Here is a 57,671-nt window from a genome sequence, read left to right as displayed (position 1 = left end):
TCTCTATCGGCGGCGCCGACCTGAACGAGGAGGAGTTCAACGAGCTGCTCGCGCGAGGGGAGCGTCTCGTGAAGTTCCGGGACCGCTGGATCGTGCTCGACCCGGCGCTGATTGCCCAGATCCGCCGCATGATGGAAGGCATGGACAAGAGCCAGGGATTGAGCTTCCAGGATGTACTGCAATTGCATTTGCTCTCGCAGGCCGAGACGGACGCCGGCGCGGATGGCGGGGCCACGGATGCCGGTGCGGAGACATTCGGGACCAATGCTGCTCGCGTTGAGCTCGATGTCGAGCTGAACGCGCATTTGACCAGCCTATTCGCCAAGATTAATCAGCAGAGCGAATGGCCGCGGCTCGATCCGCCGGCCGGTCTGCGTGCCGAGCTGCGCAGCTACCAGCAGGACGGATTCGCCTGGCTGGCTTTTCTCCGCCGCTTCGGGCTCGGGGCCTGTCTCGCGGACGACATGGGCCTCGGCAAGACGGTCCAGTTGATTACCTACCTGCTCTACGCCAAGGAACAGGCGGACGAGGGGATGGGACTCCCTTCGCTTATCGTCTGCCCCACGTCGGTGCTCGGCAACTGGCAGAAGGAGATCTCCCGCTTTGCCCCGTCGCTGCGAGTGGCCATGCATTACGGCCCCGGGCGTAAGAGCGGCGACGCGTTCCGGAACGAGGCCCGCAGCGTTGACGTCATACTGACCTCCTTTGCTACCGCCTCGCTCGACCAGGAGACGCTCGCCGGATTCCAATGGGGCGCCGTCTGTTTGGACGAGGCCCAGAACATTAAGAATGCCGGGACCAGGCAGGCCGCGGCGGTCAAGAGCTTTCCCGCGCTCCATCGCATCGCGCTCACCGGGACGCCGATCGAGAACCGGTTGGCGGAGCTATGGTCCATCTATGATTTTATCGTGCCTACCTATCTCGGGGCCGCCAAGTCGTTCCAGGAACGGTTCGCCTCTCCGATCGAGCGCGAGCAGGACGGGCGTCGCATGGCTGAACTAAAGCGGCTAGTGAAACCGTTCATGCTGCGACGCAAGAAGAAGGATCCCGCCATCCAGCTCGACCTGCCGGACAAAAACGAGATGAAGACATATGTTCCACTGACCTCCGAGCAGGCCGCCCTGTACGACAATTGCGTTAAGGAGCTGCTAGAGAAGCTGAAGAAGCTCGACGGCATCCAGCGCAAAGGCGCTATTCTCGGGGCGCTGACGCGGCTCAAGCAGGCTTGCGACCATCCAGCTCTACTGGATCAGGATATAGGAACGGAGCTGGAGGATGGCCCTCTACATACGGAGGCGATCGTCGCCCGCTCCTCCAAGCTGGAGAGGCTGCTGGCCATGGTCAAGGAGCTGCGCGAGGCGGACGAGCGCTGCCTCATCTTCACGCAATACATCGGCATGGGCAAGATGATACAGGATGTACTGCAGCGCGAGCTGGACGAACCCGTGCTATACCTGAACGGCAGCACGCCGAAGGCGCAGCGGGACCGGATGGTCGAACGGTTCCAGTCCCGCGACCTTCCGCCGTCCGAGCAGCCGAACGTGTTCATCCTCTCCCTCAAGGCGGGAGGCGTCGGGCTTAACTTGACCGCGGCGAACCACGTCTTCCACTTCGACCGCTGGTGGAACCCGGCCGTTGAGAACCAGGCGACCGACCGCGCCTACCGGATGGGCCAGACACGCGACGTGCAGGTGCATAAATTCATCTCGCTCGGCACCCTCGAGGAGCGCATCGACGAGATGCTGGTGAACAAGCAGCAGCTAAGCGACAACGTCATCTCCAGCTCGGAGGGCTGGATTACCGAGCTGTCGACGGATGCGCTGCGGGAGTTGTTCTCGCTGCGGCGGGACTGGTCTCGCGATTAAGCGGGATTTGGGATACCTAGAAGCCACTCCTTACAATGGAGTGGTTTTTATGTATGGTTTCCTTTCATTTCATCTGTTGCTTCCCTTAATTGATTTGCACCCTTCGTCAGTCCAAGGAAATTCCCTAATAGCAACAACATCAAAATTAAACTCATGTAATAGTTGGATAGATTCAAAAGTAAAATTATAGCCTATAGCAAAGTTCTTAACTTCATCATTAACACTTATGTCCATCTTACTCAAGGCTTTTCTCAAGCCATTACTTTGGTCTTATCCAATAAAACATACCACCCTTGGTAACAAAGCTAATTTTGATGATATTCATTAACAATCACCATATACTACCTACTTATGATAAGATTCAGCGTAACGGGTCTATCGGCGAAAAATACGAAAGGAGCCTGCCCCGAAGATGCCCATCAAGTTCGTCTCATGTCAGATAATGTATTTGTGGCCTTCTCTCTATTCTTGGGTTAACGGTGACTTTAGTGCGCGGTTCCTCAATATGAAAAAAAACAGGCATAAACGGCCTGTTTAGCACAAAAACCAAATTATTTTTGGAGTCCAAGTTGCTTCCATAGGGTGATAAGCTCATCAGCACTTTCCCCAGTCGTTTTATAATTGAACTCACCATCTGAGAATAGGGTATAAGAATCATAATAGAATACTTGCAGGGCAGTTTTCTTTCCACTTTTCTCAGTAAGAACTAACTCATCGGAACTCCCTATTGTAGTACTGACACCTTCAGTAACTTTTTTTGCTTTTTTAACAGCTTTGAGGAATATGGCAACTTGATCTTCGGATAAATCTATTCCACCATCTGTACTACTATGTTTTTGAGCTTTAACACCGGTAATTTCAGAAGGATTAAATGTGAAGCTTTCGCTACATCCGACAACAGCAATCAAGCATATAGATAAAATAAATAAACGTAATAAATTTTTAAATACCAATCGTTTCCCCCCCCTTTTTGGGTCTGTCTAGCTAAGAGTGAGAAAAAATCTTTTGTCGTCGTCAAATAATTGGTACACATAGGGATTTATTTTAGCCGCATACCCATAGCTGAAATCGTTAGCTGTTCCTGAAACAATTCCCAATAACGTTTCAGATGTCCATACCACTCCACCACTATCACCATGATCGCAAAATTTATTAGTACCAGATTTAATTTTTACCACATCTTTTGCAGTAAAATCAAAATTACCCTTATCATCCACGTAATTAATATCTGTACTAATTTTATTCACGGTCCCGCAAGTATAATCCGTTGTCTTTCCTGCTTTGCACACAATTTGATTTTGAACAAAATCACCCAAACTAGTGACTTTTGCATCGTAGTCACTAGTTCCATTTTTCAATACCAAATTAGTTAAAGTTCTTCCCGTATCAGTGACTCGTATGAGGCCAATGTCTAAATTATTACCAGCGATTATGCCAGAATAGTGTTCCGTTCCAACGGCTTTATTATATTGGTAAGCAGTTCCATTTAGATTTTTAATACAATGACCGGCTGTAATAATAAACTTGGTGCTACCTTTTGTGGCAGTTGCAGCTGTTGAACATATTGCTTGTTGGCTATTAGTTTGTATACCAATACCGCCACCTAACCTATCAAAATTATGTTCTCTAAAAGTATTGGCAGTTGTTTGAGCTGGCTCCAATTTTTCGTCAATTATAAAATCAATCTTATCCCCATATAATGTAGTTAATTTCTTTTGAACTTTCTCGGATATTTTTTTTGCTTGAATAACAATTTTATTTGCAGCACTATCTAAACTTACTTCCAAGATTTCAGTCTCTTTATCTTCAAAGTCAGTCAGCGTGTTAAAAACATTATTTTTTACGTCCATAAGTTCATTCGTAGAATATTTCACTTTAACTACTTTTATTCTTTTCTTGTTTGCTTTTCCGATATTATCCTTTAATTTTTTTGTCAATTCTACGTCTTTTGCTATACCAATTACAATTTTATTATCTTTGGAATCAAAAAATACTGTACCAAATGAATCTAACTGATTTATATTGGATGAACTCTTAGTCAGTTTATTCTGATCACCAAATGTTTCTTTTGCTATTTCATCAAATTCTTTTTGCGATAATTGCTGTTCACTCATTTGATCTTGGAAAACCTGAATATCATTCTTTGACTGCGAATCGGCGGCATTACTTTGGTGAGGATATATCATTAGCAATAGCATTATTAAACAAGTAAAAACTTTAAAAATTTTCATAAAGTCCCTCCACTCAATATCCGTTATTACCCAAGGTAACAAATGTGTTCAACAATAATACTTCTATCCTTGCTAGGTCCATTAGTTCCTATATCTTATCGCAAAATGAGTAACAAACTAACATCAAATTCTTATTATGTGGATAATTACATACGCCGTTTACATATTCTCTGTTGAGGTATAGTTCTTGTAGGAATTCCAGTTGGGTGACGCTTTACCTATTCCTCCTTTTTACTTATTAGATATTCCCTATATTTTTAAACGTTTTTTTACCAAATATGTTGCATTCATACATAAAAATTCACTTAATTTTTTAAAAAAGTTAAAACTACAATGCCAAGCTTTTTCAATCGGGGTTTTGATCGCAATTAAGTATCAATCAGAGACCAAAGTTGGCGATGCCTGTAGCATTTATTCGCTTCTACCCTAGAGAACACCAATTTTCTATCGTAGTCGTGGAAGTCGAAGCCATCATCATCCACAAGATATTCGAGCTATACGCCACTTGGCGCGGATTAAAGAGCATTGCGAACGAGCTTAACCACACTGGCTACAAAACGAAGACAGGTAATACCTTCTCCACGACAGCCATTAAAGAAATCCTGCATAACCCGTTCTATAACGGCAAAATTCGGTATAACCGCTACGAGAACTGGAGCAACAAGCGAAGGCGAGGTAAGAGCGAAGAACCGATTATTGCCGATGGAAAGCACGAAGCCATTATTCATGATGCGTTATGGGAAAAAGTCCAGCTCCTTCTCCAAAAGAAAACGTTCACGCCATCTCGTATCTTTGACGGTGAGTTCCTGCTATCCGGGCTGATTCGCTGTCCGAAGTGTGGCGCGGCGATGGTCGCCAGTCGTACCCGGAGCAAAACAAAAGCTGGAGAAATTGTGAATCGCCTGTATTACTCGTGTGGAGCCTTTCGGAGTAAGGGGAGCAGCGTGTGCTCCGCCAATAGCATTCGAAAACAGGAGGCCGAAGAAGAAGTGATGAATCGGTTAGTGCGGGTATTGTCCAAAGACCTCATTCTAAAAGCCATGACAAAATTAACCACCGACTCGCAACCCGAACACGCGGAGAAGTCTCGGCTGGAGCTTGAACTAACCGACTACAATACCTCTCCTGTCGTTTTTGAACAGGTGCACCAGTTGATTACTGGATTCCACCAAGTGCTCACCGCTGCACCATTCGAACAGCGAAAAACGTTGCTACACCTGTTTATCAAGCGAATCACACTGGATACAAGCAAGAAGATCAAGACCATTGAACTGAGCTTCGATGAAAACGTGGAATTCTACTTTTCCGATTCTCCTGTCGCAGTATCAGCGGAGGATTCCCTCCAACGTAAGCAAGCAAGGAAGCGGGGGAAAATCGAAATCGCCATCTGAAATTATGAAAAGGCTTTCAAATCTGCTCACCTAACGCTTATAGGGTGAGCATTTGTTTTTATGGGAGAAGCGTGCAGAAAGTAACTCATCATTCGCACTGACTGTGACGCATGTGCTGTTAAAGTTGGCCACCCTAAATTGTAAAGGTTTATGAGCTAAGGGCGTATATTACGGTGCATACAGTTTCAAATAACGTGGGGTGAATGGGATGGCAACCAAGAAAGGTGGTAAAGGCGGTGGTGGCAACAAGTCCACGCCTGGAAAGATTATAGCACTATTGGAATGGAGGAAACGCCCACTCCTGGATAAGATGATTGATGATGAGACACCTGCGAAGGAACTGGTGGAATGGTGTAACAAGAATGGGTTCCCGATCAGTCTACCAACCATGTACACTTACATGAAGCAGCGCAAGCAAGCTGTGGTGAACAACCTCACCGATGAGCTACTTCAGCCGAAGACCGAGGATTCATTGAGGAAGGCACTGGAGGACGCTGCGAAGAAGGGTGGCGAACAGAGCAAGCAGAATCGTGCTGAAGATCGGGCGAGAGCCAAGAACATCATGGCTGAAACGATGGATCAAGAGTCTGCGAAGCGTATCAGGCACGACATGGAGCTACTAGATGAAGTAATTCAGAAGGGCTTCGACACGTTGAGCAGGATGGATGTGATCAGTCCAGCAACCGCCATAAAGGCTATGGAGATGAAACAGAAGCTGACCAATGGCAGCACTGGCGGCTATACGCACTATGGGCTGGAGGAGATTAAGCTACGTGAGGCTGCGCGCGAACAGGCCATCGTAGCGGCGATTCTACAGTTTGTCCCTATGGAGCAGCATGATGCTGTGATCGAGCTTATGGAAACGGCGACGCGGGAGTATTACGAATCCATTGGCTTGGGTGAAGCCTATGCGCAGCAAGTGGCAAGAGAGGCAATGGAAGATAATGCGTGACGGAAAAGGAGAACGCCTGTGATGGACGTTCTCCTTTGGTTTAGCTTGTTTTGGCTGGGTGGAGCGTGTTTGGAGGCTGGACAAGAATATCACGCCATGTTACTAAATAAATATCGTCTGTTATCGTAATACTCTTTCATTCCGTCTAATATACCACTTATAAAGCCAATAACTTCATCTTTGATATGTTCCAAATCTACTACGGACATGTCTCTAGCGCAATCCCCAAAAGATTCATCTCCATGAGCAAGATTATTTCGTTTTTCTTTTACAGTTCTAAGGCAACCATTATTATCAGAGGCTGTATACCTAATTCGATGCTTATCACAAAGATTTTTAATAGCTCTCGCATCAAGATTTCCACTTATACCTAGCGCTTCTTTTTTAAGTGAAATTGGTTGACTGTCTATGACATGATTTATTATTACTTGAACCCGATCTTCGTATGCAGCTTTCCCTGCAAGATTCGAGTAAACTTTTCCAATTTCATAATTAGACCAAATCGAGCGAATTTCACTTATAAGCTCGCCATAACTACTACCACTGTTTTTTAACTTTTCATATATTTCCACCATACCACTGACTACACATGCTTCCACAAAATTATAGAGCATGAGAAGAAAGTTCGATTTCAAAATCCTCAGAAATCGCCCGTTATCGATGGTTTTTATATCTGGGCTATCATTATCAATCTCAACCATTATTGAATAGTAGAATTGGATCTCCTGCTTCCTGTCATCAAAAAGAGTAAATGTATTATTCATCTCTAGCATCCTTCAACAATTGATCTCTTACAAATTCAACCCGTTCCTTTAATTTTCCTTGGTTATTACTAGCGTCAGAAGTTGTTAATTGTTGAAATCGTTTCGAATTAATCCAATCAATTGAATCAACTTGTAAATTTGGATTAAGTCTTAGAGCCAGGGCTACTCCAACAGAAAGAGCTTCGAATCGAACACGCGGTGTAGTTCTAGCGGTTTTCTTCTTTGCAAAACCGCACGGGAAATGCTTGGAAACAAATTGTAAAGTTCTATTGAAATCAATCAAATATTGTTGTTCATCAAAATCATTCTGATGGGCAATCAAGTATTCATCTAAAAAATCAGCTACCCTGTGATCAAACGATTGATAGCTATTAACATACGCAAAGAAGCGTAGCAAAAGTTCAAATCTTTCGTGCCTATTACGTTGGCTTTCAGTAACAGGACATAACTGAATAAACAATTCATCTTTAGCACATGTATCAATAAAATTCGTCAGTTTGCCAGGATATGAGCCGCGACGAACTTCTGATTCATTTGCCTTTATTCCTGAAGTGTTTATTCGATTAAAGATATCCTGACGAATATTATTTGGTGTGGATTCATCAAGTATAATAACGCGCATTGTTTTATTTAAGAAGCGTCGCTGTTGTGCTTCTGATAAATCAGAAAACACAAACCCCTTCAAACTCGTCAGTTTAGGGAGCGAGGCAAGAGCTAATTGTCCTTGAGTAAACGCGACAAGCGTTTGTACCCGCTGTGCTCCATCAATGATTTCCATCCTTCCATCTTCGCAATCCCCAAAAAACATGAACGGGATCGGAAGTCCGAGAAGCACAGATTCAATAAACGAAGCCTTGTTCGACTCCTTCCAAACAAAATCCCTCTGATATTCTGGAATAAAAAATTCCTTTTTATCGAACTTGGACACGATTAATTCAACAGGATAGTCTTTGGTATCATACTCGATTTGTTTCTGCAATGCTTTTAGTTGGATATCAGCCGCTTGCTTTTCTTCGAACGAAATTACTCTATCTTCTTTTTTAGCCATTTACATAACCTCTTTGATATGAGATTGGATGCTTTCGCCTATTGCACGCCCAAGATTCACTGGAACTGCGTTCCCTATATGTATCCCCAGCGCCTTTTTACTTACGCGTGATCCCTCCGGTAAAAAAGCGTAATCCCTAGGAAAAGACTGAAGCATCGCGCCTTCACGAATAGACAAAGCCCTATTTTGTTCTGGATGACCGAAACGCCCATTACCATATCCATAAAACTGAGTAGTGATCGTTGGTGCTGGTTCGTCCCAAGACATTCGACCATAGACAGATGGATAAGTGGTACCCGTTTCTTTTTTGTGACAGCTTAATTGTAAGGATTCTTCCCAATCTCGCCACGTTCCACCCTGCCGTGATTGTATTATTCGGACAAGATTTATTGGAGATAGTTTAGAAGAACAATGTAACGGGTCTTCATCTAAAGAATCCCCTGCATTTATCGCTGGTAAATTGCCTATTGAATCCCTTACAGTTAGGTAAGTCTCTGGTGTATACTGTGGCGCAATAAGGGATATATCCCCTAACCGAGATGCTAGTAATACTAATCTTTTTCTAGTCTGAGGCACACCATAGTCTGGACAAAAAATAATACCCCACCAGATAGAGTAACCCATTTCAGAAAGTGAAGTCCTAAAATCTTGAAAAACCTCTTCAGTTGCTAACTCAGGTACATTTTCCATTGATACTATTTCGGGTTCTATGTCCCTTATCTTATCTATGAAAGCATAAAGAAGTTTCCACTTGTCGCCAACGTGTCCTTCCTTACGATATCTTTGTGTATATTTGGAAAATGGTTGGCATGGTGCACAGCCAACTAAAACCTTAATCGCCTCTTTTGGATAAAGTTTTGACAGTTCACTTGAAGGCAATTGGGCGATATCTGCTTGAACAAAATTAGCTTGATTGTTTGTCTCATATGCATATCGACATGTTGCATCTATGTCAATACCAGCGCTAACACGCATCCCTGATTGAATCAATCCATGCGTCAGGCCACCAATTCCGCAAAATAAATCTACAGCAACACAATTCAATTTAAACCCCCTCCTTATAAAGCATATGTCCATGAGAGGTTTTATCTACGAATAGTAAATACGCATCAATCTCCAGAGCATGTGCAATCTTTTCTATGTTGTCCAGTGCAATACTGCGCTTTTCTCTTTCTACTGCACTTATATATGTCCTATGGAGTCCTGCCTTTGCAGCAAAATCCTCCTGGGAAATACCTTTCAACGTCCGATATCTTTTTAAATTGACAGCGAAAATATGCTGTAAACTCATTACCATCACCCAATACAAACTACACCATTTTTCAGACAATAAGTCAACAGACAATAAGTAACTTTTTTTCGCCGTTACATATCGAACAGCTCCCCGAATTTATCTAATCGCTCGATACAACTACTCCAGCGGCATCAGCCGTAAGGAAACGTAAAACCATGTTGTACACATGGACTAACTCTTTTGATTTGTGATATATTGGAAACAGTGGAATTTTCGAATGGGGGCTAAACACATGAATATAGATGACATTATGCAACTTCAAAACGAGGGCTTGATGAAACAGGAATTGTTATCAAGCATTAAAGCTAACGTAGCAGATTACAATTCAAAGTGCGAAGAATTTGGCGCAAGGTCTTCTCTTTGCCTATCGAATGTAGCACTACAAGATGTTCAAAACTTTCTCCAAAATGCGGGCTTAAAGTACAGTAAGCCAACAAGCCACAGATTTTATATTGACGGTACTGGAATCGAAATCATTACCGCGGATGAAGGTTTTACCATAGCCGTAAAGGAAAAAGATGTATACAAAACATTTATTGTTGAATTAGTTGGAAATAGCCAGCCCGAAGGATTTATTTTTCAACACATTAAAATTAACGGTAAGCTAGTAAGTACCAATTTTGGCGATTCGTTAGCCAAAACATTGGATGAGTTAAGCGTTCCAGAGTTAGAGGAAGTTTCCGCAACAATAAAGAATGCTCAGAATGATGTGGAGTCTGCCTTAAAGAAACTTTTGAGCACAAAAGATGAAAACCTCAATTACATTTACGCTGAATATAAAAATGAAGATAACAAATACAACACGATTGACGAAATTATTAAAAATGAATTATAACTTCATTAATCAAGCTTCGATCCCCTTTTGGGACGGAGCTTTTTATTTTTAGATTATGTTGAGGATACCATCCCAAGTCCAAAATTCTTCGCTTATCTTCATTTCTATAATAGAAAATATCTTCTTGAAATTCATCTTCATAAACCTTATCTTTCATTTATGAAGTTCTCCGGTTGCGATTGAGAAAAGTGATTCCATACAACCGTCCAATACTCTGGTATTTTCAATGGTACAAGTGGAAGTGGCAAGGGCTCATCCACTCCATTTCGTTAAAAATTTTTCGCCGTCACTTATGATAAGGCTCCCCCCGGTTTATCTTAAACGCCCGATAAACCTGCTCCACCAGCACCAGCCGCATCAACTGGTGCGGCAAGGTCATGCGCCCGAACGACAGCTTCGCGTCGGCGCGGCGCAGCACCTCACTCGACAGCCCGAGCGAGCCGCCGATGACGAAGGCCACCTGGCTGCGCCCATAGGTGGCCAGCTTATCGAGCGAGCCCGCCAACTGCTCGCTCGTCCACATCTCGCCGTCGATGGCCAGCGCCACGACGTAAGCGTCCGGGGCGAGCTTGGCCAGCAGCCGCTCGCCCTCTTTCGCCCGCACCTGCTGCTCCTCCGCAGGGCTCATGCTCTCCGGTGCCTTCTCGTCCGGCACCTCCACAAGCTGCACCTTGGCATACGGGCCAAGGCGCTTGACGTACTCGTCAATTCCGTTGACGAGGTATTTCTCTTTCAGTTTGCCGACAGAGGCAATCGTGATGTGCATGTGCGAAGTCGCTCCTTTTTTTACCGGTCAATGGCTTAATCTTCCCTTACTGTACCCCAAATCCCGCCTGAATCCAACCTGAATCCAGCCCAATTCCAACCCGAATCCAACCTGCCCCGTCCCGGAAAACACCTTCCCGGCCAATTCCCGTATTTTCACGCCGCCCGATCCGAAAAAAACACACTTGACGTTTCCCCCCAAGCAGGTATGATGCCAGTAGGGGGTAGTTTCCAGCAGGGCTCCTGCCGCGGAAAAAAACCTCTTGGAGTGCGGTTTGCAGCCACCAGACACATAAAAAAGAGCTGCATTTTCGAAAGTCTGCCCGATAAGCCTTATAATGAAGATAGAGATACGGACCATTGAGGCAAGGAGATCGACCATACCGACGCAGAGGTGAACTAGAATTGACCTATTTCATGGGAATTGACATTGGAACGACGAGCACCAAGACCATCATCACGAACGAAAAAGGAACCCTCCTCGGAGCCGGGGAAGCCGGCTATCCGCTGGCCGTACCGCAGCCTTCCTGGGCGGAGCAGGACTCGGACCTGATGTTCGAAGCCGTGCTTCAATCCATCAAGGAAGCGATTCAGCGCGCAGGCATCGACGGCAGGCAGCTCGAAGCGATCGGCTTCAGCACGGCGATGCACAGCGTCATTCCGGTGGATGCCGGCGGGCGCCCCCTGATGAACAGCATCATTTGGGCGGATAACCGCAGTGTGGCCCAAGTGCAGCGCCTGAAAGACGAGAATCTGAGCAGCATGCTTTATCATAAAACCGGCATCCCGATCCATCCGATGACCCCGCTTCCGAAGATCATGTGGCTGAAGGAAGAGCGTCCGGATATTTTCGAGAAAGCCGTTAAATACATATCGATCAAGGAATATGTTCTCTACAAATTTTTCGGCCGTTACGTGGTCGATCATTCGGTGGCGGGCGGTACCTGCCTCTTCAACCTGAACACCATGAGCTGGGACCCCGACGCTCTACGCATCGCGGGCATCCGCGAGGATCAGCTCAGCGAGCTCGTTCCGACCACCCACATTATGCGCGGCATGAACCGCGAATTCGCCGACCTGCTCGGCCTCGATCCCGAGGTCGCTTTCGTTGTCGGCGCGGCCGACGGAGCGCTTGCCAACCTCGGTGTCGGCGCGGTTGATCCCGGCGTGGTCGCGCTCACGATCGGGACAAGCGGTGCGGTCCGTACCGTCGTGCCCAAGCCGCTGACCGATGCCAAGGAGCGCACGTTCTGCTACGCGCTCACGGAGAATCACTGGGTCATCGGCGGGGCCACCAGCAACGGCGGCCTTATGCTCCGCTGGTTCCGCGACGAGTTCTCTTGGCCGGAGGTCGAGGAAGCCCGCCGCACGGGCCGCGACCCGTACGATGTTATGATCGCGGCGGCCAAGGAAGTCGCACCGGGCTCCGAAGGCCTGCTCTTCCTGCCGTTCCTTTCCGGCGAAAGAGCGCCGTACTGGAACGCGGACGCGCGCGGCAGCTTCTTCGGCATCGGCCTCCATCACAAGCGGCCGCACTTCATCCGCGCCGTGCTCGAAGGCATCCTGTTCGCCGTCTACGGCATCGGCATCGCTCTGCGCGACCTGGCCGGTCCGGCAACGGAAATCCGGGCGTCCGGCGGCTTCGCCCGCTCCCCGGAATGGCGCCAGATCATGTCCGACATGTTCGGCTACCCGGTGCACATTCCGAAGAGCCACGAAAGCTCCAGCTTCGGCGCCGTCGTGCTCGCCATGTACGCCGTAGGCGCACTGGAGCGTCTGGAGGACGTGAACAAACTCATCCCGATTACGGAGCGCCAGGAGCCGAACATCGAGATTTCGCCGACGTACATCGAGCTCTACTATCTCTACGACCGCGTTTACCGCAAATTGGAGCAGGAGTTCTCGATAATCGCGGAGTACCAGCGCCGCACGACCACCAAATAAGCCATTATTCTAACGGCTTTCCTCATAAAAAACGTAAAGAGACCGTCAGGACAAACTTCTTTGTCTTTACGGTCTCTTGGTTTATCCGACGGGCTTTTTAATTAAAACCTTCCACCTGCTATCCGCCTTTACCACCATAATCCTGCTTTCTTCCTGACTGGTTTCCTTCATGATAAGAACCCGCATTTCATACTTGCCGGGTTCGGACAAGACAGCTTCTTTTATTTCAAAGTCTCTCATATCACTGGTCTGAATGTACTTTTTAAAGTTTGATCTTTCGCTGGACGTAAGCGGTACATCATAGACCACATTCTCTTCAACCGCCTCCGTATTATGTTTAATAACTGCCGTCAAATACCGGTTTGCGCTTCGTTTAGCCTCCGTGGAATCACCCTGCTTAAAATATAAAATTCCCACCCCTACAAGGGCGAAAATAAAAAACGCGGTAGAGGGAACCATGATTCTATGATAAGTTTCCATGAAAGTTCTCAACCTGACACTTCCTTTAATAAGAAATATTTCCATATTCTATATTATCGGAAACTGAAGGTTTTCTCAAATTACGCCGCTTTATTTTACACTCCCCCACACCAAAAAGACCTCTGCGCCAAGCTCGCTTTCGGCGAACCTTGTGCAGAGGCCTCTTTTTTCTAACATCCTATCGTCAAACGACCAGATACTGCGGTTTTTCTTTGCAATGCGCGCAATGAGCAGGAGGCTCCCACTCGGCGAAATTCACTTTGCCCAAATCCACGATGTCCGGTGCGTCCTCGTATTCGTCCACGAATACGTCAATGGCCAGCTCCAGGTGCTCTTTACAGACGGAATACATTGCTCGGCCCCTTCTTCCCTTAATTCTCTCCCGCTTCGGCAAGCGTCAGCTCGGTCTTCTGTTTCTTTCCTTCGCGGTAATACGCAACTTCAATTTTATCCCCTATCTTGCTTTCGTTATACAAAAATTTTCGAAGCTGCACGGTCGTCTCGATTTTCTTCCCGTTGAGCGCCACGATCACGTCCTCGCTTTTGAGACCCGCGCTCTTGGCCGGTCCCGAAGCTTCGATGACGATCAGTCCGCTTTTCACGTCCGCGGGCAGCTTGAGCTCTTCCGTCCCCTGGAACAGCTGCAGCTCCTGAGTCGACACGCCCATCAGCGGGCGGATGACTTTGTGATTGTCGATCAGCGACCGGATCACAGGTTCCGCATCCTTGATCGGGATGGCGAAGCCCAAGCCCTCCACGCCCATGTCGGAGATTTTCAGCGAGTTAATGCCGACGACCTGGCCGTTCAGGTTAACGAGCGCACCGCCGCTGTTACCCTGGTTAATGGAGGCGTCCGTCTGGATCAGCTCCATCTCCCAGTCGTACTGGCCGTCCATGGCGAACGAGATCGGGATGGATCTTTTGGGCGACGAGACGATGCCCTTGGTGACGGTCGGCGAGAAGCCGAGCCCCAGCGGATTGCCGAGCGCGATGACGGTTTCCCCGGCCTTCAGGCTGCCGGAGTCGCCGAATTCCGCGATGGACGTCAAGTTCGACGCGTCCGTCTCCAGCACGGCCAGATCCGTGATCTGGTCCTTGCCGAGCAGCTCGGCTTTCTTCTTCTCGCCGGATGCCGTGTAAACCTCGAACTGCTTGCCTCCGTCCACCACGTGGTAGTTCGTGACTATTCTTACCTTCGAGCCGTTCTTCTCGAACACAATGCCGGACCCGATGCCCGTCTGCTTGAGTTCGTTCTTGTCGTTCGTCTGCAGATTGACGATGCTGACGATGGCCAGCTTCACCCGCTCCGCGGCCTGAACGACAGCGTTGTTGTAGGAGTCCTCCATCTGCTGGGCGGACAAGGCCGCAGGCTTCGCGCTGCCGGTCCCGGCAAGCGCCTGCACGAGCAGGACGACGACCAGCATGACAGCGGCTCCCGCGCCTCCTGCCAACCACACCGTGCGGCTGCGGGGGTCTGTAAGCCCTCTCAGGCCCGCTGACGGGCGGTTGCCCGAGGTGAAAGTCTTTCCCCTCGACCAGCCTCCGTCCTCCTGCTTCCGCCGATCCTTGCGCAGCTTCGTAGAATAGAAATCGTCATCGAACAAACTCACGCGATCACACCTCTCGCTCTATCGGCGGATTATTGTACACATGCTGCACTTCATTTTAGGAAATTTACGGAGAGATCAGGAATGTTTCGAGACCAAACCGCCTACAATAATAGTAAATGATTTTATAAGAATGCTAGATCAACGAAGCCCAAGCCCACTAATCCGTAAAGGAGCTCCTCTCCATGAACAACCGTATCCGCACCCACCTGGATGAAGTCCAGCTCATCGGCAAGCTTGCCGATCTCAAGGAGGATCACTACCGCAATTCGCTCATTCTTACCGCTCTCATCGACGTTCTGATCGACAAAGGCGTGCTGACCACGCAGGAACTTCAGAACCGGATGGACAAGCTCGACAGCAGCTTCAGTCCGTACCCAGCTCCTCCCATTTCGTAGGACGGTCAAAATACGTGTCCATCAGCCGGATATTCCGTTCCTTGAGAGAGACGCCCCGGTCTTCTAATACACTATTCAGCGTAAGCCTGGCTAAATCCATCATGTTATGATTTTGGCTCAAATGCGCCATATACACGGCTCTCGTACGGGCCGTCATAATATCCAGCAGCGCTTCTCCGGCCGCTTCGTTGGACAAGTGGCCGAGATCGCTCAGAATCCGGCGTTTGATGTTCCACGGGTAACGTCCCATCCGCAGCATCTCGATGTCGTGATTCGCTTCCAGAATAATGGCGTCCGAGTCCCCGATGACGTCCTTGACCTTGGTGCTCATGTAGCCCAGATCCGTCGCCATGGCAAGCTTTTGACCGCCGCAGTGGAAGCAGTATCCGACCGGCTCCGCCGCGTCGTGGGAAATGCCGTATGACTCCACCCGGATGTTCCCGAAATACTCTTCGGTGCCCGTCTCCATAATCCGTCGTTTAGGCTCCGCTATCGTTCCGATATGTTTATCAAGCGCTTCCCAAGTCTTGGTATTTGCATAGACGGGAAGATCATATTTCCGCGCAATGGCCCCCAGGCCCTTGATATGGTCGGAATGCTCGTGGGTCACCAGAATCGCATCGATCTGATCCCCGCTGACCTCGCGTTCCTTCATGAGCTGTTCGACTCTCCGGGCGCTCAGTCCCGCGTCTACCAGCAGCTTCGTTTCCCCGTCGCAGATAACGGTCGCATTGCCCGTAGATCCGCTGGAGAGCACCGTAAATCGTAACCCCATAAGCGTTAACTCCTCTATCGTAAAATCCCGTCCCGAAGGCAGGATTACTTTTTAGTATCCGCATTTGCATCTTCCGCGGAGGCCGGCTGCATTTCAACCGCCCCGTTAAAAGCATGCACATAATAAATATCGCCGTTGTTAATCGTGACACGCCAATTCGGCACCATATACTGCGTCTGGGAATCAAACAGCTGTCCATGATAGCCGAGCCTTACATCCGTAATCACCGAACCGTCGAGCAGAAACTTCTCAACCAGACTGCGCACCGCAATATAAGCCGGAATAACCTTCTGCTCCTTGTCCTCTCCACCTGATTCTACTTCAACATACGCCTGCCGGTAACTGGTAATTTGTGCATCGGTTTCATACAGCTTTAATTGTACGTCGAACATCGGATAATCGTTGTACATCTGGTTCAGCACGTACATCCCTTTCTTACTGAGAATCGGGTCGTGCTTGTACGCGTCGAGCTTGGGAATATCGGTTTTCGGAAAATCGTCCTTTGGAGAAATCCGGTTCAGGAGACTGGCGATTTTGAACGGGTACTGCAGCTTGACGATCACGTTAGGCTGGTAAGATTCCACGAACTTAAAGGTGATTTCCTTAAGCTTAGGCGCTTCCTTTGGCAGCTCGTGGCTGAGCTGAATGCTTTTTCCCTTCAAAAGCTTGTTCGTCTCCTCCAGCACGCCCGTCATATCCGTCGCCAGCTCGGTCTGTTTCGCTTTTCCCGTCCATACGAGATAACCCAGCACCACATTCAGAAAGAAAAACGAAAGAATCAGAATGGTTTTGGCTCTTCCCCAGTTCAACTGCGCAGCCTCCTTTCCCGCAAAATAATAAATGTCCACGTAAATGTTATATCTACTTGGTCCAAAAGCTCTTGAAAGCTCCCCGTAAACTCAGCGAAAAAATTCGTAAGTCCCGTCTTTGAACTCAATCGCCCATACGGGAGACAAATTGACGGTTTTGACGCCCAGCGTCGGGCGGTAAGCCGGGAACACGTTCACGATGTTGTAGCGCTTCGGATGATTCGTAATCTTCGCGTTCAGCGCTTCACCGCCGATCAGCTCGGTTTTCTGCTGGCCCGTAATTTTCAAATCGGAATAAACGACGGAGCGTTCGTAGTTGGAGACGACTCCTTTTTGCAGGGTAATATGAATGGCCCCGTAGCCTTCCTTCTGCTCAGTCAGAATCGGGAACGCGTCATACACCTGCCGGAACACAAACATCTGATTTGAAAAAGCGTGCTGCTGCTGCGGCTTGCTGATCGTGTAAGTCCCGTTCCAGCCGCCGTGCTGGTTAATAAACTGAACCCCCGCATCGAGGTTTTCCTTGATGCTGTTCTTGCTGTCCGTTACCGCGAGCGGATCGGTATATTTCATCCACTTTTTTTCCTGGTTGATCTGCAAGCCCCGCTTCGCGTCCGTATAAATCTGCGAGCCGTCCCGGTCTTTCAGGTTCCTCGTCAGAGAAGGATCGGCGAAAAGACTGCTTTTCAGCTGCTCCGTGGGAAATTCCTTGTAGCCGAAATCATAGGAATTCACAGGTATCGGGTTAACCGGCAAATAAAACTCTCCGCCGGAAGCCGCCGTATACGGAGGATTGGTGCCGGCAATCGCCGTAAAGTTCTCTACATCCTTCGCCGTAAAGTCGGCTCCGAGCACTTCGAAAGCCGTGCTCGCGGAATCCGTGAACAAGTAAGTCTCGGCGGATTTTTTATCGCTGCTGGCGAAGATCCAGATCCGGGTAATCAGCTCCGTGTCGTCCGGCAGATCCCCTTTGATCTGAAACGTATTCTGCAGCACGCTCAGCGGAAGACCGTCACGGAAGCGCACTTCGACGCCTTCTTGTTTCTCACGTATTTCGTCCCAATTCGTACGCTCCTGATTCAAGCTAACTTTGCGGAAGCGTTCCATTTTGCGCTGCTTGACGCTTTCGAAAATGGTCGAGTATGAGGCGGAATCCGGATAAAGGACCGTATGCTGCTGATTGCCGAAATGCAGCACAATCTGATCCGGGAACAGCAGGTCTTCCAGCTTCGCCTTCGTCCCTTCCAGTTCGCTGGAAATATATTCGGAAGGAGGCAGCGGTTCGTAATTCGGTGTGCTGTACGCCAGCAGATAGCTGAGCAGCAGGCTCAGCAGAATCAGTACGGTCAGCGTGACCGACTTCAGCTTCTCTATCATGACGCATTCTCCTCCTCCGGCAGGACCGGCAGCATAAAGGTGACTTTCGTGCCGGACCCCGGCTCGGACTCCAGTGACATGGCGCCGCCATGGGCTTTTACTATTTCCCGGGCAATCGAGAGTCCGAGACCGGTGCCGCCCATGTTGCGGGAACGCGCCTTATCTACCCGGTAGAACCGGTCGAAAATACGCGGCTGGTCCTTCTTCGGAATCCCGATGCCCGTATCCTGCACCGAGATTTCGAGCTGATTTCCCTCCGCCATCCGGGTATAGATGGTGATGGCCCCCTCGTCCGGCGTATATTTGATCGCGTTGGAGACCAGGTTGTCCAGCACCTGGTCGATCTTGTCGCGATCCAGCGCCACCGGACGAATTCCCGGCTCCGCCACGATGCGGATCCGGATGCTCTTCTGCCGCAGCTGGAAGGAGAAGCGGTCCGCTACCTCCTCCAGCATATCGGCGATGTCGGTCTGCTCCTTCGTGAGCAGCGCCTGCTTCGAATCCAGACGCGACAAGTGGAGCAGATCCGTCACGAGCCGGATCATCCGCTCGGTCTCGTTGCGCGTCACGCTCAGGAAGCGCGGAGCGAGCTGCTTGTCTTCCATCGCGCCGTCTTCCAGCGCCTCGAGGTAGCTCTTGATCGTCGTCAGCGGCGTCCGCAGCTCGTGGGACACGTTCGCGACGAACTCCCGGCGCGACTGCTCGAGCTTCTCCTGCTCCGTGACGTCCTGGAGCACCGCAATCGCTCCGGTTACGCCGTCCCCCCTGCGGTGAATCGTCGTAAACGTGACCCGCACGGTCTGCACGTCCTCGTCATCTGGCAGAGGCACATCGATCAGGGTCGTGTTGCGCTCGCCGTGCACGTACAGGTCGATTTCCTCACGGGTGAGGCCCAGCAGCTCCGAAATGTGCCGCTGTGAGGAATGCTCCTCCTTCACCTGGAGGATCTGCATCGCCCTGCGGTTCATAAGGATGATCTGCCCCGCTTCGTCGGTGGCGACCACCCCGTCGTTCATATTCGTCAGAATCGAGGCCAGCTTCTCCTTCTCTTCCTCATTGATGAAGATGGCTTCCTTGAGCCGGTTCATCATGAAGTTGAACGTATGGCCGAGCTGGCTGATCTCATCCTTGCCGTACACTTTCACGCTCTGGTCGAAATTCCCCTCGGCGGCGGCCGTCGCCTGCTGGGTAATCTCCTTGATCGGCTTGGTGATCGTGCCGGACAGAATGACGCCCAGCCCCGCCGTAAAAGCAAGCGCGATCAGCGTCGCCACGATGAGAATCCGGTTGATGCTGGACATCGTTTTGTACAGATCCTCCATCGAGGAGACGATATATACCGCGCCCAGCACGCGGACGCCGCTGCCGATCGGCTTCGCCGTCGCGAACTTGCGCGTATTGTCCACGTCCGTGAACATGCGGTCGTTATCCCGGATTCCCTGAAGGGCGCGGGTCACTTCCGTCTTCGTCGTTTTCTGATTCACGATCTGTTTATTCGCTTCCAGCGACGTGCTGAGCACGACCCCGCCGGCGTCGATAATCTGTATTTCCGTATTTCCCGGCGCAAACAGGCTGTTGACGAAGTAAGTCAGCTCTTCCGACAAGTTCTTCGTATCGCTGTTTCTCGGCTCGTTCAAATACTGGGTTTCCACAAGCCCCGCTATGAGCGTCGCCTGGCTGTTGATGGAATCGCGGAATTCATTTTTATAATGGCTGTCGAGCGTCTGATAGAAATAAGCGGCGATCAGCTGCATGGCGATTAGGATAAGCAGGACGTAAATAATAATCAGCTTCGCCTGGATGGATTGGAAAAACCGGATCACCTTCATCTTAGAAGCCTCCGTTTTTCGTTCCCCGCATCATGTAACCGAGCCCCCGACGGGTCACGATATACTCCGGCTTGCTCGGATCGGCTTCCAGCTTCTCGCGCAGACGCCGTATCGTGACGTCCACTGTCCGGACATCGCCGTAATAGTCATAGCCCCATACGGCCTGGAGCAGATGCTCGCGCGTCATCACCTTGCCGGGATGCTTCGCCATATAGTGGATCAGCTCGAACTCCCGGTGGGTCAGATCCAGCGGCTCGTTGTCCCGGTAGACGACATACATGTCGCTGTCGATAAAGAGCCCGTGAAGCCGGATTCCGTTCGCCTCCGCAGGCTCGGGCTCGGCTTGTCCGGCCGGCACGGACTTGCTCTGGCGGCGCAGATGCGCCTTGACGCGGGCAAGCAGCTCCCTGTTGCCGAAAGGCTTCGTCACATAGTCGTCGGCCCCCATCTCCAGACCCAGCACTTTATCCAGCTCCGTGTCCTTAGCCGTCAGCATAATGATGGGCGTATTAAGCTTGGCGCGGATTTCCCGGCACACGTCCATGCCGTCTTTGACCGGCAGCATCAGATCGAGGAGAATAAGATCCGGCCGCTCCGAAAAAGCCAGCTCTACCGCCGCTCCGCCGTCATAGGCGCAGACGACCTGGTAGCCCTCTTTTTCCAAGTTAAACTTCAATATATCTGCAATCGGTTGTTCGTCGTCGACCACGAGTATTTTGCCATTTGTGCCGAACATGTTTCATTCATCACCTGTCCTTCACCTAGAAAACCATACCCTTTTATTGTAACATACCTGTACGCAAAAAGAGACATGGCCCCCCGCCCGGGAGGCCACATCTCTCTTAAAAAACTTGCGTCTATGAATAGGCGTTTCGCCTGATTTACCGGTTCAGATATTTCAGCGGATTTTCCAGGCTGCCGCCTTTGTGAATTTCGAAATGAAGGTGAACGCCCGTCGAGTCGCCCGTGCTTCCCATAATCCCGATCTTCTCTCCTTTTTCCACAATCGTGCCGGCAGTGGTTTCCACCTTGCTCATGTGGGCATACATCGTTTCGTATCCGTTCATATGATCGATAAGAACATAATTGCCGTAATCCGATTTATATCCGGCCGACACCACTTTCCCGTTGTCCGCCGCCATGATCGTGTGATTGCCTACAATGTCGATGCCTTTGTGCATCTTGCCCCAGCGCGTGCCGAACGTGGAGGTAATGGATTGGGAAAGAACCGGCCATGCGAATGTCCCTGTGCCTTCTCCTTTAACAACCTTGGTGCCTTTTCTTACTTTCTCCGTGACCGGCTGCTCGACGACGTCTTCTCCGACGATTTTCTCGTCCATCAGCTGGCCGTTGATCTTCGTAAGCTCATACGTGACCTGCTTCAATCCGTTCTTGCCGGGAGAGATCGTCTCCACAATGCCTTCTTTCATCGTCGGGTCCGTCTCGACTTCCGTCTCGAAGTGGACTTCCTGGTTCTCCACCATCTTCTCGACCGTCTTGACGGACAGAGCCGGCTGAACAACCGTAAGGTCAAGCACATCGCCTTCGCGGATCATATCGTCATGAATCCAAGGATTCTTGTCGTAGATCACCTGTTTCGGAATGTTCAGCTTCTGGGCGATACAGCCTACGCAGTCTCCTGCTGCAACCGTATACTTCGTCGGCTGTACGCCGCCCGTCTTGATCTTGGCGATCAGCTCCTCGGGCTTCATCACATCCTGAGGCCGGATATCGACGGCTTCCTCCGTTTTGACCTGCTGGACGAATTCAACCTTCTCGACCGTAGCCGGAGCCGCAGACGGACTGCCGTCCGCCGACAGAACAGCGACCTTGCTTTCTTTGTCCTTCTGCTCGAAAGGCTTTTTGATCTCCGCCAGCACACGGTCCGCCGTGGCCTGATCTTTGACGATCGCGTACGTTTTGCCTTCGATAACCAGCTCTACACCGGAGGCGACAGGTTTGAGCTTCTCGTCAAGCAGAGCAAGCACCTTCTGATCCTCCGTTTTTTTCATAAAAGCTTTCTCCGGCTTGGGTTCTTCGATGTCGGGTAATGCCATATGTACATCCGGATACTGCTTTTCCAGCTTTTCTTCCCGCTCTTGTTTGTACTCCTGTAAAACTTCCTTCGAACTGATATAACCGAGTGTCTCCTGACCGACTTTGACCGGGTAAATATCCGCGAGATTCGCTTTGACATACTGCTGACCGCTAACGGTTAAAAATCCGACTATTGCAATGGAACTGACGCTATATAGGAAGAACCACTTTCCCCGCCCTGACTGACTTGCCGCAAGTTCGGTGGAAGGTTCCGCTTTATTCCCGGTCAAGCTTTGCCACTGAGCCCGGCTTTGATTCCACAACTTCCTGGCCCAATCTACCGCTTTAAAACCTTTCATATCCTTCTCCTTATCCGTTTGTTTCTTCACGTGGCAAGAGAATAACAGGCCCAGCCTATCGTCTCCGACTCTACCAACGCGTAAAACTCCCTTAATAATTTACCACACCTTCTCTTGCAGTTTCAAGAAAACGGGGGGTTTCCACTATTAGGAACGGTCTGGAAGAAGCGCAAAAATCAGGAGTGAAAAGGATTCAAAAGGGCCCGATCAGCCCCCATATTTTTTCAAAATCCCCGAAAGCTGTTCATATTCGGCCGGATTCAGGTATTTTTTAAGCTTGCCGTCCACTTCCTTCAGCTCCTCGGCTGTAATGCCGTCCTCCACCATGGAGGAGAGCTTCTGAACTTCTTCGGGGGGCAGCTTTGCGACAAGAATGGAGAAAATTTTCTGCTTGTCACCGCTCGACAGAGCGTCCTTCTTCTTGGAGAAGTCATCCGTCGACATGACGACGTCCCGCTTCTGCGCATCCTTCGGATCCGGGGACGCCTGGCCTTCCTTCAACTCGCCCATTACGGCTACCGCATCCGGCATACCGCTCGGCTCCGGCGAGGAAACGCCTCCCTGCACCGGCGAAGAGGACGGTGACGGCGTGCCTGAGCCGTCCAGACTGCCCGTCATGGGCTTTTCCGCTCCTCCGGGGGTAGCGGAAGGGTTCGGGCTTGGCGTCGGGCTGGGGCTCGGACTGGGCTTCGACGAGGAGGCCGCAATGCGCTCCACCCGCTCGTTGACCGATCCTCCCCTGCCTATCGTCCCTAACCCGAGCTGCTCGCCCAGCTTCCCGGTGATCTGCGAAAAGGAAAGCTTATTCCCTATCGGAGGCAGCTGAAACTGCTTGAGCACTTCATCTACCATCGTGGTCACAATCACATACGTCGTAAAAATGGACAAAAAAGACATCACAGCCGCACCGGCCGCCCACCTGCCTAACCGTCCCAACCATTTCATAGGTTCATCCACCGCCTTGAAACTTCTCGTTTATACTGGTTTCTCTATAAGCCCAGTATTGACGGTTTAGACCCGGATCAACCCGCTATTCCCCAAAAAATACCGGAGAACTTCCAGTCCGCAGCTTTGACTGAGGCGTGGCGTCACATGAAGGTGGCCACCCGTCCCCTGCGATCCCTTCCTTCCGGACAATAAAAAAGACCCCCCGGGCCGCCGGAAGCAAGTCCGGCTGCGGGAGGTCTTAAGGTCGATGATTAGGAGAAGGCCGTCTGAATACGGCTTCTTCAGGATTGGTTACGCGTAAACCGGGCGGACCAGGTTCGTCTGCTCACGGTTGCGGCCGACGGAGAAGATGGCCAGCGGAATACCGGTCAGCTGGGAAACGCGCTCCAGGTAATGACGCGCATTTTCCGGCAGGTCGCTGAGCGATTTCGCGTTGGAGACGTCTTCGCTCCAGCCCGGAAGCTCTTCGTATACCGCTTCGCACTCGGAAAGCATGTTAAGGCTCGCCGGATAGTGCTCGATGATCTCGCCTTTATATTTGTAGCCCGTACAAATTTTCACGGTTTCCAGGCCCGTCAGCACGTCGATGGAGTTCAGGGACAGGCCGGTAATGCCGCTCACGCGGCGGGCGTGACGGACGACGACGCTGTCGAACCAGCCGACGCGGCGCGGACGTCCGGTTACGGTGCCGTATTCGTGGCCCGTTTCGCGGATTTGATCGCCGATCGCATCGTTCAGTTCCGTCGGGAAAGGACCGTCGCCGACACGGGTCGTGTACGCCTTCGCCACGCCGATGATCTGATTGATCTTCGTCGGGCCTACGCCGGAACCGATGCATACGCCGCCGGCCGTCGGATTGGACGACGTCACGAACGGGTAGGTGCCTTGGTCGATGTCGAGCATAACGCCCTGTGCGCCTTCGAACAGCACCCGCTTGCCGGCGTCAATCGCATCGTTCAGAACCACGGACGTGTCCGTTACGAACATGCGGAGCTGCTCGGCGTAGCCCAGGTACTCTTTCAGGATCGCATCCGCATCCAGACCGTCCCGACCGTACACCTGCTTCAGCAGCGTGTTCTTGTCTTCGACGATATGGCGGAGCTTGCGTTCGAACTCTGCCGCATCCATCAGGTCCGCGATGCGGATACCGTTGCGTGCCGCTTTGTCCATGTAGCAAGGGCCGATGCCTTTGCGGGTCGTGCCGATTTTGTTGGCGCCTTTGCGGTCTTCTTCCAGCTCGTCCAGAAGCAGGTGATAAGGCATAATCACATGGGCGCGGTCGCTGATTTTCAGGTTATCTACGGAAAATCCGTTATCGCGGATATATTGAAGTTCGTCTACCAGAGCAGCCGGATTGATGACCATGCCGTTTCCGATGACACACATTTTATCGTGATTGAAAATACCGGACGGTATCATCGTCAGCTTGTACTTCTTGCCTCCGATCAGAATGGTGTGGCCGGCATTGTTGCCGCCTTGGTAGCGGGCGACCACTTCCGCGGACTCCGCCAAATAGTCCGTGATTTTCCCTTTCCCTTCGTCTCCCCATTGGGTTCCGACTACAACCACTGTTGACATTCTGTATTACCTCCGTTAGGCGAATCTGTATCGCCACTCATTTTGCTTACTTCTTTAACACACCACTTTAGTGTAGCAGACCGCATGAAGCAAAGTCAATAAAACGCGAACAATCATACTATCTCTAGTATGATTGTTCGGATATTCCAGTCAACCTGTCGGCATCTCCTGATGGGCGCGATCCATGTTGACGAATTTATTAAAGTTTTTGAGAAACGCCAGTTCTACCGTGCCGACCGGGCCGTTACGCTGCTTGGCGATAATGATCTCGATAATGTTCTTTTTCTCGGATTCCTTGTCGTAGTAATCGTCCCGGTAGAGGAACGCCACGATGTCGGCATCCTGCTCGATCGAACCGGATTCCCGAAGGTCGGACATCATCGGACGCTTGTCCTGACGCTGCTCCACACCCCGGCTGAGCTGGGAGAGCGCGATGACCGGCACGTTCAGCTCACGCGCGATCTGTTTCAGCGTACGGGAGATCTCGGAGACTTCCTGCTGACGGTTGTCTCCCTTTCCCCTGCCTTGGATAAGCTGCAGGTAGTCGATCAGGATCATGCCGAGCCCCTTCTCCTGCTTGAGACGGCGGCACTTCGCCCGGATATCCGCTACCGTGACGGACGGCGAATCGTCGATGTAAATATCCGCTTCGGAAAGCGAACCGATCGCCATCGTCAGCTTCTCCCAGTCGTCGCCTTCGAGGAAACCCGATCTAAGCCGGGTAGCGTCCACGTTGGCTTCCGCGCAGATCATACGCTGCACAAGCTGCGCGGCGCCCATCTCGAGCGAGAAGATCGCGACGGTTTCCTTCGCCCTCACACCGACGTTCTGTGCGATGTTAAGGGCGAAAGCCGTCTTACCTACGGAAGGACGAGCCGCCACGATGATCAAGTCGGAGCGCTGGAAGCCCGACGTCATTTTATCGAGATCGTTGAAGCCCGACGGAATTCCGGTGGAGCCGCCCTTATGGGAATAAAGAAACTCCACCCGTTCGAAGACTTCCATCAGAACGTCCCGGATGGAGATAAAGCCGTTGGAAGCCCGGCGCTGCGAGATTTCGAGAATGCGGGCTTCCGCATCGTTGAGCATCATGCCCACATCGTCGGCGCTCGCATAGCCGTCCGAAACGATCTGCGAAGCCGTACGGATGAGTCTGCGGAGCAGCGATTTCTCTTCTACGATTTGCCCGTAGTAGTCGATATTCGCTGCCGTCGGTACGGCGTTGGCCAGCTCCGACAAATAGGCGACTCCGCCGATTTCCTCCAGCTGCTGCTTGTTCTGCAGCCGGGCGGTCAGCGTCACGAGATCGACCGGCTCGTCTTCCTCCGCCAGCTCGATCATCGCTTCGAAGATGTGCTGATGGGCCGGACGGTAGAAATCGTCCGGGCTCATCCGCTCCATCGCCGTGATCAGCGAGTCGCTATCCAGCAGGATGGCGCCGAGAACGGCCTGTTCGGCTTCTATATTTTGCGGCAGAACACGTCCCATGAACATTTCTTCGTTCATGAAGCTTCACCTGTTCTATTGTTAGTTTCTATCCTGTCCAATCTTAGAAGGAATAATAACACCGTCTATTCTTCCGATACTTGCACGCTGATTGTAGCCGTTACTTCCGTATGCAGCTTAACGGACACTTTCGTTACGCCCAGAGAGCGGATAGGATCGTTCAGCAAAATTTTACGCTTGTCGATCTTGTAGCCGGCTTTCTCAAGCTGCTCCGCGATCTGCTTGCTTGTGATAGCCCCGAATAACCGGCCGCCTTCACCGGCTTTCGTTTTGATCGTTACGGTCGTTTCGTTCAGCTTGCCTGCCAGAACTTCCGCGTCTTCTTTCTCCTGATCCTTGCGCTTCTGTTCGGCTTTCTTCTGCTGGTCCACCTGTTTAACCGCCCCGTTCGTTCCTGCCGCGGCCAGTCCGCGGGGGATCAGGAAGTTCGTTGCGTAACCTTCGGATACCTCTTTGATTTCCCCTTTTTTGCCTTGCCCTTTAACGTCCTTCAGAAATACGACTTTCATTCGAAAAGCCCCTCCTCTTCCTCTATCTCTTGCAATATTTGTTTCAGCTTCGCCGCCGCTTCCTGCGGATTCAGCTCAAGCTGGGTCGCTGCGTTCGTCAGGTGGCCGCCGCCGCCCATCCGTTCCATCACGATCTGAACGTTCATCGCGCCGAGCGAGCGTGCGCTGATGCCGGTTAATCCGTCTGGCCGTTCACAAATGACGAAGGAGGCGAAAACGCCGGTCATATTTAATAAGGTATCAGCCACCTGGGCGATCATCAACTGAGAATATTTGTGATTCTGTTCGCCGACCGCCAGAGCGATGTGATCATACAGCATTTCCGTATGTCTCATAATCTCGGCTTTCTCGATATACGATTGAAGATCTTCTTTCAGCATCTTCTGGATGAGGGTCGGATCCGCCCCGTTCCTTCTCAGGAAAGAAGCCGCTTCGAACGTACGGGAACCCGTACGGAGACTGAACTGCTTCGTGTCGACCACGATCCCGGCCAGCAGCACGGTCGCCTCCAGCGCGTCCAGCGACATCTTCTCGTTGAAGTACTGGAGCAGCTCCGTGACCAGTTCGCAGGTCGACGACGCGTAAGGCTCCATGTACACAAGCACGGCATCGTGGAAAAACTCTTCGCTGCGGCGGTGATGATCCACGACCATGACACGGTGTGTCAGGTTGAACAGCTTCGGCTCGGCAACCATCGAAGCCCGGTGCGTATCCAGCACGACGGCCAGCGTCCGCTGCGTCGTGATCTGCATCGCCTGCGCCGGTGTGATGAACCACCGGTTCAGTTTCTCATCCTCTTCGATCATCGCCATCAGCTTCTCGATCGAAGGATTGATGCCTTCCAGCACAATGTAGCCTTCCTTGTTGCTGATTTGCACGGCCTTCAGCAGGCCGATCGCCGCGCCGATGGAATCCATATCCGGAAAGCGGTGTCCCATGATGATGACCTTGTCGCTTTCCTTGATCAGATCCCTCAGCGCATGAGAGATCACGCGGGCACGCACGCGTGTGCGCTTCTCTACGGCGTTGGTGCGCCCGCCGTAGAACGAGATGCGCTGGCCCGCCTTGACGGTCACCTGGTCGCCTCCGCGGCCCAGAGACATGTCCAGGCTCGTCTGAGCGACCCGGCCGAGCTCCTCAAGCTCCTCGATGCCGGAAGCGATCCCCACGCTGACCGTCAGCGGCAGCTTGTATTCCATCGTGAGATCGCGCACTTCATCGAGGATGTCGAACCGGTTCTGCTCCAGCTCGCGCAGCGCCTTCTGATTCATCAGAATCAGAAAACGGTCGGATGAGGTCCTGCGCAGATAGACTCCGTACCGGTGAGCCCACTCCGTGATTTCACCGGTTACCCGGGCGAGCATGATGCTCCGCGTCTGATCGTCCATTCCCTGGGTGACCTCATCCAGGTTATCCATCAGGACGATCCCGATCGCGATTTTTTCCTCGTCATGCTTCTGAACGAGCCGGACGTAATCCGTCACATCGCGGATATACAGAAGACGCTCGTCGGGACGGTGCCAGAGTTTATACACCTGGCCGTCCTGCTCGATTTCGTACGTCTCTTCCTTTTCCTTCTCCTTGCCCGGCTTCCAGCTTGGAAACACTTCCTCCAGGGAATCCCCGATTACGGAGTCCTTTTTGGCGAGCTTGGCGACGAACGGATTATGCCATTCGATTTCTTTTTCTTCATTATATAGAATCATGCCGATCGGCAGCTCCGATATCACATCGCCGGCGGATTTTTTAACCCGGTGCGTGATGGTGCCCAGATAAGCATTCAAATCGTGACGAAAAGCACTCTCCGCCTTCCACGAGAAGTACAGCACAAGTCCCGAGGCGAGCAGAGCAGCGACACCCAATACCCATTCATACAGAAACAGTACGATCGTTAAAGCGCCCAGCAGCGCAAACGTCCATACCATATGTTGTCCATGCCATCGTTTCGACAAGAATTTCGGCATTTACTCTCCCCTGACCCTTATCTAGATTTGAAGAGCCTTTCCCGTAACGGAAAAGCCACATCGAACACGCCGAGTAAACTGTAGAGCACAAGCAAAAACGGCATAAACACGATCAGAAGAATCGTGCCGGCCACCGGCAGCAGTTTACCCCAACCTTTATAATGGGCCACGAACGCAAGAAACGAAATTGCTTGGATGGCGAACGCGAACATAAGCAGCGGCAGCAGATTGATAAGCAGAGCCGACATCAGCGAATTGGTCGCCGAGACGAACAGCATATCCGCCGCGAACGCGATGAGGTAAATCCAGACGAACGCTTTCGGCAGCTTCCACTCTCTTACAGGCGGCATGCCAGGAATGTCCTCTCCCATGCGGTTAAGCAGGCGGCGTCCGATCAGATGAGTAACTCCGATGAAGTAGAGCGAGAACAGAATCATATCCAGCGGAATGATTTGTACGAGCACATCCACATACCACTGCATGTCGCCCTGGGTCGGCAGCATTCCCTTTACGGCAGGCTGCATATTGTTCAAATAATCCAGCATGATCGTTTTGAATTTCTTGATGAAATTCAAGTTGAACAGGAACCCGATTACAAGCGTAAGCAGCATTTCGGCCAGAAAAGTAAGTGTACCGTACGTGATAACCAGATGTGCGGGCGCCTTCTTTTTATAAAGCGTACCGATTACGATAACCGGCGGCAGCAGGAATAACGAAATGGCCAAGACGACGAATCCCGTCCATCCGAGCAATAAATTGACAACCAGGAGTATTCCCAGATAAAAAGCCGTAAACCGTTTGGCGTCCAGCTTCACGAACAGAATCAAGACCGGAATCATTAGAAAACTGGCCGTAATCACTAAATAGGACGTCATAAAAGATAACAGAAAGAGTATATACAGCAGACCCCATCCGATGAACTGCAAATTTTTCTTTGTCAACGCGTTCACCTCTTACGAAGATGATCTTCCAGTGCCGAGATATCTCCATACCAATCCTCGAGCTGGTGACCTTCTTCTCTATGCTTTTTCATTTTATCCATGATTGCTTCATCTAAACTTCGAAAAGAGACCCCAAGCCGGCGGCCAAGTATATATACGCTGGAAATCAGACTGGCAAGGCCATCTGTAATTTTAGCTTGATTGCCCTTCCATATCCCTTTAAACAGACGCGCTACCTGATCGACAACCTCGGTTTTGAGCCATTCAATGACCTTGACCCGCTTCGCGAGATCAACCTCTCTTTCCCGATTGGACAATGACCGCTCCTCCCCTTATCCCTTACAAGCTTTATACACGATTATACCACAAAACAGCTCCAGCTGTGTTTCCTGAACTTGGTCCTTATCGTGCTCCGGGCACCTTAAATTTCAGTCAGCTTCAGCCTATCCTGCGGGATTCGGTCTCCTTTAGTACCCGGTTTGGAGATAACTAGAAACTCCGCGGCATCATGCGAACGGTTATGGATACAATGCGGGGTGCCCGGCGGGATTCTGATGCCTTCTTGTGGACCCAGCTCATGCCATTCGCCGTCCGTCTCCATCACAACCTGCCCCGTTAAAATGAAAAAGAACTGGGCCGCGCGCTCATGCAGATGTCTCTCCTCGCTCGTTCCGGGAGGCATTCGTTCGTGAATGATCGTTTCATCACCTTTGTGGAGATACCAGCCGTCGCATCCGTCTCCCCATACGTAATGTTCGGCGTTTTGCTTACTGATTTTCAAATCACCCGCCACTCCCCGTTTTGTAGATAACTTTCATCAGTTTTCTATCCACATGTGCATAACTTTTCATTGGGATTTAGTCACGATGTTTTCCACATGTCCCCAAGTCCTATCTCCATTCTATAAAAGTTCCTGTGGACTGTCTAACTTCGGCGGTTATCCACAGTCCCTCTTCGCATCGGAGCATAAAAAAACCGGAGATTTTTCTCCGGCCTCCTGCCTTGATCCTTTTTAAATCGGCTTAACCTTCTTTGGCCATAAAAAAAGACAGCCGGCAGAACCGGCTGTCTTCTTCTCTATACAAACTACTCCGTAGTGTATGGAAGCAAAGCAATTGTGCGCGAGCGCTTGATTGCTGTTGTCAGCATACGCTGATACTTCGCGGAAGTACCCGTTACACGACGAGGCAAGATTTTACCTCTTTCGGAGATAAATTTCTTAAGGGTCTCGATATCTTTGTAATCGATATGAGTGATCTTGTTTGCTGTGAAGTAGCAAACTTTACGGCGCTTACCGCCTTTACCGCGGCGTGGAGTGAACTTGCGCTCCGAACGCTCCGGACGATCACCGCCTTCCGAACGTTGCGGACGGCTGCTTGTTTGTTGTTCGCTCATTTGAGTCAGTCCTTTCTACTTAGAATGGCAAATCATCATCGGATATGTCGATCGGTTTCCCGTCGTCGAGGAAAGGATCCTGCTGTTGATCCCGCGTATTTCGGCCGCTGCCGCTTCCGCCGCCGCCATATCCACCGCCTGAACCGCCGGAGTATGAACCCTCTTCACGGTTTGCGGAATTAGCCGATTCCAGGAAGCGCACATTGTCGGCAATGACTTCGGTAACGTAAACTTTACGTCCCTCGTTATTGTCGTATGAGCGTACCTGCATACGTCCTTCCACTGCCGCCAAACGGCCTTTGCGAAGATAGTTGGCGCAAGTTTCCGCAAGCTGTCTCCAAGTCACGACAGGTATGAAATCGGCTTCCCGTTCCTTCGATTGCGAACTTACGAACGGTCGATCCACCGCCAGTGTAAATTGGGTTACGGCCACACCCGCAGGTGTGTAACGCAGCTCAGGATCTCTTGTCAGTCTGCCGATAAGAATTACACGGTTTAACAACGTTCATCCCTCCGATGCTTCCTTACTTAACACGCTGATTAAGCTACGTCTTTAACGATCAGGTAGCGAATGACTTCGTCGGAAATCTTCATTACACGATCAAGCTCTGCTACAACAGCAGGTTCTGCGTTGAAATGTACGAGGACATAGTTTCCGTCACGGAACTTGTTGATCTCGTACGCAAGGCGACGTTTACCCATCAGGTCGTGCTTCGTAATTTCGCCACCACCGTTGGTGATAATGCCTTGGAACTTCTCTACAGTAGATTGAACTTGTTCTTGTTCAATGTCTGTACGAATGATATACATCACTTCGTATTTACGCATGCTTGTCACCTCCTTTTGGACTAAGCGGCTCCCAATTCTGATCGGGAGCAAGGAGCGAGAATTAATTGAATTACAAAACTCGCACCTAAATACTATAGCAGATTGCTTTCCCCATTACAAGTCATAACCTGTCCAAGCTCCGGAACTGCCAATGTCTGCTTGCCGGCGCACTTCCTGCGGGGCACATGCTATTCGTGAGCGGCGGACATACTAAGTCCGTAATTCAAAAGCCTGGGGGTGAAAAAGATGGGTGAGAAGACGCAGTTCGTGCCTGGCGACAAGGCACCCAACGAAGGCCGCTACATCGAAATCGGCGAGAATGCCTTTCATATGGGGATCAACAACCCCGAAATCGTTCACTTGAAGAAAGGTGACTCGTTTCCCGACACCAAAAATCACAACCGCAAATGGAAGCGGCTGTACCACTGAAAAGGGGCTCTGCCTTTATGAAGAAATCCTTCACGCTGTATGCGACGATTTTCGGCCTTTTACTCTGCCTGATTCATTATTTCGGCCATGACCGGGACTCGCTGTATCTGCTCTTTTACTCCCTCAGCGTGCCTGCCTGGTTTGCTCCCATGTTCACGAATGTCTATGAGATCTCCATGGGTAAAATGTTTGTGATCTACGTGCTCACGGTAGCTTCCTGGGCGCTTATCGGTTACATCATCGACCGTTTTTCCGTTGTGCGGAAAGAACGGCAGGGACGTACCGGCGGGGCGGCCTGAAGGCGGGGCTCAAACCAACCGCATCGCAGTATCGCAGCGTGCGACTGGGATTGGTGCGTGACCACCGGCATGTGAGGCTGAGCACTGCGCTGGGAGCTTCGGTGTTGTAGATCGAATGGATTTCGCCGCTTCGCAAACGAATCATCGGCCTCCTTCTGGAGCCGATTAACCGGAACCATGCAGTGATATGCAAAAACCTCCTGCTTCATAACGAAGCAGGAGGTTATCATAGGTAAGGTTATGGCGGAAAGAGTGGGATTCGAACCCACGCACGGCTTGCGCCGCCTAGCTGATTTCGAGTCAGCCCCCTTGGGCCTCTTGGGTACCTTTCCGTATCGAGAACATTTTTTATTGTAGCACAAGCTGTGGTTAGTCTGCAAGAGGGAAATTCGGCAAGAAAAAAAGGAGCGTCAAGACCCTGACACTCCGTTTTCGGATGGTTCCGCTCCCTTGTCTGCCGAGGACCGGAGCACCTTCTTCAGTTTGCTTTCGAACTTCGCGCGCGGCACCAGCACGCTGTGTTTACAGCCTACGCATTTGATCCGGATGTCCATGCCCATACGAATAATTTCCATTTCATTCGTTCCGCAGGGATGCTGCTTTTTCATCTGCACGATATCCCCGAGTTCGTACTGCTTCTTCTCCATAGGGCTACATGGCTCCCCTTTCCCCTTTGAAATAGGTCACGGTTTTCGGATACGGAATCTCGATTCCGTGCGCATCCAGCTGCTTTTTCACTTCCGCGAACATTTTACGCTGCACATCGACCTGCATATTCGGTTTGCACTCCGCTGTTATCCGCAGCACAACCTCCGAATTCCCCATAGACTGGACACCGAGCACCTTCGGCTCGCTTACGATATTTTCGTTGCCTTCCGCCATCCGGTCCACGGTTTTTTGCAGAACTTCCATCGTTTTATCGATATCCGATTCATAAGCAATCGAAATATCGACGATCGCCAGCGAATTGTTGATCGAATAGTTCGTAACCTGTTTGATATTTCCGTTCGGAATAAAGTGAACTTCCCCTGTCCAGCTGCGAAGCCGTGTTACCCGGATGCCGATTTGCTCCACAGTTCCCCGGAACGTATCGACTTGAATAACGTCCCCTACGGCAAACTGATCCTCGAAAATGATGAAGAACCCCGTTATGACATCCTTCACCAAACTTTGGGCTCCGAAACCGATCGCCAGTCCGAGCACACCCGCTCCGGCGAGAATAGGTCCCAGATTAATGCCTACTTGAGCCAGAATAAGCAGAATGGTTATAAAGTTGACTACATAAGAAATGATGTTGTGAATAAGCTTGCCGATTGTAGCCGTGCGTCTCGGATCGAACTTAAGAGGGCTCTTCTCCCTCGTTTCCATCATCCGGTTAACAAGCTTGTCGGCCACTTTAATAATTAAACGAGAGAGTACGTATATGACGATAATTTCAACGATCGTAGCTCCGTACTTGATCAGCTGTTGGGAATCCAGTAAATATTTTTTGATATCATCCACGAAATGGGTCACCGTTTCTTCAGGATTTTTCAGTCCCGTAATGGCAGCCAGTCTGTTTCCCATGTTAGTCATTTTGTCACCGCCCTTACTTTTCCATCCTAACATATTCGGATTCTTTTTTGAAATAAATGCCTCTGATTTCGACCTGCTCCGTTTCGATGATCCGCTGCACTTCCGTATAGTCCTCTGCCGGAAATTGAATGGAAAGCGCGCAGCCTGCCGTTACACCTTTGGGAGTCGGGCATAGGTCGATTTCAATATCCGCGTATTCGAGCAGCATTTCGGCCCGCAGCGCCTGCTGGGTAGAGTCGAATGCTATTAGCAGCCACTCCTCCATTCCGATCCCTCTCTTCACTCTAGTTTCTTCTCTATCGACTACGTATATTTTCCCGGCTTTCTCCGTATACTAGTAAAAACTTCTAAGCGTCCGCTGATACCTGCCGAAAGCCGCTTTACCACGATAAGAAGACAAACCCGGAGGGATCCTCAATGAAACCATTCGGCTTTTCCCCGAAGCCGGCTGCCGGGCAGCCCGCTTCTATTAAACTTTCTCATACGGACAGCAGCACGCCAGCCGTCCTATCCGCTTACTTTTCCGAGATTCTAAAAAAGCTGCCCTCCTATCAACCTATTGTGATCGTTTGTGTCGGTACGGACCGTTCCACAGGCGATTCATTAGGCCCCCTGGTTGGCAGCAATTTAAAGAGACGAAGCGGCGCGTCCTATTCCTTGTACGGAACGTTGGATGAGCCGGTACACGCCATGAATTTGTCCGATACGATTACGGCTATAGAGGCGGCCCACCGCCATCCCTTTATCGTGGCGATCGACGCTTGTCTAGGTCAGGTATCCAGCGTCGGCTCTATTCAAGTCGGACATGGACCGCTTAAGCCGGGAGCAGGCGTTAATAAGGAACTTCCGTCGGTCGGCGATATTCATGTTACCGGTATTGTTAACGTCGGCGGGTTTATGGAATATTTCGTGCTTCAAAACACTCGCCTCAACCTGGTCATGAATATGGCCGACGTTATCGCCGGCTCCCTTCATCACGCCCTCTACTCCGTCCGGCATTCTTCACCTACTTCTGCGCTAACGTCAGACTGATCGCTTCCTTCTCCTCGGGAGAAAGCGAGTATGGGGAACCGCCCTTCTCAACCGGTTTGGCATAGATGTATGTATCTTCTCTGCTGTGAATGCCGGTGATAAGTATTCCGTCCTCACATTCGTCCAGAATAGCCACCGTGAAGCTCATGAGGCTTCCCGTGTCCGAGAAGGCATTATAGCGGTGAATGCCGACTTTGGACTTCATCCGCTTCATGGATTGGCTGATCCGGTTCAGCCGGTCCGCCATATCTCCCTGCAGAATGATCTGGTCCTCAATCTGCTGCTGCATGTGAACAAGCAGTTGTTCAATGTTGACCTCTCCGGCTCCGTTCATGACTTTCTTATATTGTTTGCGAAGCTTGCCCAGTTTAATCCACAACACAAGCATTCCGATTAACAGCAACAAGACAAGCAAACAAAGAACCGATAAAATCGGTTCAACCGGCAGCCCGATGTTGTTCTCACCCATGTCCTTCTTCCCCTCTGCTATCTTGTCTCGCTGTTTTTTGTTCCATCCCAGTCGGCTGCGTTCCTGCTTATAAAATAACGGAGTCCGCTATTTCTTTGACCGCTTCAATTAAAGTATCCACTTCTTCATCTGTCGTAAAATAGCTGACGCTTGCCCGAACGGCACCGGTTTTTGCCGTGCCTGCGGTTTCATGCGCAAGCGGCGAGCAGTGATAGCCGGCTCTGACCGCGATCCCGTAATGCTGATCCAGGATGAATGCGACCTCAGACGCGTCCATGTGCTCCAGGACGAAGGATACGATACCCGTCCGCTCTTCGCCTATTGCCGGACCGAGAAGCCGAAGATCCGGCACATCCCGGAGCGCTTCCATGATCCGCTGAGTCTGCCGCCACTCCTTCGCGTGAATGTTCTCCACGCCCGTCTGCAGGACAAACTTCAAACCTTCGCTTAACCCGGCCAACCCCGGGGTATTCGGCGTGCCCGCTTCATACCTGTCGGGTCTTACTCCAGGCTGGTCGACCGCCTCCGACTGGCTGCCTGTTCCGCCGTGCATGAGCGGCTCCAAATCAAGCCGGGGATGGATATATAGTCCTCCCGTCCCCTGAGGCCCCAGGAGACCTTTATGGCCCGGAAACGCCAGCATATCAATCCCCATCTGCTCCACGTGAACAGGGAGGATTCCGGCCGTCTGAGCGGCATCCACGAGCAGGGCTATTCCCTTTTCTCTGCAGAGCTGTCCGATATCCGTGACGGGCAGGATGCTTCCGAGCAGGTTAGAACTGTGGTTGATTACGATGAGCGAAGTGTGTTTTTGAATATTTTCTTTTAAGACGTCTATGTTTATTCTACCGAATGGGTCGGTTTCGAGGTACGTGACCTGGACATTTTTGGTGCGTCTCAAATATTCCAGAGGTCTTCGGACGGAGTTATGCTCGACTGCCGTGCAGATAACATGCTCTCCCTCTTTTACATGACCTTTGATGGCCAAATTGAGAGCTTCCGTTGTGTTGGAGCCGAATGCGAGATCGTTGGGGTTTTTAATACCAAACAGCTTCGCAGCATGTTTGCGTGCTTCGAACACAAACCGGCTTGCCTGTACAGCCATGCTATGACTGCCTCTGCCGGGATTAGCGCCACACTCATTCATGCAGCGCAGTACAGCCTCTCCGACCTGCGGCGGTTTTGGCCACGAGGAAGCGGCATTATCGAAATACAATAGCGGCTTCGTCACTGCCGGTCCCTCCTCACAAAGATAGCATACCTTCTCTCACTTTCTTTACGGACAGAAAGCCAAAGATTTGTATGCTATGTATGGTGTAGTTAGATAACTATCAGGAAATTTGCCCTTGAAGCATTTCCAGCAATCTGTCCAAATCATCTTTGGAGTAATACATGAGCTCGATCCGTCCTTTATAATTCTGGTGCTTGATCCGGACCGTCGTACGATACTGATCCTGAAGCTGCTCTTCCGCCTGATGGAGATAAGGATCTTTCTTCTTGTCTTTCACTTTCGGTTTTTCCTTATCTTCGGAAGCGAGTTCTTCACGTCGCTTAATTTCTTCCTCTAACTGGCGAACGCTCCACTGACCGTTAATACAAGCATCCGTCAGCTCTTTCTTCACCTTGTCGTCCTTAACCCCTACAATCGCTCGTGCATGTCCCATCGAAAGTGTTCCACGTGAAACATATTGTTTGATGGATTCAGGGAGATGAAGAAGTCGAAGGAAATTCGCGATATGAGAACGGCTCTTGCCTACTTTTACAGACAGCTCTTCTTGCGTTAATGAAAATTGATCAATGATGGCTTGATAGGCGATTGCAATCTCCATCGCATTCAAATCTTCACGCTGAACGTTCTCGATCAAAGCGATTTCCATGACCTGCTGGTCGGAGAGCTTTTTCACAACAGCCGGAATGGTCGCTAGACCGCTTGCCTGAGAAGCCCGGAACCTTCTTTCTCCGGCAATAATCTCGTAGCCTTTTAAAACCGTGCGGACAATGATGGGCTGAATAACGCCATGTTCCTTAATGGAAGAAGCCAGCTCTTGAATACCGTCTTCGTTAAAATGTTTACGAGGCTGGTATGGATTCGCACGAAGCTGGTTCAAAGGAATTTCTATGACCTTGTCCTCTTCCCCGATCTCCAGCTCCGGAATAAGCGCTCCTAGACCTTTACCTAGTCGTTTGCTCAAGACTAATCACTTCCTTTGCAAGCTCTAAGTATACTTCCGCACCTTTAGACCGCGGGTCGTAAGTAATAATCGATTGCCCGTGACTCGGCGCTTCGCTGAGCCGGACATTACGCGGTATAATCGTTTGATACACTTTTTGCTGAAAATACTTTTTCACTTCTTCAATGACCTGAATGCCTAGGTTTGTACGGGCGTCAAACATCGTAAGGAGAACGCCTTCAATTTGCAGCGATGTGTTTAAATGCTTCTGCACGAGTCTGACAGTATTCAACAGTTGGCTTAATCCTTCCAGCGCATAATACTCACACTGAATCGGAATGATCACAGAATCGGATGCCGTCAGTGAGTTAATGGTCAAAATCCCTAACGACGGAGGACAATCGATGAGGATATAATCGTACATGTGCTCGACAAGCTGAAGCGATTTTTTCAACCGAACTTCGCGCGATATCGTTGGCACCAATTCAATTTCAGCGCCCGCCAGTTGGATAGTAGCCGGAATGATGTTTAAATTCGGTATTTTAGTGGCAACTGTAGCGTCTTTCGGGTGAATATCGTTAATCAGGACGTCATAAATACAGTATTCCACATCTGCTTTATTTACCCCAATCCCACTCGTCGTATTGCCTTGAGGGTCGATGTCCACCAGCAGTACCTTCTTACCGAGCGAAGCCAAACAAGCACCCAGATTGACGGATGTAGTTGTCTTCCCTACGCCGCCTTTTTGATTCGTTATCGCGATTGTCTTGGACAATTCATTCACCCCACTACCTTAAAACCTCTCATTAAAAACTTAACAAAGAGAATACTACTATATTACCATAATCAAGAGACCGAAACTAATAAAAATGCAGGTTCCGACATCAAAATGAAAAAATTTGGCGGTTCACTCGGCAATCGTTTTCAAATCGGGTGCTTAAGACCGGAAAAACCGGAGCAGGCTGCCCGTCTCCCTGTAGAAGGACACTCCTAAATAACGAACAAACCTATGACGTATCTCGCACCAAAAAAGTTTGCACTTTACCCGGTGATTTGCAACTAAATTTTCAAAACCCCGCTGCAATTTCAAATCATCTTTCCCTGTAACTCGTTAACCGAATCAAACTCATTGTTCCATTACGAATCGGCAATAAAAAATCCTCCTGTCACAAATCCAGTTTCCTTTACGGATTTACTGTCTTTGTTATACAGGAGGATTATGCTTTAATCCTTCGATTATTTAGCTGAATGCTGCTTGGGAATTTTAATAATGATTTCATAGTGATCTTCGTGATCCTGCTCAGCCGTATTAATATTGAGACCTGAACTGGCCACCATTTCAACGGACTGCCTGATGGTATTCAGCGCCAGACGTACATCTTTTGAAAAAGAAACCCGTTTGCTTTTTTTGATCTGGGTAGCTTCTTTCAGAAATTGAATGCGTGTTTCCGTCTGCTTCACGTTAAGCTCTTTGGCAATGACCTCTTCAAGAATTTTAACTTGAAGTTCTTCTTGATCCAAAGAAAGCAAGGCACGTGCATGCCTCTCCGTGATCTTCCGTTCAATAAGCGCCATTTTAACCGGTTCGCTCAAATTCAACAGACGAATTTTGTTGGCGATAGTGGATTGGCTTTTGCCCAGTCGCTGTGCAAGACTTTCTTGTGTAAGATCATGCATTTCGATAAGCTGCTGATAAGCGGCCGCTTCTTCGATCGCCGTCAAACCTTCACGCTGCAGATTTTCGATTAATGCAATGGAAGCAGCTTGAGAATCGTTGAATTCCCGCACGATAGCAGGAATGGTTTCCAGTCCAAGCTTTTTAACCGCTCTTAATCGGCGTTCCCCCGCTATTAACTCAAACGTATTATTACGTACCCTTACAACGATAGGCTGAATAACGCCATGTGTACGAATGGTTTGGCAAAGTTCATCAATGCGATCATCATCAAAAATCGTTCTTGGTTGGTACGGACTCGGATTGATGTTTTGTACGGGAATGTTTTTAACTTCATCCATATTATTTCGCTCCGTAAAACCAAAAAGTTTTGACAGCTGCTCTTTCATGAATATAATACCACCCAACTCTTCCCCGATATTTTACAGGAAGGAGAAAGCATTGCCTCGGCATTCTACCAACCCGTTTATCTGAAACCAAAGAATTAAAGAAGGGTCGCAGACTCCCCTATACGACAATTGTATCCATAGATCTTTATTGGCAAAATCCTCTATATAAGTTATTCGTCAGCAGCTCATCTTTTCCTGCCGATAAAGGCAACAAATCATGAAATTCCTGGTAATGATGTTCCACGTGAAACATCTTATTTAACTAAAGGCTGCTTTAAAGGTAATCCAGCTTTACGAGGATACTTACCGGGTGTAGGTGCTATCTTGTTGATTTGGATAAAATGTCGCACGGACTTCTCGACTGGCAATTCCAAACGATCTACTTGTTTAAGCTGGCCTTTGAGCAAGCCTGTACTAAAGGCCGCCTCTTTCATTTCTTCTTCTGCATCCGCAGCCTTCATCGCCACGAACAATCCCCCTACCTTTACAAAAGGCAGGCAAAATTCATTTAGCACGCTCAGCCTTGCAACCGCACGCGCCGTAACCAGATCATACTGATCGCGGTGCTGAGGAAGTCGGGCTGCATCTTCCGCGCGGGCATGGACACAAGTTACATCCTTTAAGCCCAGTTCTTTTACAAGCTCATTCAGAAAAACGATCCGTTTATTCAAAGAATCTACAATCGTAACCTTTAGATGCGGAAAAGCGATTTTCAGAGGGATGCTGGGAAAACCGGCTCCAGAGCCGATATCCGCCAGCGTCTCTACTTTTGCCATATCCACATAAAAAGCAAGCGAAAGTGAATCATAGAAGTGCTTCAAATAAACCTGGTCGCGTTCAGTGATCGCGGTCAGATTGATTTTTTCGTTCCACTCCACAAGCAACCGGTAGTACGTCTCAAACTGTTGAAGCTGTTCATCGGAGAATGACAGCTGATGAGGCTGCAAATGACTAGCAAACTGCTCCTGTATTAAATCGGCCATAAGTTCCTCTATCCCCTTGCAGCGATAACTTGATTATAATGTTCCAGGTACACAAGCAGGATAGAGATATCCGCCGGCGTTACCCCGGAAATCCGGCTCGCCTGTCCGATCGAAACCGGACGAATTTTTGCAAGCTTCTGCTTCGCTTCCGTTGCAATTCCGTGAATATCTTCATAGATGATATCGTCCGGAATCTTTTTCTTTTCCATCTTTTTAAGCCGTTCTACTTGGGCCAGCTGTTTCTCGATATATCCCGCATATTTCACTTGAATTTCAGCCTGCTCTTTTACCTCATCGGAAAGCTCTGCCGGCAGAGGAATCATTCCCTCAATATGAGAGTAATTGATCTCCGGACGTTTCAGAAGGGTAAGAAGATCAACCGCATTATTCAGCAGAACCGTGCCCGCCTCTTCCAGAATTGCTTGAACGTGTGGTTCGGGACGGACCTTTGTCGTTTTAAGACGCTGTAGTTCCTGTTCGATCTGTTCCTTCTTCTCCAGAAAACGCTGATAACGTTCTTCCGGAATCAGTCCGATTTTATGACCGATCGGAGTAAGCCGGAGATCGGCGTTATCGTGGCGAAGCAGGAGACGGTATTCCGCGCGCGAAGTGAGCAAACGGTAAGGTTCCGGCGTCCCCTTGGTTACCAGGTCATCGATCAATACGCCGATGTAGCCTTCGGAACGGTCGAGAATGACAGGGTCCTTCCCCTGTACCTTGCAGGCCGCATTAATACCGGCCATGATTCCTTGACCGGCCGCCTCCTCGTAACCCGATGTGCCGTTGATCTGGCCCGCCGTAAACAACCCGTCAACCAGCTTGGTTTCAAGGGTCGGTTTCAGCTGCGTCGGAACAACCGCATCATATTCGATTGCGTAACCGGTACGCATCATTTCAACCTTTTCCAAGCCTGTAATCGAACGCAGGATTTTGAGCTGAACGTCTTCCGGCATGCTTGTCGATAGTCCTTGAACATAATACTCCGACGTATTGCGTCCTTCCGGCTCAAGGAAGATCTGATGCTTCGGCTTATCGGCAAAACGTACGATTTTATCCTCGATAGATGGACAATAACGGGGTCCCGTTCCTTCGATGGCTCCCGAAAACATCGGCGCACGATGCAAATTGTCGTTAATAATTTCGTGAGTATTCTCCGTTGTATAAGTCAGCCAGCAAGGGAGCTGATCCTGTGTCCCCTCTTTCGTTTCGTAAGAGAAAAATCTTGGTTTTTCGTCTCCCGGCTGAATTTCCGTTTTGGAAAAATCAATGGAATCTTTATGCACACGCGGTGGAGTTCCTGTTTTGAAACGGACGAGCTCCAGACCCAACTCACGCAAAGATTGAGATAACCGGATGGAAGGCTGCTGGTTATTAGGGCCGCTTTCATACATCAGCTCTCCCATAATGACTTTCCCGCGCAGATAAGTGCCCGTCGTCAGAACGACAGCTTTGCCGTAATATTCGGCCCCGGTTTTCGTTACTACGCCTTTGCAGACGCCATCTTCCACAATCAGTTCCTCCACCATTCCCTGACGTAACGTCAGGTTTGGAGTGCTTTCAATGGTTTCTTTCATCATATGCTGGTACAGAAATTTATCCGCTTGGGCACGCAGAGCGTGAACGGCCGGTCCTTTTCCTGTGTTCAACATCCGCATTTGAATGTATGTTTTATCGATATTGCGTCCCATTTCTCCGCCAAGCGCGTCGATTTCACGGACAACGTGCCCTTTTGCAGGTCCTCCGATAGAGGGATTGCAAGGCATAAAAGCAACCATATCCAGGTTGATTGTCAGCAGCAGCGTTTCGCAGCCCATTCTGGCTGCTGCCAGCGCCGACTCGACGCCCGCATGGCCCGCTCCGATGACGATAACTTCGTAGTTTCCGGCTGTGTAGCCCATCCTTTCTACCTCCTATACCGTCTTATTTCCCAAGACAGAACTGTGAAAAAATTTGATCAAGCAACGATTCGGCAACCGAATCCCCTATAATTTCACCGAGATGCTCCCATGCAGCCCGGATATCAATCTGAATCATATCGATCGGCACATAGGCATCGTTGGCGTCCATCGCTTCGCGCAGCGAGCCTTTAGCCTGCTTCAGAAGTCCGATGTGACGGACATTGCTGACATAGGTCAAGTCCGTCGATTCCAAATTGCCTTCGAAGAAAATAGCCGAAATCGCCTTTTCCAGCTCGATAAGGCCGCTTCCTTCCAGGAGAGATAGGGAAACCACTCGTCCTTGCGGGAATTTAGCCTCGATCTCATCTTTATCTATTTGTAAGGGAAGATCCGTTTTATTCAAAATCACAATGGTTTGACGCTGCCGCAGCTCTTCGATCATGGCCAGTTCTTCAGGCAGCAAAGGTTCGCTGCTGTTCAACACCAGGAGAATCAAATCCGCCTCGGATAAAGCCGTTTTGGACCGCTCTACCCCGATCTGCTCCACAAGGTCCGACGTTTCCCGGATTCCGGCCGTATCAAGAAGCTTCAGCGGAATACCGCCCACATTGACGTATTCCTCAATCACATCGCGGGTTGTTCCGGGAATATCCGTGACGATGGCACGGTTCTCCTGCGCCAGTGTATTGAGCAGCGACGACTTTCCGACGTTCGGTTTGCCGATAATCGCCGTCACGATACCCTCACGCAAAATTTTCCCGTGTTCGGCCGTTCTTAACAGCTCATCGATACGGGAACTCACTTGAATGCAGCGTTCGCGGATAAACGCGTTGGTCATTTCCTCAACGTCATGCTCCGGATAATCGATATTCACTTCAATATGAGCCATAAGCTCAACCAGTTGGTAGCGCAGCTCGCCTATCGCTTTCGATAAATTACCGTCTACCTGCTTCAGCGCAATTTGAAAAGCACGGTCCGATTTGGATCGGATCAGGTCAATGACCGCCTCCGCCTGGGTCAGGTCAATCCGTCCGTTCAGGAAAGCACGCTTGGTGAACTCACCGGGCTCGGCAACGCGGATTCCCTGCTCCAGAAGAAGGTCCATCACCCGTTTCACGGACACAATTCCCCCGTGACAATTGATTTCCACGACATCTTCCGTCGTAAAAGAACGCGGTGCGCGCATAACGCTGACGAGAACTTCCTCTATTTTATCACCCGATGAAGGGTGAATGATATGCCCATAATGAATGGTGTGTGTCTGAGCCTCGGACAATTTCACTTTAGACCGGAATAACGGCTCCACCAGCGTGACGGCTTCGTCGCCGCTGACTCTCACAACCGCAATACCGCCTTCTCCGAGCGGAGTCGCAATGGCGGCAATTGTATCTGAAATCATAAATAAACACCCCGTAAGCGGAGCGGTAACCGCTCAAATTATGAAAAAAGCAATGACGCCTAGAAAATACAGGGTCATTGCAGACAGTTATCTTAACGTAATTACAACGCGACGATTCGGCTCGTCGCCTTTGCTGTATGTTTTCACCGACGGATGCGATTGAAGCTCGGCATGAATGATTTTGCGCTCCTGAGCGTTCATCGGCTCCAAAATCAATTCTTTCCGGGAACGGACGACGCGGCCCGCAAGCCGGTGTGCCAGTTCCTGCAGCGTCTGCTTCCGTCTGTCTCTAAACTGCTCGGCATCGAGCAGGATGCGGACATGCGCGCTTGAGAACCGATTTGCGACGATATTGACCAAATATTGAAGCGCGTCCAAAGTTTGTCCTCTTTTACCGATCAATATACCGAGTTCGGATCCGCTTAAGTTAAACAAATGGCCTTCTTTCGTTTGCTTCTGGTCAATGGAGATAGCCAGCCCCATCGTTTCGAACAGCTCTTTCAGAAAAGCAACGGCTTCTTCGATCGGATCCGGGATCTTCTCGAGCTCCACCTTCGCTTCCTTCGTGCCGATCAATCCGAGAAAACCTTTGGACGGCTGTTCCAGGACGGTGATATGCACCCGGTCTTGCGTAGTGCTTAACTGCACAAGACCGGCCTTTATTGCATCATCAATCGTTTTTCCCGTCGCAATCACTTTTTTCATGCAGCCTGTCCACCTTTTGTTTTAGGAGATCGACCGTACAAGAAATAGGTCTGAACGATGGTGAAGATGTTGCTGTAAATCCAGTACAGCGGCAAAGCGGATGCGAAGCTCATCGACATCACGAAGATCATGACCGGGAAAATAAACATGATGCTCTGCATCTGTTTGTTCATCGGGTTCTGAGCCGACATCACCTTCTGCTGAATGAACGTTGTGGCCGCAGCTAAGACCGGCAATACATAGAACGGATCGGGCTTACCGAGTTCCATCCATAGAAATTGGTGTGAAAAAATGTGCGGATTCCGCACGATCGCTTGATAGAGCGCCAACAGGATCGGCATCTGAATCAAAATCGGGAAACATCCGGCAAGCGGATTGACACCATGCTTCTGGAAAAGCTTCATTGTCTCTTCCTGCTGCTTTTGCGGGTTATCTTTAAACTTCTCGCGGATTTTAGCCATTTCCGGCTGGACTTCCTGCATACGCTTGGAGCTCTTGTACTGCTTCAGCGTCAGCGGCAGAACGATCAGGCGAATGATTATAGTCACGATCAGGATAGAGATACCGTACGAATTGCCAATCGAATTGGCAAAGAAATCGAGCAGATCAGACAGAGGAATAATGAAGTATTTGGTGAAAAACCCTGCTGTCGCGGGATCCAATGGAGGATACGAGGTAGGCGACGTGCCGCAACCCGTTAGCACGAACAACAGCAAAAGAAGCGGTGCATATTTGTAGGTTCGACGAATCAATTGAGGTCCTCCCAGTTTTCTATTCCACCATAAACTATACCATAGTTTAATCCGGCAAGGAAATAATTGCTTGGAAATTAAAGCATGTTTAAACCGGGCCGGAATCAGCTGTTTTTTCGCAGCAGCCCCGCCCGTTTGAAAACATGGTAGATGCTCTTCTCCATCTCGTGGAAATCCATTTCGACGGCCGGCTTTCTCACGATCACGATATAATCGTAGCCGCCGGGAAACCGCTCCTCGTTCAGCCGGATAATTTCCTTAAGAACGCGGCGCAGCCTGTTGCGGATGACGGCGTTTCCAATCTTTTTGCTGGCCGAAATCCCGAGCCGGAAATGTTCGTTCTCACGGCGGGGCATATAATATAGAACAAACTGGTGGTTCGCTGCCGACTTTCCGTAGCGGTACACCTTTTGAAAATCTTCTCTTTTTGCAAGCCTAAGCTTTTTTTCCACAAGCAAGCACTCCAAACAAAACCGCTTCTTTGACCGCCCATTCCTTAGTTTTCACCGGTGACGGGCGGTTTAATCGGTCGAAACCCTCACAACCCTATAAAAATCCAGAAAAAAAGACCACATCAAGTGGCCTGGCAATTAAGCACTCAGTACTTTTCTACCTTTTTGACGGCGTGCTTGCAGCACTTTACGGCCGTTTTTCGTGCTCATTCTTTTACGGAAACCATGGTTCTTCTTCCGTGTTCTTGTGTTCGGGTTAAACGTAGGACGCATCTATTTGCACCTCCCTGAGGATCTATCTAATCCCAAAAATGTCTTTTTCAATTAAAGCACAAAGAGAGACTATAAGTCAAGGTGGAAGCTGCGCCGGAACAACCTGTGTACAAACTTTTCGGCCCCTTGTGCAGAACTTGTCGAAAGCAAACAAATTATCAACAATATCTAGTGGTGTTAATATTAACTTTACACAAGGGGTTGAATATGTGGATAAATAAAAACATTGCGTTGATAATCCCTCTCTCATTTGCTAATATAGTATTGTTTCTGTTGTGGATATTCTCCTGACTCCCTTCGTTTATCAACAGCCTGTGGATAACATTGTGAACAATTTTCCCTCTATTCGAGCAAGTCTCTTCTGCATAACCTGACTCGTGTGGATAAGAATCGACAAGATTTTGTGGTAATTGACATGAAGCAAGGCGACATGGCGTTTTCCGCAAGTCTTTTTTATGTTTAAAGGAGTGAACTGTTGTGGATAGCCATACGACCGACTCATGGCAGCAAGTCCTGTCTATCATACAAAAAAAATTAAGCAAGCCGAGTTTCGATACTTGGCTTAAATCCACAAGAGCTACCGTCTTTACGGATACGACTGTCGTCATCAGCGCACCGAACAATTTTGCGAAAGAATGGCTGGAAAGCCGCTACGCGAAAATGATCGGAACCACGATCTATGAATTTCTCGGCAAGCAAGTCGAGGTTAAATTCATTAACGAGTCCGACGAGAAATCACCCGTTGCGGTACAAACCCCGCCCCCGGAAATTCCGAAGGAGCCTGCTGCTCCCGTTCAAGAAGAAACTTTTCATCATATGATGAACTCGCGGTATACGTTCGATACGTTCGTTATCGGCGCCGGCAACCGGTTCGCCCATGCAGCCTCACTAGCCGTTGCGGAAGCACCAGCCAAAGCGTACAATCCGCTTTTTCTGTACGGAGGCGTGGGACTGGGTAAAACCCACTTGATGCATGCCATCGGGCATTATGTGCTTGAGCATAACCCGCGGGCACGCGTTCTTTACATCTCGTCCGAGAAATTCACGAACGAATTCATCAATGCGATCCGGGACAACCGCGGCGAAGGATTCCGCAACAAATACAGAAGCATCGACGTGCTTCTTATTGACGATATTCAATTTCTTGCGGGAAAAGAACAGACGCAGGAAGAATTTTTCCACACATTCAACGCCCTTCACGAAGAAGGAAAGCAGATTATCATTTCCAGCGACCGGCCTCCCAAAGAGATTCCGACGCTCGAAGACCGTCTGCGCTCACGCTTTGAATGGGGACTTATTACGGATATCCAGCCTCCCGACCTGGAGACGCGTATTGCGATTCTCCGTAAGAAAGCCAAGGCCGAGAATCTGGAAATCCCGAATGAAGCGATGGTGTATATCGCCAATCAGATCGATACAAACATCCGGGAACTTGAGGGGGCGCTGATAAGGGTTGTCGCCTATTCATCCTTGAGCAACCAGGATATTACGACTCATTTGGCCGCGGAAGCGTTGAAAGATATTATCCCTTCAAGCCGGCCGCGTGTTATTACGATGCAGGATATACAACAGAAAGTCGGAGAGTTCTACGGGTTGAAAATGGAGGACTTCAAAGCGAGGAAACGGACCAAAGCCGTTGCTTTTCCGAGGCAGGTTGCCATGTACTTATCGCGGGAAATGACCGATTTCTCACTTCCCAAGATTGGCGAAGCGTTCGGCGGGCGTGACCACACGACAGTCATCCATGCGCACGAAAAAATTAGCGAGGCCCTGAAGACAGATCAGGAACTTTTCAAAATCATTCATAGCCTGACGGAAAAAATCAAGAATCCGTCCTCTTAATAACTACAAGCCTATGCACAAACTATGCACATGTGGATAGGCTTGTTTTTTGTGACTTTCGTCCACATATCCACATATCCAGTGCCTCTACTACTATTACTAATAAAAAAAAGGTATTATATAAGGGTATGCAGTCCGGCTAGAATTTAGAACCACAGGAGTGAAAACATGAAATTAACGATATTGAAAGATTATCTTAATGAATCCATTCAGCACGTCTCCAAGGCAATCTCCAGTAAAACGACTATTCCGATTTTGACCGGAATCAAAATAGACGCCACTTCAGAGGGTGTAACACTGACTGCCAGTGATACCGACATTTCCATCCAAAGCTTTATGCCGACCGAAACTGCTGAGCTGAAAGTAATTGAGCTCTTTCAACCGGGAAGCGTCGTGCTCCCCGCTAAATTTTTCATGGAAATGATCCGCAAGCTCCCTTCCCAAACGATCGAGATCGAAGTTAAGGACCATTTTCAAACCACGATTCGTTCGGGATCTTCCGAAGTGCAAATTATGGGTCTCGACCCTGAAGAATATCCGCTTCTGCCACAAATCGAAGAAAGCCGCACGATCCGGATTCCAAGCGATCTGCTCAAAACGATGATCAAGCAGACTTCTTTTTCCGTTTCGACGAACGAAACTACGCCTATTCTGACCGGTGTCCTCTGGCAGATTACGGACAACAAGCTTAAATTTATCGCATGCGACCGCCACAGACTGGCTTCCCGCGAGATTAACCTCGATCTGGAAGCGGGACAGAAGTTCCACCCGATCGTTATTTCCGGACGTACGCTTAACGAGCTCAGCAAAATTTTGCCCGATCAGAATTCCTTGATCGACATCGTTATCGCGGACAGCCAGGTTCTGTTCAAAATGAACTCGATCTTGTTCTATACGCGTATTCTGGACGGAACTTATCCGGATACTTCCAAGCTTATTCCGCAATCGTTCCAGACAGAACTCGTTGTCGGCACCAAAGAACTGGCCGATGCGATCGACCGTGCTTACCTTCTTTCCAGAGAAGATAAGACCAATATCGTTAAACTCGTGATGAAAGAAGATGAAACCATCGAGGTTTCTTCAAGTTCGTCCGAATTGGGCAAAGTAACGGAGCAGCTGCAGCTTCAGAAGATCAACGGCGAGCTACTGCGGATCTCTTTTAACTCCAAATATATGCTCGACGCGCTTAAAGTCATGGATAGCGACAACATTCACATCGGTTTTACCGGCGCCATGCAGCCGATCATTATACGTCCGGAGGAGCAGCAAAATATTTTGCAGCTTATTCTCCCGTACCGCACTACGAACTAAAGCCAGCCGGCAATTACATCAAACAAACGGAGGAGACTCGATGAAAGAGGTCACCATTCGTACGGAATATATAACCTTGGGTCAATTTTTAAAACTTGCGGACTGCATCCAAACCGGGGGACAGGCCAAATCCTTTCTTCAGGAAGCCCATATCGAAGTAAACGGAGAAGTTGAAAACCGCCGCGGGCGGAAGCTGTACTCCGGAGACAAAGTCGCCGTAGAAGGCTGCGGGGAATTCGTCGTTTCCCGGGAGTAGGCCCGAGGAAGCACAGGAGGAACGCCATTGTTTGTCAAACGGCTGTTGTTGGATCATTATCGAAATTATCCACATGTGGAAATCTCGACGGATCGGAATGTTAACATCTTTGTAGGTCCCAATGCGCAGGGGAAGACCAACTTGCTGGAATCCATTTATGTGCTTGCATTGACCAAGTCCCACCGTACCCATCAGGATAAAGAATTGATTCAATGGCAGGAGGACCATGCCAGACTTTTCGGCGAGGTGGAACGGAAATACGGAATGAGTACGCTCGAGCTTTCGATAACGGGCAAAGGCAAGAAAGCGAAAGTAAACGGGCTTGAGCAAAAAAAGCTGAGCCAGTACGTCGGGGCGCTCAACGTTGTGATGTTCGCTCCCGAAGACTTGGAGATCGTCAAGGGAAGCCCCGGCATCCGCCGGAGGTTTCTCGATATGGAGATCGGGCAGGTTTACCCCAGCTATCTCTACGACCTCACTCAATACCAGAAGGTGCTTGTGCAGCGCAACAATTTGCTGAAGCAGTCTTACCCTCCCTCCGCGGCCAACAGCTCCATGCTTGATGTGTGGAATGAACAGCTTGCGGCCTTCGGTGTTAAAATTATGAAAAAGCGTCAAAGCTTTATAAAGAAACTCCAAAGCTGGGCGGAACAGATCCATCAGGGAATTACCGACGGCAAGGAAACGCTCCGGGTGGAGTATGCTCCTTCCTTTGCGGACGGGCACTTTGAAGATGAATCTGTTTTATTGGACCGATTTATGATAAAGTTATCACAGATAAAAGAACAGGAAATGCGAAGAGGCGTCTCATTGATCGGTCCGCACCGGGACGACCTTCTTTTCTGCATTAACGACAAAGACGTACAGACGTACGGATCCCAAGGGCAGCAGAGGACGACTGCTCTTTCTTTAAAGTTGGCCGAAATCGAACTGATCCGGGAGGAGGTCGGCGAGTACCCTGTTTTACTCCTCGACGACGTTCTTTCCGAACTTGACGAATATAGACAGACCCAACTCATCCAGACGTTCCAGAAGAAAGTACAAACATTTATCACAACGACCGGACTCGAAAGCGTTCATTTGGACCAGTTAGACCATGCGGCCGTTTTTCATGTTTCGAGCGGCAGCGTCATCGACAGGAGTTGAGAGATTGTGTTTATCCATTTAGGCGGCGAAAAGATTATTCGTTCCTCGGAACTCATCGCGATTTTCGATCTGTCGATCGAGAAGTCTTCGAAGATATCCAAGCAGTTTATTGCGGAGGCGGCTCGCGGCAAGAAGATCGAGATCATTGGCGAAGAGGAATGCAAATCGCTTGTCGTGACGCAAAGCAAAGTGTATTATTCCCCAATCTCCTCGATGACTTTGAAGAAACGCGCAAATCAGCTGTTGACGAACTGAGCGATTTGACTATGTAAAAGCAGGTGAAGGGTGTATGACTTTGAACCAAAATTCGTACGATGAGAATCAGATTCAGGTACTGGAAGGGCTGGAAGCCGTTCGTAAAAGACCGGGCATGTATATCGGCTCGACCAGCAGCCGCGGCCTGCACCATCTCGTGTGGGAAGTTGTCGATAACTCCATCGACGAAGCGCTGGCCGGTTATTGTACCCGTATCGACGTCATCGTTCATAAAGACAACCGGATTACCGTAATTGACAACGGACGCGGAATTCCCGTAGGGGAACATGCCAAAATGAAGCGCCCCGCGCTAGAAGTAGTTCTCACCGTGCTGCATGCAGGCGGCAAATTCGGCGGAGACGATTCGGGTTATAAAGTTTCCGGCGGACTTCACGGGGTAGGTATTTCCGTTGTTAACGCCCTGTCCTCGCATCTTCTCGTTCGAGTCAAGCTGCACGGTAAAATCCACGAGCAAGAATATCGCCAGGGTAAACCGCAATACGATCTTCGGATTATAGGCGAAACGGAAGAGACCGGAACAACGGTTACGTTTACGCCCGATCCGGAGATTTTTACGGAGACGACCGAATACGAATACGAGATTCTGCAATCCAGACTCCGTGAGCTGGCGTTTTTGAATAAAGGAATCGAGATTAATCTGACCGACGAACGTACGGATACTTCCGACAGCTTCATGTACGAGGGAGGGATTAAGTCCTTCGTCGAGCACTTGAACAGGAACAAAGAAGCCCTTCATCAACCTCCGATTTATGTCGAAGGCAGTAAGGACAATATCCAGGTTGAAGTGGCTATTCAATACAATGACAGCTACACGGAGAACATCTATTCGTTTGCTAACAATATCAATACACACGAAGGCGGTACTCACGAGTCCGGCTTCAAAAGCGCATTGACGCGGATTCTGAATGACTACGCGCGCAAGACGAATGCGATCAAAGAAAGCGGCTCGAACTTGTCCGGTGACGACGTGCGTGAGGGCTTGGCCGCCATTATTTCGGTCAAGATACCCGAACCGCAGTTTGAAGGACAGACCAAGACGAAGCTCGGCAACAGTGAAGTGCGCGGAATCGTCGACTCTCTGTTTGCCGAGAAGCTTCTCGAGTTCCTGGACGAAAACCCGGCGATCGCGAAGAAGATCGTGGAGAAAGGCCTCCAGGCCTCCCGTGCGCGAGAAGCGGCCCGTAAAGCGAGAGAACTGACCCGCCGCAAGAGCGTGCTCGAAGTAAGCTCCCTTCCGGGTAAGCTGGCTGACTGCTCGTCCAAGGATGCGTCTATCAGTGAACTGTACATCGTGGAAGGGGACTCCGCCGGCGGGTCGGCCAAACAGGGCCGTGACCGTCACTTCCAGGCCATTCTGCCGATCCGGGGTAAAATTTTGAACGTGGAGAAAGCACGTCTGGACAAAATTTTATCGAACCTTGAGATCCGTGCCATTATTACGGCGATGGGTACCGGCATCAGCGACGATTTCGATATTACCAAAGCCCGTTATCACAAGCTGATCATTATGACCGATGCGGACGTCGACGGAGCTCATATCCGTACCTTGCTGCTTACGTATTTCTATCGTTATATGCGCAAGCTGATTGAAGTGGGGTATGTGTATATCGCGCAGCCGCCGCTTTATAAACTGGAGCGGGGCAAAGTAGCCCGCTATGCATACAGCGACAAGCAGCGGGATGAGATCATGAAAGAATTTGGCGAAGGAGCCAAAGTCAACGTTCAGCGTTACAAAGGTCTCGGGGAAATGGATGCGGAACAATTGTGGGATACGACCATGGATCCGGAGACTCGTACTCTGCTGCAAGTCACTATCCAGGATGCGATGGATGCCGATTCTATTTTCGATACGCTGATGGGAGATAACGTGGAACCTAGACGTAACTTCATTCACCAGCACGCTAAGTATGTAAAGAACTTGGATATTTAAAGGCTTCAAGAGATAGAGGGCTGGTTTTTTTCCAGTCTAGGATGCACGTTTCAGGAGGATAAATCATGACCGAAGAAATGCGTTCGCAAGTCGTTGAGGTTGATATTAGTTCGGAAATGCGCACCTCATTTTTAGATTACGCCATGAGTATTATCGTCAGCCGTGCGCTTCCCGATGTCCGGGACGGCCTCAAACCGGTTCACCGGCGTATTTTGTACGCGATGTCCGAGCTGGGCATGTATTCAGATAAACCGCACAAAAAGTCAGCCAGAATCGTCGGCGAAGTAATCGGCAAGTACCACCCTCACGGGGATTCTCCCGTGTATGAAACGATGGTCCGGATGGCGCAGGATTTCTCGCTGCGTTACATGCTTATTGACGGGCATGGCAACTTCGGTTCCGTAGATGGCGACATGGCCGCAGCTATGCGTTACACGGAGGCACGCCTTTCTAAGATCGCTATGGAGATGCTCCGCGATATCAACAAAGAGACCATCGATTACATCCCGAACTATGACGGAGAGGAACAGGAACCGGTCGTACTGCCGGCACGGTTCCCTAACCTTCTTGTAAACGGATCTTCCGGGATTGCCGTAGGTATGGCCACCAATATTCCGCCTCATAACCTTGGAGAGGTTATCGACGGAATACAGCAAATGATCGAGAACCCGGATGTCACTCCGTTGGAATTGATGCAGTCGATCAAGGGACCGGACTTCCCGACGGGTGCGTATATACTCGGTCGCGAAGGAATCCGGCAGGCTTATGCTACAGGCAGAGGCTCCGTTACCATGAGAGCGAAAGCCGATATTGAAGAAGTAAACAATAAAGCACGGATTATCGTGCATGAAATTCCTTATCAAGTAAACAAAGCCCGTCTCATTGAGAAAATCGCCGAACTCGTACGCGACAAAAAAATCGACGGCATTACAGACTTGCGTGATGAATCGGACCGTAACGGTATGCGCATCGTTATGGAGCTGCGTCGCGATGTAAATCCTAACGTAGTTCTCAATAACTTGTACAAGCATACGGCTTTGCAGTCTAATTTCGGTATTATCATGCTGGCTCTCGTAAATGGTGAACCCCGGGTATTGAACCTGAGAGAAATGATTTATTACTACCTGGAGCACCAGAAAGTCATCATCCGCAGACGTACGGAATATGACTTGCGCAAAGCCGAAGCCCGTGCTCATATTCTCGAAGGCCTGCGTATCGCGCTCGACAATCTGGATGAAGTTATTGCTCTGATCCGTTCTTCGCGTACAACCGATGCCGCGCGTGAAGGCTTGATGACTACCTTCAGCCTTTCTCACGATCAGGCGCAAGCCATTTTGGATATGCGTCTGCAGCGTCTTACAGGCTTGGAGCGTGAGAAGATTGAGCAGGAATACGCGGAACTTCTTCAGAAGATTGCGGAATTAAAAGCTATTCTTGCTGACGAGCAGCTTATTCTTGCCATCATCAGTGACGAACTCAATGAGATTAAAGAAAACTTTGGTGATGAAAGACGGAGTGAAATTACCAAAGGCGAAGACAGCATCGAAGACGAAGATTTGATTCCTCAAGAAGATGTTGTCATTACTATTACCCACACGGGCTATATTAAACGCCTTCCGGTAAACACGTACCGCAGCCAGAAACGCGGAGGCCGCGGAATCGTAGGTATGGATACGAAGACGGATGACTTTGTAAACCATCTTTTCGTAACCAACACGCACCACTACCTTCTCTTCTTTACGGACAGGGGTAAAGTGTACAAACTTAAGGCCTATGAGATTCCGGACCTTAGCCGGACTGCGCGCGGAACCCCGATTATCAATCTGATTCAGATTGAACAGGGCGAAACCGTCAGTGCCGTTATCCCGGTTCAGGAATTCAGTGCGGACAATTACTTATTCTTTGCCACAAAGCAGGGGATAGTGAAAAAAACTCCGCTGGATGATTACATCAATATCCGCAAAGGCGGTTTGATCGCAATCAACCTCCGTGACGATGACTCGCTTGTCGGGGTTAAACTGACGGATGGCAAACGCCATATCATTATGGGGACACGCGACGGCATGTCCATTCGTTTCCCGGAAGACGATGTCAGATCCATGGGCCGATCGGCCACGGGTGTCAAAGGCATTCAAATCGGTTCGGAAGATACCGTTATCGATATGGACGTGGTGGATGAAGACGCAAGCGTCCTGATTGTGACCTCCAAAGGTTTCGGTAAACGGACGCCAATTGCGGAATACCGTGTTCAATCACGTGGCGGTAAGGGCATTAAGACGCTCAATGTTACCACCAAGAACGGTGCGGTTGTCGGTCTTAAAGTCGTGAATAACGACGAAGACCTGATGATCATAACCGCGAGCGGGACTCTTATCCGTACAAGCATCTCGGGCATCTCCGAAATGGGACGTAATACGCAAGGGGTTCGTCTAATCAACATCCGTGAGGATGATGAGGTGGCGACTGTGACTCATGTGGCCAAGAGCGAGGAAAGCCAGGATGATGAGTTTAACGAAGAAGATCAGGAACAAGTAGCAGCCGCGCCGGATGAAACCGATGCACAAGCAGAAAATCCTGATGAGGATACCGAAATTTAATAATTAGAATTCGGAGGTGGGGACTTACATCCCCATCTTTTTTGTTTTACAATAAAATTGACAAACTTAGGTAAAGCGGAGGGAAATACCTTGCGGACAGTCTCTGTCTCACAAATTAAAGCCGGCGACAAGCTGCTGGAGGCTGTAAACAGCCGTTTCGGCAATGCATTATTTTATAAGGGCAGAATCCTGACAGAGAGAGATACGGAGATCCTGAAGGCTTTCTTGATCTCGACCGTAACCATTGATAACAGGACGAGCAATCCTGGCCAGGAATCGGCCGTTGCGGTTGCTACAGCGGATATAGATACGAAGCAAATCTCATCCTTTGATCTTTCTTATGACCATATGCTGCAGCTTCTTAAGAAAGCGTTCGGTCTTGTGCTGGGTAACTCTGCCCTGCCGGTGCTGGAGATGCGTAATGAGCTTCACAAGCTCATTGAGCATATTGAAGGATACCAGGTCCTTACGTTTACACCGCGGCAGTTTCAACTGCAGGATTTTGTTTATCACAACAGCATTATGGTTTCCCTGACGGCTTATCTTTTGGCTAAATGGCACGGACTCCCTCAAAAGGATTGGATACAGATAGCCTTGGCCGGACTCCTGCACGATATCGGCAATGCCAAAATAGATCAGGCTCTTCTCGTTAAACCGACGAAGTTAACATCTGTAGAACTTGAGGAAATGCGCAAGCATACCCTGTACGGCTATAATGTGCTAAAACCGATAGCAGCCCTTAACGAGGGAGTTAAGCTTTGTTCTCTGCAGCATCATGAGCGGGAGGACGCTTCCGGATATCCGCTTGGTCTCAAAAGCGATCAGATTCACATCTATTCCAAGGTGGTTGCAGTAGCCGATATCTTTCATGCCATGACGAGCGTGCGTTATCATCAGGAGGCAACGTCCCCGTATCTGGTTCTGGAGCAGTTGAGCAAAGATGCTTTCGGCAAAGTCGATCCGGCTATCGTCAATACGTTCATTAACAAAGTAACCTCGTTTCATACCGGAACGATTGTCAGGTTGAACGATAACCGTGTAGGTGAAATTGTTTTCTCGGATCGTTCGTATCCGACACGTCCCTGGGTCAACATTAACGGAACAATCATTAACCTTACCTTGGAAAGAAATCTGTACATTCAAGAGGTCATTGATGCACGTTAAGAACAGAATAGGTTCGCTGAAAAGTATCTTCCCAAGGGAAGATACTTTTTTGTTGACATGGCGGTGTGGCGATGGTATATTTGTATTCCGCCTTCCGAAAGAAGCGACAAGTTAAAAAGCCTGAAAAAATTCATCGAAAAAAAAGCTTGCAATCAACTAGGTGAATGTGGTATATTAATTAAGTCGCCGCTAGAACGAAGCGGACAACGACAAGGCTGA

Annotated in this window: 60 protein-coding genes and 1 tRNA gene (1 of these 61 running past the window's edge); 17 read left to right on the top strand and 44 right to left on the bottom strand. The window is 49.7% G+C overall.

The window, feature by feature from the left end; genetic code table 11:
* On the top strand, positions 1-1,865 hold the 3' portion of the coding sequence (locus C4S74_RS11040; protein WP_103995388.1) for a DEAD/DEAH box helicase. The gene continues 1,138 nt to the left of window position 1, outside the view; only the last 1,865 of its 3,003 coding nucleotides appear in the window; its start codon lies beyond the left edge, outside the window; its stop codon occupies positions 1,863-1,865.
* Positions 1,866-2,416: 551 nt separating this feature from the next.
* On the opposite strand, the gene C4S74_RS11035 is transcribed toward C4S74_RS11040, so the two are convergent.
* Positions 2,417-2,818, bottom strand: coding sequence for a hypothetical protein (locus C4S74_RS11035; RefSeq protein WP_103995387.1), 402 nt, complete (start codon positions 2,816-2,818; stop codon positions 2,417-2,419).
* A gap of 27 nt (positions 2,819-2,845) precedes the next feature.
* Positions 2,846-4,096, bottom strand: coding sequence for a S1 family peptidase (locus C4S74_RS11030; protein ID WP_103995386.1), 1,251 nt, complete (start codon positions 4,094-4,096; stop codon positions 2,846-2,848).
* Positions 4,097-4,494: 398 nt separating this feature from the next.
* Between C4S74_RS11030 and C4S74_RS11025 the strand changes: the two genes are divergently transcribed.
* The gene (locus tag C4S74_RS11025) at positions 4,495-5,487 is read left to right on the top strand and encodes a recombinase family protein (RefSeq protein ID WP_103995385.1); all 993 of its coding nucleotides are present in this window, start codon (positions 4,495-4,497) and stop codon (positions 5,485-5,487) included.
* Positions 5,488-5,695: 208 nt separating this feature from the next.
* Entirely contained in the window at positions 5,696-6,439 is a 744-nt protein-coding gene (locus tag C4S74_RS11020) for a hypothetical protein (RefSeq protein ID WP_103995384.1), read from the top strand.
* An 89-nt stretch (positions 6,440-6,528) separates the two neighbouring features.
* On the opposite strand, the gene C4S74_RS11015 is transcribed toward C4S74_RS11020, so the two are convergent.
* The 4 genes from C4S74_RS11015 to C4S74_RS11000 are packed head-to-tail and all read right to left on the bottom strand — an operon-like array spanning position 6,529 to position 9,542.
* On the bottom strand, positions 6,529-7,203 hold the full coding sequence (locus C4S74_RS11015; protein WP_103995383.1) for an MAE_28990/MAE_18760 family HEPN-like nuclease: 675 nt from the start codon (positions 7,201-7,203) through the stop codon (positions 6,529-6,531).
* A complete protein-coding gene (locus tag C4S74_RS11010) occupies positions 7,196-8,251 on the bottom strand; it encodes a DUF262 domain-containing protein (protein ID WP_103995382.1) in 1,056 nt (351 codons plus the stop codon). The genes C4S74_RS11015 and C4S74_RS11010 overlap by 8 nt, the downstream gene beginning before the upstream one ends.
* Positions 8,252-9,295 carry a DNA cytosine methyltransferase gene (locus C4S74_RS11005; protein ID WP_219819052.1) on the bottom strand — a complete coding sequence of 348 codons (1,044 nt, stop codon included), beginning with the start codon at positions 9,293-9,295 and terminating at the stop codon, positions 8,252-8,254.
* 1 nt (position 9,296) lies between these two features.
* Positions 9,297-9,542: a helix-turn-helix domain-containing protein gene (locus tag C4S74_RS11000; RefSeq protein ID WP_103995380.1), complete on the bottom strand. Its 246-nt coding sequence runs from the start codon at positions 9,540-9,542 to the stop codon at positions 9,297-9,299.
* 235 nt (positions 9,543-9,777) lie between these two features.
* On the opposite strand from C4S74_RS11000, the gene C4S74_RS10995 reads away from it, so the two are divergent.
* Entirely contained in the window at positions 9,778-10,380 is a 603-nt protein-coding gene (locus tag C4S74_RS10995; protein ID WP_103995379.1) for a hypothetical protein, read from the top strand.
* Here the strand turns inward: C4S74_RS10995 and C4S74_RS26505 are convergent.
* Both C4S74_RS26505 and rlmH read right to left on the bottom strand, forming a co-directional pair.
* Positions 10,364-10,537, bottom strand: a complete 174-nt coding sequence (locus C4S74_RS26505) for a hypothetical protein (protein WP_181024383.1) — start codon at positions 10,535-10,537, stop codon at positions 10,364-10,366. The two genes, C4S74_RS10995 and C4S74_RS26505, sit on opposite strands and share 17 nt — an antisense overlap.
* Before the next feature lie 129 nt (positions 10,538-10,666).
* A complete protein-coding gene (gene rlmH / locus C4S74_RS10990) occupies positions 10,667-11,146 on the bottom strand; it encodes a 23S rRNA (pseudouridine(1915)-N(3))-methyltransferase RlmH (protein ID WP_009673450.1) in 480 nt (159 codons plus the stop codon).
* 416 nt (positions 11,147-11,562) lie between these two features.
* Between rlmH and C4S74_RS10980 the strand changes: the two genes are divergently transcribed.
* Positions 11,563-13,089, top strand: a complete 1,527-nt coding sequence (locus tag C4S74_RS10980) for a gluconokinase (protein WP_181024382.1) — start codon at positions 11,563-11,565, stop codon at positions 13,087-13,089.
* Positions 13,090-13,170: 81 nt separating this feature from the next.
* On the opposite strand, the gene C4S74_RS10975 is transcribed toward C4S74_RS10980, so the two are convergent.
* The 3 genes from C4S74_RS10975 to C4S74_RS10965 all read right to left on the bottom strand — a co-directional run bounded on the left by C4S74_RS10975 (position 13,171) and on the right by C4S74_RS10965 (position 15,179).
* Positions 13,171-13,569, bottom strand: coding sequence for a hypothetical protein (locus C4S74_RS10975; protein WP_258042453.1), 399 nt, complete (start codon positions 13,567-13,569; stop codon positions 13,171-13,173).
* Positions 13,570-13,753: 184 nt separating this feature from the next.
* Positions 13,754-13,921, bottom strand: a complete 168-nt coding sequence (locus C4S74_RS10970; RefSeq protein WP_103995375.1) for a CxxH/CxxC protein — start codon at positions 13,919-13,921, stop codon at positions 13,754-13,756.
* Positions 13,922-13,940: 19 nt separating this feature from the next.
* On the bottom strand, positions 13,941-15,179 hold the full coding sequence (locus tag C4S74_RS10965; RefSeq protein ID WP_103995374.1) for a S1C family serine protease: 1,239 nt from the start codon (positions 15,177-15,179) through the stop codon (positions 13,941-13,943).
* A gap of 182 nt (positions 15,180-15,361) precedes the next feature.
* Between C4S74_RS10965 and C4S74_RS10960 the strand changes: the two genes are divergently transcribed.
* The gene (locus C4S74_RS10960) at positions 15,362-15,574 is read left to right on the top strand and encodes a hypothetical protein (RefSeq protein WP_103995373.1); all 213 of its coding nucleotides are present in this window, start codon (positions 15,362-15,364) and stop codon (positions 15,572-15,574) included.
* On the opposite strand, the gene C4S74_RS10955 is transcribed toward C4S74_RS10960, so the two are convergent.
* From C4S74_RS10955 to rpsF, 17 genes are all read right to left on the bottom strand, one after another.
* Positions 15,543-16,349: an MBL fold metallo-hydrolase gene (locus tag C4S74_RS10955; protein WP_103995372.1), complete on the bottom strand. Its 807-nt coding sequence runs from the start codon at positions 16,347-16,349 to the stop codon at positions 15,543-15,545. The two genes, C4S74_RS10960 and C4S74_RS10955, sit on opposite strands and share 32 nt — an antisense overlap.
* 44 nt (positions 16,350-16,393) lie before the next feature.
* A complete protein-coding gene (gene yycI / locus C4S74_RS10950) occupies positions 16,394-17,158 on the bottom strand; it encodes a two-component system regulatory protein YycI (RefSeq protein ID WP_103995371.1) in 765 nt (254 codons plus the stop codon).
* A gap of 90 nt (positions 17,159-17,248) precedes the next feature.
* The gene (locus tag C4S74_RS10945) at positions 17,249-18,535 is read right to left on the bottom strand and encodes a YycH family regulatory protein (RefSeq protein WP_103995370.1); all 1,287 of its coding nucleotides are present in this window, start codon (positions 18,533-18,535) and stop codon (positions 17,249-17,251) included.
* Complete coding sequence (gene walK, locus C4S74_RS10940) at positions 18,532-20,364, bottom strand: cell wall metabolism sensor histidine kinase WalK (RefSeq protein WP_103995369.1); 1,833 nt, start codon at positions 20,362-20,364, stop codon at positions 18,532-18,534. The genes C4S74_RS10945 and walK overlap by 4 nt, the downstream gene beginning before the upstream one ends.
* 1 nt (position 20,365) lies before the next feature.
* Entirely contained in the window at positions 20,366-21,100 is a 735-nt protein-coding gene (yycF, locus tag C4S74_RS10935; protein WP_103995368.1) for a response regulator YycF, read from the bottom strand.
* Positions 21,101-21,245: 145 nt separating this feature from the next.
* Entirely contained in the window at positions 21,246-22,760 is a 1,515-nt protein-coding gene (locus C4S74_RS10930; protein ID WP_103995367.1) for a M23 family metallopeptidase, read from the bottom strand.
* 207 nt (positions 22,761-22,967) lie between these two features.
* Entirely contained in the window at positions 22,968-23,705 is a 738-nt protein-coding gene (locus tag C4S74_RS10925) for a hypothetical protein (protein ID WP_103995366.1), read from the bottom strand.
* Positions 23,706-23,999: 294 nt separating this feature from the next.
* The gene (locus C4S74_RS10920) at positions 24,000-25,286 is read right to left on the bottom strand and encodes an adenylosuccinate synthase (RefSeq protein WP_103995365.1); all 1,287 of its coding nucleotides are present in this window, start codon (positions 25,284-25,286) and stop codon (positions 24,000-24,002) included.
* 150 nt (positions 25,287-25,436) lie between these two features.
* Positions 25,437-26,792, bottom strand: coding sequence for a replicative DNA helicase (gene dnaB / locus C4S74_RS10915; RefSeq protein ID WP_103995364.1), 1,356 nt, complete (start codon positions 26,790-26,792; stop codon positions 25,437-25,439).
* 65 nt (positions 26,793-26,857) lie between these two features.
* Positions 26,858-27,301 (bottom strand): 50S ribosomal protein L9, encoded by a 444-nt coding sequence (gene rplI, locus C4S74_RS10910; RefSeq protein WP_103995363.1) that lies wholly within the window; start codon positions 27,299-27,301, stop codon positions 26,858-26,860.
* A complete protein-coding gene (locus tag C4S74_RS10905) occupies positions 27,298-29,265 on the bottom strand; it encodes a DHH family phosphoesterase (RefSeq protein ID WP_103995362.1) in 1,968 nt (655 codons plus the stop codon). The genes rplI and C4S74_RS10905 overlap by 4 nt, the downstream gene beginning before the upstream one ends.
* Positions 29,266-29,282: 17 nt before the next feature.
* On the bottom strand, positions 29,283-30,215 hold the full coding sequence (locus C4S74_RS10900) for a YybS family protein (protein ID WP_258042452.1): 933 nt from the start codon (positions 30,213-30,215) through the stop codon (positions 29,283-29,285).
* Positions 30,212-30,523 carry a MazG-like family protein gene (locus C4S74_RS10895; RefSeq protein WP_103995360.1) on the bottom strand — a complete coding sequence of 104 codons (312 nt, stop codon included), beginning with the start codon at positions 30,521-30,523 and terminating at the stop codon, positions 30,212-30,214. Before C4S74_RS10895 ends, C4S74_RS10900 begins: the two co-directional genes overlap by 4 nt.
* A 104-nt stretch (positions 30,524-30,627) precedes the next feature.
* Entirely contained in the window at positions 30,628-30,987 is a 360-nt protein-coding gene (locus tag C4S74_RS10890; RefSeq protein ID WP_103995359.1) for a cupin domain-containing protein, read from the bottom strand.
* A 305-nt stretch (positions 30,988-31,292) separates the two neighbouring features.
* Positions 31,293-31,601, bottom strand: coding sequence for a 30S ribosomal protein S18 (gene rpsR / locus C4S74_RS10885; protein ID WP_082211313.1), 309 nt, complete (start codon positions 31,599-31,601; stop codon positions 31,293-31,295).
* Positions 31,602-31,620: 19 nt separating this feature from the next.
* Positions 31,621-32,103: a single-stranded DNA-binding protein gene (gene ssb, locus C4S74_RS10880; RefSeq protein WP_009673468.1), complete on the bottom strand. Its 483-nt coding sequence runs from the start codon at positions 32,101-32,103 to the stop codon at positions 31,621-31,623.
* A 38-nt stretch (positions 32,104-32,141) separates the two neighbouring features.
* The gene (gene rpsF, locus C4S74_RS10875) at positions 32,142-32,429 is read right to left on the bottom strand and encodes a 30S ribosomal protein S6 (protein WP_103995358.1); all 288 of its coding nucleotides are present in this window, start codon (positions 32,427-32,429) and stop codon (positions 32,142-32,144) included.
* Positions 32,430-32,675: 246 nt separating this feature from the next.
* Between rpsF and C4S74_RS10870 the strand changes: the two genes are divergently transcribed.
* Both C4S74_RS10870 and C4S74_RS10865 read left to right on the top strand, forming a co-directional pair.
* Complete coding sequence (locus tag C4S74_RS10870; RefSeq protein WP_009673434.1) at positions 32,676-32,858, top strand: YjzC family protein; 183 nt, start codon at positions 32,676-32,678, stop codon at positions 32,856-32,858.
* Positions 32,859-32,875: 17 nt separating this feature from the next.
* Positions 32,876-33,157, top strand: coding sequence for a hypothetical protein (locus C4S74_RS10865; protein ID WP_103995357.1), 282 nt, complete (start codon positions 32,876-32,878; stop codon positions 33,155-33,157).
* 241 nt (positions 33,158-33,398) lie between these two features.
* Here C4S74_RS10865 and C4S74_RS10860 read toward each other — a convergent pair.
* The 4 genes from C4S74_RS10860 to C4S74_RS10845 form a co-directional block, all read right to left on the bottom strand.
* Positions 33,399-33,489 (bottom strand) — tRNA-Ser (locus C4S74_RS10860).
* 78 nt (positions 33,490-33,567) lie between these two features.
* Positions 33,568-33,804, bottom strand: coding sequence for a DUF951 domain-containing protein (locus tag C4S74_RS10855; protein ID WP_103995356.1), 237 nt, complete (start codon positions 33,802-33,804; stop codon positions 33,568-33,570).
* A 4-nt stretch (positions 33,805-33,808) separates the two neighbouring features.
* Entirely contained in the window at positions 33,809-34,732 is a 924-nt protein-coding gene (locus tag C4S74_RS10850; protein WP_103995355.1) for a mechanosensitive ion channel family protein, read from the bottom strand.
* A 13-nt stretch (positions 34,733-34,745) separates the two neighbouring features.
* On the bottom strand, positions 34,746-34,997 hold the full coding sequence (locus C4S74_RS10845; protein WP_103995354.1) for a DUF3343 domain-containing protein: 252 nt from the start codon (positions 34,995-34,997) through the stop codon (positions 34,746-34,748).
* Positions 34,998-35,149: 152 nt separating this feature from the next.
* On the opposite strand from C4S74_RS10845, the gene yyaC reads away from it, so the two are divergent.
* Positions 35,150-35,764, top strand: a complete 615-nt coding sequence (gene yyaC, locus C4S74_RS10840) for a spore protease YyaC (protein ID WP_103995353.1) — start codon at positions 35,150-35,152, stop codon at positions 35,762-35,764.
* On the opposite strand, the gene C4S74_RS10835 is transcribed toward yyaC, so the two are convergent.
* From C4S74_RS10835 to rpmH, 12 genes are all read right to left on the bottom strand, one after another.
* Complete coding sequence (locus C4S74_RS10835) at positions 35,739-36,233, bottom strand: DUF4446 family protein (protein ID WP_103995352.1); 495 nt, start codon at positions 36,231-36,233, stop codon at positions 35,739-35,741. The two genes, yyaC and C4S74_RS10835, sit on opposite strands and share 26 nt — an antisense overlap.
* A gap of 67 nt (positions 36,234-36,300) precedes the next feature.
* A complete protein-coding gene (locus tag C4S74_RS10830; RefSeq protein ID WP_103995351.1) occupies positions 36,301-37,464 on the bottom strand; it encodes an aminotransferase class V-fold PLP-dependent enzyme in 1,164 nt (387 codons plus the stop codon).
* 100 nt (positions 37,465-37,564) lie between these two features.
* Positions 37,565-38,425, bottom strand: coding sequence for a ParB/RepB/Spo0J family partition protein (locus C4S74_RS10825; RefSeq protein WP_103995350.1), 861 nt, complete (start codon positions 38,423-38,425; stop codon positions 37,565-37,567).
* Positions 38,406-39,179 carry a ParA family protein gene (locus tag C4S74_RS10820; protein WP_036739716.1) on the bottom strand — a complete coding sequence of 258 codons (774 nt, stop codon included), beginning with the start codon at positions 39,177-39,179 and terminating at the stop codon, positions 38,406-38,408. The genes C4S74_RS10825 and C4S74_RS10820 overlap by 20 nt, the downstream gene beginning before the upstream one ends.
* A gap of 461 nt (positions 39,180-39,640) precedes the next feature.
* Positions 39,641-40,468, bottom strand: a complete 828-nt coding sequence (gene noc, locus C4S74_RS10815; protein WP_103995349.1) for a nucleoid occlusion protein — start codon at positions 40,466-40,468, stop codon at positions 39,641-39,643.
* 254 nt (positions 40,469-40,722) lie between these two features.
* Complete coding sequence (gene rsmG, locus C4S74_RS10810; protein WP_103995348.1) at positions 40,723-41,451, bottom strand: 16S rRNA (guanine(527)-N(7))-methyltransferase RsmG; 729 nt, start codon at positions 41,449-41,451, stop codon at positions 40,723-40,725.
* An 8-nt stretch (positions 41,452-41,459) separates the two neighbouring features.
* Complete coding sequence (gene mnmG / locus C4S74_RS10805) at positions 41,460-43,349, bottom strand: tRNA uridine-5-carboxymethylaminomethyl(34) synthesis enzyme MnmG (RefSeq protein WP_103995347.1); 1,890 nt, start codon at positions 43,347-43,349, stop codon at positions 41,460-41,462.
* A gap of 22 nt (positions 43,350-43,371) precedes the next feature.
* On the bottom strand, positions 43,372-44,748 hold the full coding sequence (gene mnmE, locus C4S74_RS10800; RefSeq protein WP_103995346.1) for a tRNA uridine-5-carboxymethylaminomethyl(34) synthesis GTPase MnmE: 1,377 nt from the start codon (positions 44,746-44,748) through the stop codon (positions 43,372-43,374).
* An 87-nt stretch (positions 44,749-44,835) separates the two neighbouring features.
* On the bottom strand, positions 44,836-45,453 hold the full coding sequence (jag, locus tag C4S74_RS10795; RefSeq protein ID WP_103995345.1) for an RNA-binding cell elongation regulator Jag/EloR: 618 nt from the start codon (positions 45,451-45,453) through the stop codon (positions 44,836-44,838).
* Positions 45,450-46,205 (bottom strand): YidC/Oxa1 family membrane protein insertase, encoded by a 756-nt coding sequence (locus C4S74_RS10790; RefSeq protein WP_103995344.1) that lies wholly within the window; start codon positions 46,203-46,205, stop codon positions 45,450-45,452. Before C4S74_RS10790 ends, jag begins: the two co-directional genes overlap by 4 nt.
* A 104-nt stretch (positions 46,206-46,309) precedes the next feature.
* Positions 46,310-46,657: a ribonuclease P protein component gene (rnpA, locus tag C4S74_RS10785; protein ID WP_009673476.1), complete on the bottom strand. Its 348-nt coding sequence runs from the start codon at positions 46,655-46,657 to the stop codon at positions 46,310-46,312.
* A 138-nt stretch (positions 46,658-46,795) separates the two neighbouring features.
* Positions 46,796-46,930, bottom strand: a complete 135-nt coding sequence (rpmH, locus tag C4S74_RS10780) for a 50S ribosomal protein L34 (protein WP_009673467.1) — start codon at positions 46,928-46,930, stop codon at positions 46,796-46,798.
* 477 nt (positions 46,931-47,407) lie between these two features.
* On the opposite strand from rpmH, the gene dnaA reads away from it, so the two are divergent.
* From dnaA to C4S74_RS10740, 8 genes are all read left to right on the top strand, one after another.
* A complete protein-coding gene (gene dnaA, locus C4S74_RS10775) occupies positions 47,408-48,772 on the top strand; it encodes a chromosomal replication initiator protein DnaA (RefSeq protein WP_103995343.1) in 1,365 nt (454 codons plus the stop codon).
* A 168-nt stretch (positions 48,773-48,940) separates the two neighbouring features.
* On the top strand, positions 48,941-50,083 hold the full coding sequence (gene dnaN / locus C4S74_RS10770; protein ID WP_103995342.1) for a DNA polymerase III subunit beta: 1,143 nt from the start codon (positions 48,941-48,943) through the stop codon (positions 50,081-50,083).
* 40 nt (positions 50,084-50,123) lie between these two features.
* Positions 50,124-50,339 carry a S4 domain-containing protein YaaA gene (gene yaaA, locus C4S74_RS10765; protein WP_103995341.1) on the top strand — a complete coding sequence of 72 codons (216 nt, stop codon included), beginning with the start codon at positions 50,124-50,126 and terminating at the stop codon, positions 50,337-50,339.
* Positions 50,340-50,366: 27 nt separating this feature from the next.
* Positions 50,367-51,485 (top strand): DNA replication/repair protein RecF, encoded by a 1,119-nt coding sequence (recF, locus tag C4S74_RS10760; RefSeq protein WP_103995340.1) that lies wholly within the window; start codon positions 50,367-50,369, stop codon positions 51,483-51,485.
* A gap of 6 nt (positions 51,486-51,491) precedes the next feature.
* The gene (gene remB, locus C4S74_RS10755) at positions 51,492-51,740 is read left to right on the top strand and encodes an extracellular matrix regulator RemB (RefSeq protein ID WP_103995339.1); all 249 of its coding nucleotides are present in this window, start codon (positions 51,492-51,494) and stop codon (positions 51,738-51,740) included.
* 34 nt (positions 51,741-51,774) lie between these two features.
* Complete coding sequence (gyrB, locus tag C4S74_RS10750) at positions 51,775-53,691, top strand: DNA topoisomerase (ATP-hydrolyzing) subunit B (protein ID WP_103995338.1); 1,917 nt, start codon at positions 51,775-51,777, stop codon at positions 53,689-53,691.
* A gap of 65 nt (positions 53,692-53,756) precedes the next feature.
* Entirely contained in the window at positions 53,757-56,288 is a 2,532-nt protein-coding gene (gene gyrA, locus C4S74_RS10745) for a DNA gyrase subunit A (protein ID WP_103995337.1), read from the top strand.
* 90 nt (positions 56,289-56,378) lie between these two features.
* Positions 56,379-57,452: an HD-GYP domain-containing protein gene (locus C4S74_RS10740; RefSeq protein ID WP_103995336.1), complete on the top strand. Its 1,074-nt coding sequence runs from the start codon at positions 56,379-56,381 to the stop codon at positions 57,450-57,452.
* The last annotated feature ends 219 nt before the right edge of the window (positions 57,453-57,671 follow it).

This window comes from Paenibacillus sp. UNC499MF, from assembly GCF_900107975.1.
In the GTDB taxonomy this organism is placed as follows: Bacteria; Bacillota; Bacilli; order Paenibacillales; family NBRC-103111; genus Paenibacillus_F.
The sequence above is the reverse complement of the archived record's forward strand: the minus strand, read 5'-3'. Positions and strand labels throughout refer to the sequence as shown.

Excerpts from the sequence above, each read along its gene's own strand:
- C4S74_RS11030 (WP_103995386.1), bottom strand. The coding sequence starts at position 4,096 with ATGAAAATTTTTAAAGTTTTTACTTGTTTAATAATGCTATTGCTAATG.
- C4S74_RS11025 (WP_103995385.1), top strand. The coding sequence starts at position 4,495 with ATGCCTGTAGCATTTATTCGCTTCTACCCTAGAGAACACCAATTTTCT.
- C4S74_RS11020 (WP_103995384.1), top strand. The coding sequence starts at position 5,696 with ATGGCAACCAAGAAAGGTGGTAAAGGCGGTGGTGGCAACAAGTCCACG.
- C4S74_RS11015 (WP_103995383.1), bottom strand. The coding sequence starts at position 7,203 with ATGAATAATACATTTACTCTTTTTGATGACAGGAAGCAGGAGATCCAA.
- C4S74_RS11010 (WP_103995382.1), bottom strand. The coding sequence starts at position 8,251 with ATGGCTAAAAAAGAAGATAGAGTAATTTCGTTCGAAGAAAAGCAAGCG.
- C4S74_RS11000 (WP_103995380.1), bottom strand. The coding sequence starts at position 9,542 with ATGAGTTTACAGCATATTTTCGCTGTCAATTTAAAAAGATATCGGACG.
- C4S74_RS10995 (WP_103995379.1), top strand. The coding sequence starts at position 9,778 with ATGAATATAGATGACATTATGCAACTTCAAAACGAGGGCTTGATGAAA.
- C4S74_RS26505 (WP_181024383.1), bottom strand. The coding sequence starts at position 10,537 with ATGAAAGATAAGGTTTATGAAGATGAATTTCAAGAAGATATTTTCTAT.
- rlmH (WP_009673450.1), bottom strand. The coding sequence starts at position 11,146 with ATGCACATCACGATTGCCTCTGTCGGCAAACTGAAAGAGAAATACCTC.
- C4S74_RS10980 (WP_181024382.1), top strand. The coding sequence starts at position 11,563 with ATGGGAATTGACATTGGAACGACGAGCACCAAGACCATCATCACGAAC.
- C4S74_RS10975 (WP_258042453.1), bottom strand. The coding sequence starts at position 13,569 with ATGGAAACTTATCATAGAATCATGGTTCCCTCTACCGCGTTTTTTATT.
- C4S74_RS10970 (WP_103995375.1), bottom strand. The coding sequence starts at position 13,921 with ATGTATTCCGTCTGTAAAGAGCACCTGGAGCTGGCCATTGACGTATTC.
- C4S74_RS10960 (WP_103995373.1), top strand. The coding sequence starts at position 15,362 with ATGAACAACCGTATCCGCACCCACCTGGATGAAGTCCAGCTCATCGGC.
- C4S74_RS10955 (WP_103995372.1), bottom strand. The coding sequence starts at position 16,349 with ATGGGGTTACGATTTACGGTGCTCTCCAGCGGATCTACGGGCAATGCG.
- C4S74_RS10945 (WP_103995370.1), bottom strand. The coding sequence starts at position 18,535 with ATGATAGAGAAGCTGAAGTCGGTCACGCTGACCGTACTGATTCTGCTG.
- walK (WP_103995369.1), bottom strand. The coding sequence starts at position 20,364 with ATGAAGGTGATCCGGTTTTTCCAATCCATCCAGGCGAAGCTGATTATT.
- yycF (WP_103995368.1), bottom strand. The coding sequence starts at position 21,100 with ATGTTCGGCACAAATGGCAAAATACTCGTGGTCGACGACGAACAACCG.
- C4S74_RS10930 (WP_103995367.1), bottom strand. The coding sequence starts at position 22,760 with ATGAAAGGTTTTAAAGCGGTAGATTGGGCCAGGAAGTTGTGGAATCAA.
- C4S74_RS10925 (WP_103995366.1), bottom strand. The coding sequence starts at position 23,705 with ATGAAATGGTTGGGACGGTTAGGCAGGTGGGCGGCCGGTGCGGCTGTG.
- C4S74_RS10920 (WP_103995365.1), bottom strand. The coding sequence starts at position 25,286 with ATGTCAACAGTGGTTGTAGTCGGAACCCAATGGGGAGACGAAGGGAAA.
- dnaB (WP_103995364.1), bottom strand. The coding sequence starts at position 26,792 with ATGAACGAAGAAATGTTCATGGGACGTGTTCTGCCGCAAAATATAGAA.
- rplI (WP_103995363.1), bottom strand. The coding sequence starts at position 27,301 with ATGAAAGTCGTATTTCTGAAGGACGTTAAAGGGCAAGGCAAAAAAGGG.
- C4S74_RS10905 (WP_103995362.1), bottom strand. The coding sequence starts at position 29,265 with ATGCCGAAATTCTTGTCGAAACGATGGCATGGACAACATATGGTATGG.
- rpsR (WP_082211313.1), bottom strand. The coding sequence starts at position 31,601 with ATGAGCGAACAACAAACAAGCAGCCGTCCGCAACGTTCGGAAGGCGGT.
- rpsF (WP_103995358.1), bottom strand. The coding sequence starts at position 32,429 with ATGCGTAAATACGAAGTGATGTATATCATTCGTACAGACATTGAACAA.
- C4S74_RS10870 (WP_009673434.1), top strand. The coding sequence starts at position 32,676 with ATGGGTGAGAAGACGCAGTTCGTGCCTGGCGACAAGGCACCCAACGAA.
- C4S74_RS10865 (WP_103995357.1), top strand. The coding sequence starts at position 32,876 with ATGAAGAAATCCTTCACGCTGTATGCGACGATTTTCGGCCTTTTACTC.
- C4S74_RS10855 (WP_103995356.1), bottom strand. The coding sequence starts at position 33,804 with ATGGAGAAGAAGCAGTACGAACTCGGGGATATCGTGCAGATGAAAAAG.
- C4S74_RS10850 (WP_103995355.1), bottom strand. The coding sequence starts at position 34,732 with ATGACTAACATGGGAAACAGACTGGCTGCCATTACGGGACTGAAAAAT.
- C4S74_RS10845 (WP_103995354.1), bottom strand. The coding sequence starts at position 34,997 with ATGGAGGAGTGGCTGCTAATAGCATTCGACTCTACCCAGCAGGCGCTG.
- yyaC (WP_103995353.1), top strand. The coding sequence starts at position 35,150 with ATGAAACCATTCGGCTTTTCCCCGAAGCCGGCTGCCGGGCAGCCCGCT.
- C4S74_RS10835 (WP_103995352.1), bottom strand. The coding sequence starts at position 36,233 with ATGGGTGAGAACAACATCGGGCTGCCGGTTGAACCGATTTTATCGGTT.
- noc (WP_103995349.1), bottom strand. The coding sequence starts at position 40,468 with ATGAAAGAGCAGCTGTCAAAACTTTTTGGTTTTACGGAGCGAAATAAT.
- rsmG (WP_103995348.1), bottom strand. The coding sequence starts at position 41,451 with ATGGCCGATTTAATACAGGAGCAGTTTGCTAGTCATTTGCAGCCTCAT.
- mnmG (WP_103995347.1), bottom strand. The coding sequence starts at position 43,349 with ATGGGCTACACAGCCGGAAACTACGAAGTTATCGTCATCGGAGCGGGC.
- mnmE (WP_103995346.1), bottom strand. The coding sequence starts at position 44,748 with ATGATTTCAGATACAATTGCCGCCATTGCGACTCCGCTCGGAGAAGGC.
- jag (WP_103995345.1), bottom strand. The coding sequence starts at position 45,453 with ATGAAAAAAGTGATTGCGACGGGAAAAACGATTGATGATGCAATAAAG.
- rpmH (WP_009673467.1), bottom strand. The coding sequence starts at position 46,930 with ATGCGTCCTACGTTTAACCCGAACACAAGAACACGGAAGAAGAACCAT.
- dnaN (WP_103995342.1), top strand. The coding sequence starts at position 48,941 with ATGAAATTAACGATATTGAAAGATTATCTTAATGAATCCATTCAGCAC.
- yaaA (WP_103995341.1), top strand. The coding sequence starts at position 50,124 with ATGAAAGAGGTCACCATTCGTACGGAATATATAACCTTGGGTCAATTT.
- gyrB (WP_103995338.1), top strand. The coding sequence starts at position 51,775 with ATGACTTTGAACCAAAATTCGTACGATGAGAATCAGATTCAGGTACTG.
- gyrA (WP_103995337.1), top strand. The coding sequence starts at position 53,757 with ATGACCGAAGAAATGCGTTCGCAAGTCGTTGAGGTTGATATTAGTTCG.